The organism is Halogeometricum pallidum JCM 14848 (assembly GCF_000337095.1).
Lineage (GTDB): Archaea > Halobacteriota > Halobacteria > Halobacteriales > Haloferacaceae > Halogeometricum > Halogeometricum pallidum.
This window is the reverse complement of sequence record NZ_AOIV01000006.1, coordinates 1-57,139: the sequence shown is the minus strand read 5'-3', so window position 1 is coordinate 57,139 and position 57,139 is coordinate 1. Positions and strand designations below refer to the sequence as shown.

The following is a 57,139-nucleotide window of genomic DNA, read 5'->3' as shown; positions in this document are numbered from 1 at the left end:
GGAGCCACGCGTGGACGCTGGCGAGGACGAACCAGAGTCCGGCCTGACCCGCGACGGTTATCGTTCGGAACGCGGTCGCGAGTTCGACCGGAATCGGACCGGAGGCTGCGTTCGCCGGACCGAACGCGGCGACGAGCGGAACGAGCGCGAACGCGGCGAGTGCGCCGATGAACGCGGTGGGCCTGCCGGAGGACGTTCGGAGCCGGGTGTAGGCGTAGCCGGACAGCCCGCACCCGAGTCCGCCGACGAGCATCATCGCCAGATACCAGGTGAGTCGAACGTCGGTGGCAAGCGCCTGCTCGACGCCCGGCGGCTGCGGTGGAAACAGCAGCCACGGGGCGCCCGAGACGGTGATGAACCCGGCGGCCGCGAGGACGTAGCTTTTCGTCCCGGCCGCGCCCGGAATCATCGGTTCGAGGAAGTAGAAGGCGGCCCCGAGGGCGACCCCACCGAAGAGGATTCCCAAGAGGACGCCGCCCGCGACACTGACCGTCGCGGTGACAGTCTCGGAGACGACGGGTCCTGCGCCGTGACCGTGTTCGAACGTCTCGGCGTACCTGATAAGGGGGGTGGCGACCAGCGCGACGAACGCCCCGAACGCGATACCGGCGACGACGCCGGCTTTCAGACCGCGGGCGACGTAGTCAGCGAGCATCGAGGTCAGTGACAGGTGACGCCGGCCGCGTGGCGGAAGTTGTGCATCGAATCGTGCACCATCGGTTCCTGAAGGAACAGCAGTGCGAACCCGAGTGCGGCCACCAGCGCGAGTCCGGCAGCCACCTGCGTCGCCGAGAGTTCCATTCGAGCCTGTTCGATCCGACCGTGAACGCTGTTGTTGGAGATCGCCATTCTAAACTACACTTGCATAAAATCAGATTGGTTTGTAAATCTACCGGAGTAACGAAACCTAACTTTCACGATCGGTGCCGACGGCCGACTCGATACGCTCGGCGGACAGCGCGGAGAGCGGGACGCGTTGGCCGTTCGTCTCCTCGGTGATGACTCCCGTCAGCCCGGTCCTATCGTCGTCACCCGCGTCGACGACGACCACGTGAGCGCCGTGGCCGGTCAGCCGTCTCGCCGCCTCGCGAGTCTCGCGCACCGGACTCCCGTCGGCGACGTTCGTCCGCCCGTCGGTGACGAGGACGACGACGGACGCGGCCGGGTCGGCCCGGTCGAGGACGTCGCACGCGGTTCGAAGTCCAGCGGGCAACGGCGTCCGGTCGCCGGTCGGAAGCTCCTTGAGGTGACGAGCGGCGAGGGTGACGCTGTTCGTCGGCGGGAGCAACACGTCGGCTTCCTCGCCGGCGAACGTCACGAACGCCACCTCGTCTCGCTTTTCGTACGCGTCTTTCAGCAGTTCGAGCACGGTGCCCTTCGCCGTCCGCATCGCGGGCAGCATCGACGCGCTCGCGTCCACGACGAACAGGACCAGCGAGGAGGCGTCACCCTGCCGGACCGACTGACGCAGGTCGCGGGACTCGACGGACGAACCTCCGCGGGAGCGCGCCGCTCGCACCGACGCGGCGGCGTCGATGCGCGCGGACGACCCGGCGCGTCGACTCCGGACGCGGGCGCCCCGATTGTCCACGAGCGGCTGCGTCCGCGTTCTGGACCCTCCGCCGGCACTCCCGTCGTCGGCGGCGTCCGGTGCAGCTATCTCCGGAGCACGCCCCGCGCCGACGGCAGCGCTGGACCGTCCCGGGATAGCCGGCGTCGCCTCCGACTCCTCGTCCGTTCTCTCCGATTCCCGTTCGTCTTCGGTCACCTGCGCTTCGGTTCCATCGTCACGTCCGGGTTCTCCTCGCGGCGACGGGGTCGGCCGGGTACCGGACTCGTCGCTCCCGCTGTCACTATCGTCTTCCTCCCCGGTCGATGGGTCGGACCCTGCACCCTCGCCCTCGTCGCCGGAGTCGGTCGGTCCCTCGGGAGGACCGCGCTCAGCCTCGGGTTCGTCGTCGGGTCGTTCCGTCTCGTCCGCGTTCTCGCCGTCACCCTGCTCGCCGTCGAAGTGGTCGTCGATGAGTTCGTCGGGGTCGGGAGCGTCCTCGAAGGGTTGCGACCGAAGCCGGTGTGGAAGGGCGAGTTCCGCCGCCCGTCGGACGTCCGGTTCGACGACCTTGGTCCGCCCGTCGAGGGCGGCGAACGTCATGGCGGTTCGCGCCGTCGCGATGTCGCCCCTGTGGCCCTCGGCACCGGAGTCACGGCAGAGTTCCGCGATATCCCGGGCGAACGCCGTCGACAGCTCCACGTCGGCGAGCAGCTCTCGGGCCGCTCTCAGTTGATTTCGGTACTCGTCGGTCCCCGTCCGCTCGGCCTCCGAGGTTTCGGGCGCGTCGCCCGCTCTCCGTCCGACCGCCTGGTCGATGATGCTGACCCGCCGGTCGATGTCCTCGCAGGCCGTGACCGTCGCTTGGAGCGCGAACCGGTCGCGTAGCTGCGGTCGCAAGTCGCCCTCCTCGGGATTCATCGTTCCGACGAGCGTGAAATCCGCCGGGTGAGAAACGCTCACGCCGTCCCGTTCGACCCGGTTGACGCCGCTCGCCGCCGCGTCGAGGAGCACGTCGACGAGGTGGTCGTCGAGGAGGTTCACCTCGTCGACGTAGAGGAATCCGCGGTTGGCCCGCGCGAGCAGTCCGGGGTCGAACTCGTAGTCGCCGGCCAGCGCGTCCGCCACCGAGAGCGTCCCGACGACCCGTTCGCGCGTCGCCCCCAGCGGGAGCGTCACTAACGGGACCGGTCGTTCGGTCGTCGGCGGGTCCGTCCGTTCCCGGCAGTCGGCACACTGGCGTTCGGGTTCGTTCGGCGGGCATCCGTAGGGACAGTCCTCGACGACGTCCCGGTTCGGAAGCAGGTCCGTCAGCGCTCGAACCGCCGTGGATTTCGCCGTTCCCTTCTCTCCTTGTATCAGGAGCCCGTCTAAGTCGTCGTTCGCCGCGACAGTTAGTAAAGCGCGCTTGAGTTCGGTCTGACCGACAATTTCGGCGAACGAGGGTCCTTCGCCCCGAGCTGCCGAAGATTTATTGTTCTCCCCTAAATCAATCATACTTGTATTAGAGCAATGGAGGTTTAACAACGTTATGCCAACAATCGGCCTTTACACCGCGACCGAAAACGAGTTGGGAGCCGTCCAGCAGGCCGCGGCACAGACAGACGTGGAACTGGTCGTCCGTTCCGAGAGCGACTTCGAGGACCGGAGCGACGTCGACGCGTTCCTCGACGAAATCGAAGACGCGACGGCGGCGGTCTTCTGGCTCCACGGCGCGGAGGAGAGTATGCCGGGGTACGACCACGCCGTCGGCCGTCTCGAAGACGCCGGCGTTCCGCTCGTCGTCAAGTCGACCGGCGACGCCTACGCGCTCGAGGACACGTCCGTATCTCCGACGGACCGAGACCGAGTGTACGAGTACTTGAAGCGGGGCGGCACCACCAACGTCGCGAACTGTGTTCGCTTCCTCGCCGACGAGTACGGGAGCGGCGACTACGAGTACGACGACCCCGTCACGCTCCCGACGGAAGGGGTCTACCACCCTGACCACCCGGGGACGTCGTACGAGGAACTTCTCGCCACGCTCGACCCCGATACGCCGACGGTCGCAGTCTGGTTCTACGAGTCCCACTGGACGCACGGGAACACGCGCTACGTCGACGCACAGGTGCGCGCCATCGAGGCGCAGGGTGCGGACGCGCTCCCGATATTCTGCAACCCGGCGACGGACACCGACGAGCAGTGGGACGCGGAACGGGTGACCGACGAGTGGCTCCTCCGCGACGGCGAACCGCTCGTCGACGCTGTCCTCTCGTCGTTCATGTTCTCGCTGTCGATGGACGAGCGCGGGCGGGCGGCGGACGACGAGGAGTCCGGCGCCGAGGACGTCTTCCTCGACCGACTCGGCGTCCCCGTCGTCCAGACGGTGACGACCATGCGTTCTCGCTCCCGCTACGAGAAGAGCGACACCGGCGTCATGGGGTTCGAGTTAGCGCTCTCCGTCGCGCTCCCCGAGTTCGACGGCAACGTCATCACCCACCCGATCAGCGGCAAGGAACGAACGGCCGACGAGGCCGACATCGGGAGCGCGCCCAAACAGCACTTCCCGATCGAGGACCGGGTCGACCACGCCGCCCGACTCGCGGTGAACTGGGCGGAACTCCGGCACACGCCCAACGAGGAGAAGCGCATCGCGGTCGTGTTGCACAACTACCCGCCGAGCGACGACGGTATCGGCACCGCGTTCGGCCTCGACAGTCCCGAGAGCACGGTCAACCTCCTCGAGGAACTCGCGTCCCGGAACTACGACCTCGGCGGGAGACGGCCGGAGAGCGGCCAGGCCCTCGTCGAACGGCTGACCGCACAGCTAACGCTCGAGGACCGCTGGGTCGCTCCGGATGACGTCCGAGACCTGAGCGTCGATGTCGTGTCCACCGAGCAGTATCGCGAGTGGTTCGCGGCCGCGGACGAACGCTTCCAGTCGAACGTCGTCGAGGAGTGGGGCGAGGTGCCCGACCGGCCGTTCGCCGTTCCCGGCGTCGAGTTCGGAAACGTCCTCGTCACCGTCCAGCCGCCGCGCGGGTTCGGCATGGACCCCTCGAAGGTCTACCACGACTCCGACCTCCAACCGCCGCACGATTACGTGGCGTTCTACGGCTGGCTCCGAAACGCGTACGACGCCGACGCGGTCGTCCACCTCGGCACGCACGGGAGCCTGGAGTGGCTTCCGGGCAAGACGGTCGGCTTGAACGGGGAAAGCGCCCCGGACCAGCTCCTCGACGACCTGCCGAACGTCTACCCCTACATCATCAACAACCCGGGAGAGGGAACCCAAGCGAAGCGGCGGTCGTACGCGGCCGTCGTCGACTACCTGACGCCAGTGATGCGCAACGCCGGCACGTACGACGAACTGGCCGAACTCGAGGAACTCGCCGACCAGTACCGCGAGGCCGGGATGGAAGACGCCCGCACCGACGACGGTGAACACCTCGAGCGACTCCTCCGGGAGACGATCGACGAACTCGACCTCGCGGTCGAACTCGGCGTCGCCGGAGAAATCGACGACCGCGTCGAGGTTCGCGGTCCCGAAGAAGTCGGGACCACTCTCGCGGAGGGGACGGTCGAAGGAGACGGCGAGGCGCGAAGCGCTTCGGACCGGGCGAGCGGTGAGCAAAGCGACCCGCGGGCGGCGGTGGACGTCGACGAACTCGTCGAACGGGTCCACGCGTACCTCACCGACGTGAAGACGACGCAGATACGGATGGGGCTCCACACGATGAGCGAACCCCCCGAGGCGGACCGTCTCGTCGAATACCTCGTCGCGCTCACCCGACTGGAGAACCCGGGCGGACCGAGCCTCCGCGAGAGCGTGGCCGGCGTGCTCGGCGTCGACTATCAGCGGATGCTCGACGAACCGGGCGCGTACGACGACGAACTGGGCATGACGTTGTCGGAGGCGGCGGACGAGGTGTACGAAACGAGCCTGTCGCTCGTGGAGACGCTGGCCGCTCACGACTTCGACGTGCCGGCCTCGGAGGTAGAGGCCGGAACCGAGGACGAACTCAACATGAACCTCCTCGTCGTCGATGTCGACCCCCTCAGGGACGCGCGGGCGAAGTCGGGGGCGCACGACGACCTCCGCGAGGCGCTCTCGTTCATCTGCGAGGAAGCGGCGCCGCGAGTGCGAGGCGCCGAGGACGAAGTCCCGAGGACGGCGGATGCGCTGGCCGGCGAGTACGTCCCGCCCGGTGGCAGCGGTGCCCCGACGCGAGGTGGGGTCGACCTGTTGCCGACGGCGCGGAACTTCTACACGCTCGATCCGCGGAAGGTGCCGGCGAAGAGCGCGTGGCGGGTCGGCCGCGCGGTGGCGGACGGTATCGCTGAACGCCACTGCGAGGAGAGTGCGGCGCACAGCGCCGTAGAACAGTCGAGCGGTGAGCAGGGCGAACCGCGAGACGAGGGGGCCTACCCCGAAGAGGTCGGCGTCGTCGTGTGGGGGACGCCGACCGTTCGAACGCGCGGTGAGACCATCGCACAGGTTCTCGCGCTGATGGGCGTCGAACCCGTCTGGACCGACGCCGGGCGCATCGACGACGTCGAGCCCATTCCGCTGGACGAACTGGACCGTCCCCGAATCGACGTCACCGCCCGCGTCTCGGGACTGTTCCGCGACGCCTTCCCGCAGACCGCGGGCGTGATTCACGACGCCGTCGACGCCGTCGTCGACCTCGACGAGCCCCACGAGATGAACTACGTGAAGAAACACGTCGAGGAGGAGACCAGACGACTCGACGAGGACGGCGTCGACAAACCGGAGAAAGCCGCAAAACGGCGCGTGTTCACGACGCGCCCCGGCGGGTACGGCGCGGGAACCAACAAGGCCGTCGACGAGGGCAACTGGGACGACCGCTCGGACCTCGCTGACGTGTACGTCCAGTGGGGCGGGTACGCGCTCGGAAAACGGGGTCGCGTCTCGGAGGCGCACGATGCCTTCGAGCGCCGACTCGGGAGCGTCGACGCGACGGTCAAGATAGAGGACACCGCCGAACAGGACGAGTTCGACAGCTCCGATTGGTACGCCTTCCACGGTGGATTCATCACCGCCGTCTCGGAAATCGCGGGCGAGGAGCCGGCTTCCTACGTCGGCGACTCCAGCGACCCCGACAACGTATCGGTCTACACGAACGAGGAGAAGGTCCGGAAGGCGATGCGCGCTCGCGTGCTCAACCCCGAGTGGCTCGACAGCATGGAGGACCACGAGTACAAGGGTGCCGGAGACCTGTCGACGACGGTCGACGTGGTCCTCGGCTGGGACGCCACCACGGACGTCGTGAGCGACACGCTCTGGGGCGACGTGGCGGAGAAGTACGCTTTCGACGAGGCGCGTCAGGAGTGGATGCGCGACGTGAACCCGTGGGCGCTAGAGAGCATCACCGACACGCTCCTCGAGGCGGTCGACCGCGGACTGTGGGACGCCGACGACGAGACGGTCGACCGACTCCGCGACGTCAACCTCCGGGTCGACGGCGATATCGAGGCGCGCAGCGGAAACGCCGAGGTAACGGGGGTGGCGAGCGATGACGACTGACGACCGACGAACCGACGGCGGCGCCGAAGCGTCCGGTGAGGAGTTCGAGGAGTACGCCGACCTGGGCGCGACCACGGAGAACGCGATGGAAATCGCCGAGACGAGCATGGACCGCGTCCGCGGACTCGTCCCGGACGAGACGTTGGCCGACCGCATCCGGCAGAAGAGCGTCCACGCGACGGGCGACCCCGAATTCCAGCACCTCGTCCGATTCACCGGTGAGACAGCGGACGAACCGGTTGTCGCCGGCGCGCGGGCGGTTCTCGAGGAGCGTCCCATCGTCACCGACATCACCATGGTCAAAGCGGGTATCACCGGACGCGGCCACGACTGCCGCGTGGAGAAGGCCATCGGAAACGGCGGGGAACTCGCGAGACGGACGGGCATGACGCGAACGGCCGCGTCCGTTCTCAATCTCGACCGGCGGGGGGTCTACGACGACGCCATCGCCGCCGTCGGAAATGCGCCGACGGCGGCACTCGCTCTGGCGGACTGCATCGAAGACGGGACGCGCCCCGCCGTCGTCGTCGCCACCCCAGTCGGGTTCGTCAAAGCGGCGGAGAGTCGGAGGCGTCTCAGAGCGGTCGCAGAGAGGCACGGCGTCCCTGCGATAACGAACGTCGGCCGCCGCGGCGGAAGCGGGTTGGCGGCCGGACTGACGAACGAACTCGTCCACGTGGCGAGCGACGTTCGAGACGGAGAGGTCGACCTTCCGTGAGCGACACGTCCGACTCGGAGACCCGTCCCGACCCGGCGGTACTCGCGGCGTCGGCGTCCGAGTCCCTCTCCGCGGAGAATCCGGTACACGCGGTCGGTATCGGTCCGGGGAACTTGGAGTATCTCACCCCTCGCGGTGAGCGCGCTATTCGCGACGCCGAGGTCGTGGTCGGGTTCGAGACGGTCGTCGAGTTCGTCCGCGAACGGACGGACGCCGACCTGCTCACCTGCGGTTACCGCGACGAGGCTGAGACGCTCGCGGCGTTCGCCGACCGCGTCTCGGGCGGTGAGTCCGGAACGGCCGTGCTGATGGGCGACCCGAACCACTCGGGGTACCAGTTCCTCGGAAAGGTTCAGGCCGCAGTCGACTCGCCCGTCCGGATCGTTCCGGGGATATCGTCCCTTCAGGTCGCCGCGAGTCGGGCGCGAACGCCGATGGAGGAATCGACGTTCGTGACCCTGCACAAGAGCGGAGCCATCGCGTCGGACCTCCGGCGACTCCGCGAGGACGTCGGCGACCGGCACCTCCTCGTACTTCCGCGCCCCTACGACTGGATGCCCGAGGACGTCGCCGCCGACTTACTCGACGCGGGCGCGTCACCATCGCTGGAGGCGCTGGTACTCGAACGATTGACGCACGCGAACGAAGCGGTGACCGAGACGACGCTGGAAGGACTCTCGGCGATGGCGGCAGAGTCAGCGGAGGACGCGTCACCGTTCTCCGACCTCTCGGTTCTCGCGGTTCGGTCCAGATAGCCCCTCCCTCTCCGGTTCTCTCGTCCGGCGCGCTCCTGCGCTCATCGCCTGACTACGACTGTCTCCGGCTAGGGCCGAATCCGTCTCACGCGGCGAACGTCGTCGAGTCACCAAAACATATTTCAGAATCCATCTCGACCGATTATGCAACCCAACTTGGGATAGATAAAGTTCATTTGTTCAATGGCCCCATGACAACCGAATCACTACTGCTCATCGGCCGCGATACGAGGAACGCACGCGAAGTCCTGGAGGTGCACGCCGAGCGACTCCGACGGCGTAGCGTCGTCGACACGGTCGCAGTGGCGACGTACGAGAGCGAACCGATCCGCGAACTCCGAGCGCAGTTCGAGCGAATAGCCGCCGACGCGGTGTACGCGGTGCCGATGTGTACCGCACACACTCACGAGACGATACGCGACATCCCGGCGGCGCTCTCGTACGTCGCAGGGGACGTTCGGTACTGTGAACCGCTCGGACAGAGTCCCGCGGTCACCGAGGCAATCGAGGAGCGGGGAGCGGCGCTCGCTCGGCCGTCCGACGACGTGTCTCTCATCCTCGTCGGATTCGGGAGCAGTTCGAAGCCCTATCACCGACAGACCGTCGACTACCACGCGGCCCGACTCCGCGAGCAGTCGGAGTACGGCGAGGTTCTCACGTGCTATCTCCTCCAGAATCCCACGGTCGAATGTGTCCGGTACAACACCACGAAGACGCGGTCGGTCGCGGTCCCGGTCTTTCTCGCACGGAGCGAAGCGACGGAGCGCAGGATTCCCGACGAACTCGAACTCGCACGCGGCGGTATCGAGTACGCAGACCCCTACGGAGCGCACGGACGCATCACGGATGCCGTTCACGCCGAGGTCGAAAAACAGCGCGCTCTCGCGCGCAACGACGCCTCCCCGACGGCCTCCTTCGAGGGACGACTGACCGAGACGCACCGCCCGGTAGCGACCGACGGCGAAGGTGGTCAGCGATGAGGGATTGGGCGATGAGATTCGTTCCGGTCGGTGGAGACAGCCGGACGCCCCGCCCGGTCGAATCCGCCTCGGACGCGTTCGAGGAGGCCCGGCGACTGGGCCGGTCACTGACCGACGACGGACTCATGTCGAAGAAAACCGATGTTGTCCCATGAAGGGCTTCGTCATCGGCGGGACGCACTCGGGAGTCGGAAAAACCGTCGCAACTCTCGCTATCGTTCGTGCTCTCGGCGAGGCGGGGTATACGGTACAACCCGCTAAGGCCGGCCCCGACTTCATCGACCCCAGTCACCACGAACGGGTGGCCGGCCGACCGTCGCGGACGCTCGACCTGTGGCTCCAAGGCACGGACGGACTCCGGCGGAACTACCACCGGGGCGACGGCGACGTCTGCGTCGTGGAGGGGGTGATGGGGCTGTACGACGGTGACGGCTCCAGCACCGCCATGGTCGCCGAGGCGCTCGACCTCCCGGTCGTCTTGGTCGTCGATGCGAAAGCCGGTATGGAGAGCGTCGCCGCGACTGCGCTCGGCTTCCAGCGCTACGCGGCACACGCGGACCGGGACGTCGACGTCGCGGGAATCGTCGCACAGCGCGCCCACGGCGGACGCCACGAAGCGGGTATTCGCGATGCGCTCCCGGACGACATCGCGTATCTGGGTCGGATTCCGCCGCGAGATGGACTCGAAATCCCCGACCGACATCTCGGACTGCAGATGGGCGACGAATCTCCGCTCGACCCGGACGCGCTCGACGCCGTCGCCGAACACGTGCGAATCGACCGACTCGTCGACCTCGCTCGGGTCCCGCCGCGACCGACGCCGGCGACGGACCCCCCGCGAACCGACAAGCGGGTCGCCGTCGCCAGAGACGAGGCGTTCCGGTTCTGCTACCCGGCCACCATCGAACGGCTTCGCGAACGGGCCGACGTGGTCACCTTCGCGCCGACCGCGGGCGACGAACTCCCGGCGTGCGACGGCGTCTACTTGCCGGGCGGGTACCCGGAGCTTCACGCTGACTCGCTGGCGGAGAGCCCGGCGATACGACGGCTCGGTGCCGCGGCGGCGGACGGACTCCCCGTCCTCGGCGAGTGCGGCGGGCTGATGGCACTCGCCGAAACCCTGACCACCGCCGACGGCGAGACTCACCGGATGGCCGAAGTTCTGCCCGCGGACGTGCGGATGCACGACCGCTATCAGGCACTGGACCACGTCGAACTCAGCGCCCGCTCGAACGCCCTCACCGCGAGCGCCGGAGCGAGCCTTCGGGGTCACGAGTTTCACTATTCCAGTGCGGACGCGGCGTCGGACGCGCGGTTCGCGTTCGACGTCGAACGCGGCGACGGTATCGACGAGAACCGGGACGGACTGTACGAACACGAGACGCTGGGAACGTACTGTCACGTCCATCCCGCGAGTGGGGCCTTCGACGCGTTCGTCGATTCATTGTAATCGACGCGGCGGGCGAGTTCGCTCTCGCGGTCGGCGAGGTACGGTTCGACGGCTTCGGTCGGACCGAGGGGTTCTGGTGGCAGAGCTCACGGTGGCTAAATCCCGTAAGCGGTCGATGCCGATTCGTGGCGTGACGAATCGCCAGAGGACGGCGGGATGACTGTAATCGGTATCGTCTCGAGCCGCACCGAATTCCCGTCGAGTCCGCTGATTCTGTTCCGAAGAAGTGCAGAACGAATCAGCGACAGCCTCGGGATTCGAGTCGTGAAACGAACCGGATTCCGCACGGCCGGTCGTCCGCCGGTCGGCCGCGGCGACCACACCTTTGAGAAGCGGCGAACAAATGGTGGCACGATGTGGCTCGGCCGACTCGCTCGCCGACGGCAGGTGAACGCCGCCATCGGGTGGACCGGCGGCCGTCGGTCGGGGTCAGGTGGTCGGAGTGCGTTTGAACGGTCGAGGCCGGTCTCCGGGCCGATCGAATCGTGCTGAAAAAAGCCGCAGTTCGACGGATGACGCGTCCGTGACTCGACGGCGAGTCGAAGAGGGCCGCGCCCGCCGCCGAACCGGCGGGCGCGCCGTCGTCTCCGGGGCTCTCGGTCGAACTCAGTCGACCGGGCTTACTCGAGGTCGAAGCGGTCGTGGGTCATGATCTTGTGCCACGCCTCCGCGAAGTCGTCCACGAGCTTCTCCTCGCCGTCGTCGTTTCCGTACACCTGTGCGACGGTTCTGAGACGAGCGTTCGACCCGAAGACGAGGTCGAAGCGGGTCGCCTCCCACTCGACTTCGCCCGTGTCGCGGTCGCGCAGTTCGAACGCGTACTCGTCGTCCGAGACGGGGTCCCACTCGTAGTTCATGTCGAGCAGGTTCGCGAAGAAGTCGTTGGTCAGCGTCCCCGGTCGGTCGGTGAGGACGCCGCGGTCGGACCCGTCGTAGTTCGCGCCCAGCGCCCGCATTCCGCCGACGAGCACCGTCATCTCGGGAACCGTCATGTTCAGGAGATCCGCCTTATCGACGAGCAGTTCCTCGGCTCGTTCGTCGGCCTCGTCCGAGCGGTAGTTGCGGAAGCCGTCCGCTGTCGGTTCGAGTACCTCGAACGACTCGACGTCGGTCTGCTCCTGCGAGGCGTCCGTCCGCCCCGGCTCGAAGGGGATGTCCACGTCGTGTCCGGCGTCCGCCGCCGCCTGTTCGACGGCCGCGTTGCCGCCCAGCACGATGAGGTCGGCGAGCGACACCTGCGTCCCGTCGGACCGCGAGTCGTTGAACTCCGTGCGAATCTCTTCGAGGGTGTCCAGTACGCTCGTCAGCTCCTCGGGGTTGTTGACCTCCCAGTCGCGCTGCGGTCGGAGGCGGATTCGCGCCCCGTTCGCGCCGCCGCGCTTGTCGCTGTCGCGGTACGTCGACGCGGACGCCCACGCGGTTCGGACGAGTTGCGAGACGGTCAGGTCCGAGTCGAGAATCTCCGCTTTGAGTTCGTCGACTTCCTCGTCTCCGATGAGGTCGTAGTCGGCGTCGGGGATGGGGTCCTGCCACAGCATCTCTTCGTCGGGCACCTCGGGACCGACGAGTCGGGTCGGCGGGCCCATGTCGCGGTGGATCAGCTTGTACCACGCCTTCGCGAACGCCTGCTGGAACTTCCGGGGGTCCTCTTGGAAGCTCTCGAGGACCTCGCGGTAGTCCTCGTCGTGCTTCAGCGCGATGTCGGTTGTCAGCATCATGGGGTCGACCTTCTTCGACTCGTCGTGGGCGTCCGGCACGCTTTCTTTGAGTTCGTCGTCGACCGGCCGCCACTGCCACGCGCCGCCGGGGCCCTTGTGCGACTCCCACTCGTGGTCGAGTAGGTTGCTGATGTAGCCCATGTCCCACTGGGTCGGCGCGCTGTTCCACGGACCCTCGATACCGCCGGTGATGGTGTCCTGTCCGCGGCCGGACCCGAAGTCGCTGGACCAGCCGAGACCCTGCTCCTCCATGGGGGCCGCTTCGGGTTCGGGGCCGAGATACTCGGGGTCGTCGGCGCCGTGGACCTTTCCGAACGTGTGGCCGCCGGCGATGAGCGCGACCGTCTCCTCGTCGTTCATCGCCATCTGGCTGAACGTCTGGCGGATGTTGTGCGCCGACCCTTCGAGGTCCGGTTCGCCGTGCGGACCCTCCGGGTTCACGTAGATGAGCCCCATGACCGAGTTACCGAAGGGGTTCTCGAGGTCGCCCTCCTCATCGAAGCGCTCGGGAGAGGTCACCTCCATCTCGTCTTCGGGACCCCAATTGACGGACTCGTCGGGCATGTAGGCGTCCTCGCGCCCGCCTCCGAAGCCGTACGTCTCGAACCCCATCGACTCGAGAGCGACGTTCCCGGTTAGGACGATCAGGTCGGCCCACGAGAGGCTATCGCCGTACTTCTTCTTGACCGGCCAGAGCAGGCGTCGGGCCTTGTCGAGGTTCGCGTTGTCGGGCCAACTGTTGAGGGGCGCGAAACGCTGACCGGCGCGGTTCGCACCGCCGCGGCCGTCGGCGACGCGGTACGTGCCGGCGCTGTGCCAGGCCATCCGGATCATCAGCGGTCCGTAGTGGCCGTAGTCGGCGGGCCACCAGTCCTGCGACGTCGTCAGTATCTCCTCGATGTCCGCCTTCACCTCGTCGAGGTCGAGTTTCTCGAACTCCTCGGCGTAGTCGAAGTCCTCGTCCATCGGATTCCCCGGGTCGGCGTTGTCGTCGAGGATGTCCAAGTTCAACTGTTCGGGCCACCAGTCACGGTTGGATTTCGGCATTGCGACACAGTTGGCTCTTTCGCGTGTTAAGATTGTCTAATTCGGAATTGAAGTTACAGTTTGGGAATGAAGTCTCTGCTCCACGCAAAGGTATTATCGCGTTCGGGAATTCCGTCGGTAATACGTCGGGCGTCGCGGCTGGACTCGGAGGGCCTCCTCGGCGCGACTTGCGGCCCGCTTCGGAAGTATCTACCTATAACTATCATTTTGGACTCGGCGGACGATTTTTCTCGAACCGACGCGGGAAGGAGCGGTCGCTCGCGGGCGGGCACGGGGCTTAACTCCGAACGAGCCCTATCGGAGTCGTGTTCGGGGATTCGATTCGGACGGCCGCGCTGGGTCTGGGCGTCGTCGGACTGGCGGTCGGCGGTGCGCTCGGACTAGCTCGCCGCAGGGCCCGCGGCGTCCCGCTCTCTCCGCTCCACGGCGACGGGTACGTCGGTCCGACGTGGCCGGAGCGCACCGGCCTCCGCGGCGACCGAGTGTCGGGGGAGATGGATTCGCTCGCCGACTACGCCCGTCCCGGGTTCGACCCCGACGCCGTTCACCCCGACGTCCGCGCGCTCTACGAGCGGACCGCCTCGTTCGAGATGACCGTCGCCGCGGAGTGGCACCGACCGTACGCGCTCGGCGCGCGCCTGGCGAGTCGATGGACGAGTCGGGTCGAACAGCTCAACCTCCCCGGCCCCGGCGGCGACGCGAAGCGCGTCTCCAGCGAACTGTTCGCGCTGGCGGAGCCGGCGGCCTCGGCCGACCCGCGGGACGACCCCCGACTGTGGGTTCGAACCGACGACGACACGGGCGAGGCGGTGTTCGTCGCCGTCTACGCGAGCTACGTCGACGGCGGCGAGCGGTTCGTCGACATCGCGGTCCCGCTCCCCGGCGCGAACCTCTCGACCGTCCTCCGGATGGGACACGACGGGGCGGGGGTCGCGCTCACGACCGACTGCCCGGACGGCGGACTGTACCTGCACACCGGCGCGGGCGCCTTCCGCCTCCCGGCCGCCCAGCGGTTCCGCGTCTCGCCGGCGGGGGACCCCGACGCGCCGTTCTCCGACGACTTCGGGAACGACGCGGACGTGCTGGCCGAACAGCGCATCTCGCTGTTCGGACTGCCGCTTGTGACGGTTCGGTACGCCGCCGCGCGGACGTCCCAAGAGTGACAGCAGGATACGAACGCAGACAGGCGGTCGACTCCGCCGCCCGAGCGGCCTTAAACACGCCCGACGTACCGGACGCCATGGCTTCGAGACGGGTCCCGGACGACGGACGAATCACCGAACCGGGCGAGTACGTGCTGACGGGTGACAGGGGCATTCGCGGCGCCTCCCCCCCATCGGACGCGATGATTCGAATCGTATCTGACGGCGTCACGCTCGACGGTCGCGGGCACGCCGTCGTCGGCAACGGCATCTCGGACACGACGGCGATAGCGGCGGACGGCGAGTCGGTGCTCTCCGACGTCGTCGTCGAGAACGTCGCCGTCGAGGCGTGGGAGGTCGGTCTCTCCCTCCAGAGCGTCGACCGTGCGACGATTCGCGGCGTCGAGGCGACGGGGAACAGTTACGGACTCCTCCTCGAAGGAGTCGCGGCGCCGCGCCTCACGAACTGCGCGATTCGGGAGAACCTCGTCGGCGTGTCCGTCGACGCGGCGTCGCCGCCCGCGTCGGCGTTCGACCCCCGGCGCGACAACGACGTCTCGAACAACCGGCTCGCGGACGTCCACCGCGAGGACGACTGCTGATCAGCGGCACGCGAACTCCTTCACGCCCGCCGCCCACTCCGGCCACTCGGCTCGCTCTTCGAGGCCGTCAACGGAGGGGTCGCCGGACATCGCCTTGATGGCGCGGGCGTCCTCAAGGCTCCAGACGGCGCCGTCCTCGTGGAACAGGCCGTTCAGGACGCCGTTCCCGCGCATCGGCGGGAGGTAGGCTGGTTTCACCATCAGCGACCAGAAGAAGTTCCCGAACCCCGAGTCGTGAATCGCCGGCGCGAGCGAGGCGTAGTTCGGATAGGTGTGGTCGTCGTTCGGGGGACAGGGGCCGAAAGGCGGCGACCGGACGCGCTGCCACTCGGTCAACCACGTCGGCCCGTCGAACTCGTCGGCGAGGACGCGCATCCGGTCGAGGAAGCGCCGGTAGCGCTCCTCGGAGCGGGGGAAGTTGTAGTGAAACTGGAGCGCGTCGACGCCCCAGTCGAGGTACGTCGCGTTGTTCACCATGCTCGTCGATCCGACGGTGAGCGGGACGGAACCGCGGTTGCGAGCGAGCGTCTCGAACATCGACCGCGCGAACGACTTCGACCGCGAGTGCCAGTGCGGTTCGTTCATCGCCTCGACGGCGAGCAGTCGGTCGTCGTCACCGTACCGGCCGGCGAACCACTCGACGAACCGCTCGGCCTCGCCCCAGCGCGACCGGTCGGCGAGGAGGGCGTTCCCCGGCGACCGGACGCCGACGCCCGTGAACGGGTTGTCGTTGGTGAGGTTCTCGTCGGTCGGCCAGACGCCGTTCCCCTCGAAGAGGCTGAACAGCACCGAGATGCCCCGTTCGGCGGCCGCGCGGAGGAAGTGGTCGATCCGGCGTTCGTGCGCCTTCGGCTCCCGCTTCCAGAACTCGTAGCTCGTCCACGTCCGGACGGCGTTGAGGTTCACCCGGCGTGCGTAGCCGAGGTCGCGTTCGATCACCGCCTCGTCGTAGTCCGCCCACATCTGATAGAAGGTGAGCGCGCGGGCGGGCAGGTACATCGCCCCGCGGACGTCGATGGAATCCCTTCCGCCCGACGCGCCGCCCTCGCAGTCGGACGCACCCGGTTCGTGCGGTTCGGGGGCCGTCCCGCAGATGTACTCGGGGCAGCCGGCGATTCGCTCGCCCGCCGCCCGCCCGCTGACCGACGCGAGACCGGTCGCCGCCGCCGAGAGTCTGAGGAACTCCCGTCGACGGTGCTCTGAGTCCATGGCAGATAGTACCGAGAACCCCTCAATAAGCGTCGGGGCCGTCGCCGCGACTACTCGGAGCGAGTGGTCCGCGTCCGAGCCGCTTCCGTCTCGACCTCCTGTACGGACTCTCCGGCGCGGTTCACGACGTAGACGCCCGCGAGGAGGAGCGCTCCGCCGACGAGCGTCTCGCCGCCGACGCGTTCGCCGAGGATGGCGGCCCCCAACAGGACGCCGACGACGGGTTGGGCGAAGAAGAACACGGCGACCGAACTCGCGTCGGCGTACTCCATCCCCTTGTACCAGCAGTACCACGCCGCCGCCGTGCTCAGCACCCCGAGGTAGAGGACCGCCCCGACGAGCGTCGGGGTCACGGTGACCGCGGCGAACGCGCCCGGGTCGAGATACCACTCGACCGGCACCAGCGCGCCGAACAGGGGAACCGACAGGAGCGTCGCGTACGTCACCGTCTCCAGCGCGGAGTAGCGCCTGATGAGGGGTTTTCCGAACGCGGAGAAGCCGGCGAAGGAGAACGCCGAGAACAGCAGCAGTCCGACGCCGGCGAGTCCGCCGCCGGTGACGGTGGTCGGGTCGTACCGGCCGACCAGGACGACGAGCGTACCGATCAGGGCGAGCGCGGTCCCGAGCAGCTTCCGCCGCGAGAGACGCTCGTCGAGAGCGGTCACGCCCAACGCGATCATGAACACGGGCGTCAACACCGTCAGCAGCGCCCCCTGACTCGCGTTCGTCAGGTCCGTCCCGACGAACTGGGTCGTCAGCGCCGCGGTGAGCCACAGCGCCAGTCCGGCGAGCCGTCGCCAGTCCCGGCGGGAGAACGACCGGTCCGGGGTGGTGACGCTCACGACCGCATAGAGCGTCCCGGCGCCGAGCGCAACGCGCAGGAAGACGAGCGTGAGCGGCGGAATCTCCCGAAACCCCCACTTGCTTACCACGTACATTCCGCCCCACAGGGCCGCCGCGAGGAGGGGGGCGGCCGCCAGCAGTCGATCCCGATCGGCGTCCATCGACCGGACGTGCGCGGGCCGGAACCGTCAGTGGCGTGGTTCGTATCGAGACCGCCGCGCATCTTCGCGGGCGAGCGGCACTACGCGGTCGTCGCCGCGGTTCCTGTCGTCATCCTCGTTACCTCTACCGGGGCCGAGGGGAGTGAGAACCGCCGCGCCTCGGCGCCGGCGACGGGTTCGTCCATCGTCCGTCGCGGTCCGGTGCCCGTCGGTCCGGTCGCCGGGTGCGATGAGAACGTCGGACCCGAGCGGGTAAGACGCTCGACGCCGAAGCGCCGAACGACGTGATACTGGTAGTGGACAACGCGGTCGAGGGCGGGCACATGGCCGGTGAAGTCGCCCGACTGCTTCCGGACGCGGACGTGGAAATGCACGACTACCCGAACGGAGCGTCCGACCCGTCGCTCGACGGCGTGGACGGCGTCGTCCTCGGCGGGAGCGGGTGCGGCGTCTACGACGAACCCGACCAGCCTTGGATCGGCCGACAGAAGCGGTTCGTCGGGACGGTCCTCGACGAGGGCGTCCCGCTTCTCGGTATCTGCTTCGGGCACCAACTCGTGAACGCGGCCCTCGGGGGGACCGTCGTCGACGGCGGGGAGTCGAGAAATCACCTCGTGGAGGCGTCGCTCGCGGACGTTCCCCTGTTCGAGGGAGTCGAACCCGTGGTTCCCGTCCTCCACTCGGACGTCGTGACCGAACCCGGCGAGGGGATGGACGTCGTCGGCACGACCGACTACAACGACTACTTCGCCACGCGGCACCGCGAGCGTCCGGTCTGGACGGTTCAGTATCACCCCGAGTTCACGCCCGCCATCCGGCCCGAGTACGACGCCGTCTGGGAGGAGAGCGAACGCTCCTTAGAGGAGTCGACGGCGACGCGGACGCTGGCAAACTTCTCTCGGTTCTGCCGACACGAAAGCGGCGAGTGAGGCGCGGGTCACCACCGCCCGGTTACGCCGGTGTCACGTGGTGGACTCGGCGTTCGCGGAGATATATATCCGAGACCGACGAACTTCCGACCGAGACCCGCGAATGACACGAACACCCCTCGTTCCCGACGCCGCGCGAATCGGCCGAACCGCCCTGACCGTGGCCGACCTGGAAGCGACGGCGGCGTTCTACCGCGACGTCGTCGGCCTCTCCGTGTTGGCGGAGACGGAGACGACGGCGACCCTCGGCGTCGACGGGACGGCGCTGCTCGTCCTGCGACGGGACGACGACGCCCCGCCCCGGACCGACGACCGCGCGGGACTGTTCCACAACGCGTTCAGAGTCCCCTCTCGGGCCGCGTTGGGCGCCACCCTCGAACGAATCCGCGACCGGTCGGAGCTGAGCGGAGCCTCCGACCACTACGTGAGCGAGGCGCTCTACCTCGCCGACCCGGAGGGCAACGGCGTCGAGGTGTACGCGGACAGGCCGCGGGCGGAGTGGCCGCGCACCGAGGACGGAAAGATAGGAATCGGAACGGTGTCGCTGGACCTCGACGACCTCGTCTCGGCGTCGGACGGCGCCGCGGCCGCCCCGCCCGGAACGACCGTCGGACACGTCCATCTAGAGGCGACGTCGCTATCGGCGTCGCGGGCGTTCTACGCGGACACGCTCGGTCTACAGGTGCAGACGGAGTCGCCCTCGGCGCTGTTCCTCGCGGCGGGCGACTACCACCATCACCTCGGCGTGAACGTCTGGAACGGGCGGTCGCGGCCAGCGGACGGACGCGGAGTGGCGTGGTTCGAGTTCCTCGTCCCCGACGAAGCGACGCTGACGACGGTTCGTCGGGGTCTCGCGGCGGCGGACGCCTCGGTCACGGAGCGCGAAGCGGGGTTCGAGGTCGAAGATCCGAGCGGAATCGCCGTCCGGTTCCGCGCCGAGTAGGGCGGCCGTCCCGGACGCCCACCTGCGCCCCTGAACGCCTCGATTCGGCGACCGAGCGTCGGCCCGAGAAGCGGTCGGACGACCCGGCCGGCTCAGAGCACGCGGAACACGCGGACCGTGTCGCGCTTGCCCGGTTCCGCGAGGAGTTGGGCGAGGCCGAGGTCGGAGAACACCCGCTTCCAGTTGCGGTGAAACAGCGGGAACTCGTCGTTGACGTAGCTCACTTCGGCCCCGTCTCGGCCGCGCTGCGGGCTATTGCCCTCGTTCTCGGCCGTTATCAGGAGGTCGGAGGTGACGCGTATCAGCTCCTCGAACACCCACGTCTCCTCGGGGTGGACGTGTTGGAGCGTCTCGACGGAGTACACCACGTCGAAGGCGTCGTCGTCGAACTCGGCGACTACGTCCTCTATGGCGCCGACGCGGAACGTTCCGGTCTCGGCGAGGTCGGGGAAGTACTCGGCCATCACGTCCAAGGCGTCGCCGTTGATGTCGACGCCGGTGAGGTTCTCGTACCCCCGGTCGAGCAGGTGCGCGAGGTGGCGGCCGGAGCTACAGCCGACCTCCAGTATCGCGGCGTCCTCGTCCACGTAGTGCTCGAAGACGGCGGCGAGCGTCTCGCTCACCTCGTTCGGCCCGATGTCGGCGTAGTAGGCCGGCGAGAAATCCCCGGAGCGCTCGGCCCAGCCGCGGCGGTTGTCGTCCGGTTGCACGGACGGTGGGACGGCGTCGAGGAGTAAAGCCTCCCCGGAATCCACCGGTCGGGAGCAGTCGAACGCGGCGCCGAGCGAACGCGGTCGAAACCATCGACTCGGTCGGTGTGGGTCTCGAAGGTGGAGCTATGCTCCTGGAAATCGAAGCGGTCGTACGAGATGACACGCCGTCGGCACAGCCGGGTCGCACCGACGCACCACGAACTCGTCGCGGTCACCGAGAAACTCGAAGTCGCCCGGAAGGGGCGGCACGTGCTCGAACGCCGTCGGGACGGACTCGTCTTCCTCCTCTTAGACGTGCTCGAACGCTACCGGACGCTCCGCACGCGACTGGACGAGGAGTTCGACGAGGCGGCCGGCCTGCACACCCGCGGCGCGGAACGCGAGGGGGAGATAGCCCTCAGAGAACTCGCGGAGGCGCGGGCGACGCACCCCGAACTGCTCCTCGTGGAGACGAAACTGTCCGGACTCGTCGTGCCCCTGTTCCTGAGCACCCACATCACGACGCGGATCGAAGACCGGGGCTACGGCATCATCGGGACAAGTTCGCTGGACGACGAGATAGCCGGCGCGTACGAGAGCGTCCTCGAAACCGCGGTCAAACTCGCGGAGACGACGGACGTCGCCCGTCGACTCGCCGCGGAGACATACCGTCTCCGCGTGCGCGTGAACTACCTCTCCCACCGGCTGATTCCGGACTTCGAAGCGGACGAGCGGTACATCGAGCGGTCGTTGGCTCAGCGGGAACAGGAGGAGCGGTACCGGCAGTTTCGGGTGAAGCGCCGACGGGAGGAACACCGAGCGTCGCGACGTCGACGCGAAGCGGGAGACGGACGCGACGAAACCGGGGAGGAGTGAGCCGATGTTTCACCGCCGATTCGGCCGGGTTATCCGGAGCGCGAAGAGGGCGTCACGAAGGTGCTGCTGAAGCCGTAACGGGGCGCGAGCGGGTCGGTCCGGACAGGGTCAGCGTCGTCCGCTACTCCGGGCGCTCCGCTTCCGGACCGGGTTTCCACGTGTTGCCTTCGAGCGTGACGAGGTCGTAGCGTTTGAGCACCTGCAGCAGGTCGACGACGGCTTCCGCGTCGTAGTCGACGGTCATCTCCTCGGGCAGTTTGTCGGCGATGGCCGACCGCGTCCCCTCCTCCATCCGGTCGAGCGTGTCCAGAAGGATGTCCACGTCCTCCAGCAGGGGCTCGAGGCCGGGCCGACCCTCCTCTTCGGCGTGGAGCTTCGACAGTACCTCGTCGTACGACCCCGTAATCTCCATCGTCACCGCGACGTCGTCGGAATCTGAATCCATGCTACCGATATATGCGGGCAAAACACCATAAGCGTTCCCAACTGTCGGAGATGCGGAGCGGTTTCTCCCGATCCGCGTCCAAGCCGACGCCGGCGAGGTCGGTGTCGGGAGCAATCGACCGCCTGTAGCGGCCCCAATCGATCGATACCGCGTCTCGGCGGGGAGACGCGTCCGATCGCGGTCAGTGCGGCGTCCCCGTCCGGTCGGAGACGACGCGCCACTCGGCGGGGTCGACCTCGTGTCCCGTCACCGAGGAGTGCTCGGGGTAGGCGGTGGTGACGACGTACTCCGAGCGGTCGAGCAGGTACTCCGTCAGGCGGCCGAGGTTGTCGTCGGCGATGCCGCCCAGTCGGTCGAGCGTCACGACGGGGACGCGTTCGTCCACGTCGTAGGCCCGGTGACCGGCCACTGCCACCGCGACGCCGAGCAGTTCCACCTCGCCCTCGCTCAGCGCCGAGGTCGGCACCCCCCGGCCGTCGCGGGCGACCACGAGGTCGAAGTCGCTCGTGAGGCGCGCCGCCTCGAACACGGCGCGCCGGACCTCGTTGCCCTCGTCGAGGGAGGCGAACCCGTGGTAAGAGACTCCTCTAGGGAACCCGTGTCCATCTCCGACAACCGCTTAGCCGTTGTCGGCCGTCGAGGGGCGTGACACTCGACGGCAGCCGAGACAACCCCTAAGCGATTGTCGAAAAGTCAGATTTTGCTCACGATAGTCGTCGAAGAAGAAGGCGTGAGAGAAGGGGCCGCGAGTAGGGGCGAGGCTTCGCGTCGTCCGGCCCTACGCGCTTCCGACGGACGGCGCACCCGTGGCGTCGCCGGCGCGCAGTCTCGGGTTCGGCGTCTCGGTGCCGTTCTCCGTTCCGTTCGTGGCGTTTTCGAGCAGATCGGTGTCGCTGCCCGTCTCGGTGGTAGCGTTGCCGATCAGGTTCGTATCGTTGCCCGACGCTGCCCCGTCCTTGGCGTCCGCCACCGCCGATGCGGTGGCGTTTCCGCCGTTTCGCTGCTCCCGCACCCACGTCCGATACTCCTCGTTGGAGACGACGACCACGTCGCCGCCCATCCGGGCGTGGCCGGAGCCGCAGAACTCCGCGCAGTAGAACGGGTAGACGCCCTCCTCGGTCGCTTTCGTCCGGATAGTGGCGTACGTGCCGGGCATGGCGTCCTGTTTCAGCCCGAGTTTCGGCGAGTAAAAGGAGTGTATCACGTCCTTGGAACTGACGTGGAGGTAGACGTCCCGCCCCTTCGGGATGACCAACTTCTTCTTCGTCGTCACGTTCTCCTGGTCCATGTACCGGAACTCCCAGCCCCACTGGTAGGCGAGCACCTCGATTTCGACGGCGTTCGGGTCGTCGGGTTGGACCGCGCCTTGGAGGTAGTGGTTCGTTCCGCCCCCCTGAGGGCTGTTGTCGGCGGCGACGACGGGGGAGATGTAGGGGTTCGCCAGCACCACCATCGAGGCGATGCCGACGAACGCGAGGATGATGGCGGTGACGACGGTCCAGGTGATTTCGAGTCGGCGGTTCTCCTCGGTCGGCGCCGGGTCGTCGTTGTTCCGGTACCGGTAGATAGTGTAGAAGATGATGAACTCGACAGACATCATCAACGGCAACGCGACGTACAGCAGTTTTCGGTTGAGGTTGTTGATGAGCGCTTTGTTGACGGACTGGGCCGCCACGGGCGTCGTCGCGAGGGCGAGAAAGGCAACGACGAGGGCGAGAAATCCGCCGAGACGCGCGGGCGTCCGATCCATTGCGTACGTCTCGGAGCGATGCGAACTAAACTCTGATGGGTCACCCGACGCGATGCCCGACTGTCCGGTTCGAAGACGCGTTCGAGCGATCCGGAGATTGAATCTTTCGGCCAGGCGGGGAATAGATTTAATCGATGGAAGTCCTTTCCCGAAGACGAGATGAACTACGCAGTCGAACCGTTCTCTCTTCGGAGTTCTCCATGAGCGTCGTCCCGTACGCGTTCGTGGCGTGTCTCGTCGTCGGGGTGGTCCTCCGCGCGCGGTACGGGTCGTTCCGGAATCTCTCGCGGACCATCCTCGCGGACGGCGGACACGTCCGGGGCGACGAGACGGAGGAACGCGAGAAGAAGGCGAACCTCCTCCGGTGGGTGACGACGGTCGACCACAAGGACATCGGCCTCCTCTATCTCGTCTTCGGGACCGTAGCGGCCCTGTGGGGCGGCGTCGACTCGATGATGATTCGGACCGAACTGCTGACGCCCGCCGTCGACGTGTGGTCCGAGGAGACGTACAACGCGCTGTTCACGACCCACGGGCTGACGATGCTTTTCTTCTTCGTCACGCCGGTGTTCTTCGGGATGGCGAACTACTTCCTTCCGTTGCTGATCGGCGCCGACGATTTGGCGTTCCCGCGCATCAACGCCATCGCCTTCTGGCTCCTGCCGCCGTCGCTGCTCCTCGTCCGCGGCGGTCTCATCACCGAGGTCATCGCGCGGGTTCTCGGGCTCGGACTGCCGCGCTCGATGCTGGAAATCCTGTACACGCTGGCCCCGCCGGCGACGGGGTGGACGCTGTACACCCCGTTGTCGACGCAGTTGGCCAACCCGCAGATAGACTTCATGTTACTCGGGTTGCACCTGAGCGGGCTATCGACGATGATGGGGGCGATAAACTTCATCGTCACCATCTTCATGAAGCGCGGACCGGACGTCGATATCGGCGATTTCGACATCTTCACGTGGTCGATGCTGACGACGAGCGGCATCATCCTCTTCGCGTTCCCCCTGCTGGGGAGCGCCATCCTGATGCTGCTGCTCGACCGCAACTTCGGCACCTCCTTCTACGCCGTCGAAGCCGGCGGGTCGATACTGTATCAGAACCTGTTTTGGTTCTTCGGCCACCCGGAGGTGTACATCATCTTCCTGCCCGCGACGGGGCTGATGAGCACCATCCTCCCGAAGTTCTCGGGACGGAAGCTGTTCGGGTTCAAGTTCGTCGTCTACTCGACGCTCGCAATCGGCGTGATGTCGTTCGGCGTCTGGGCCCACCACATGTTCACGACGGGGATGGACCCGCGACTCCTCACCTCCTTTATGATCGTCTCCATCGCCATCGCCGTTCCGAGCGCCATCAAGGTGTTCAACTGGATGACGACGATGTGGAAGGGCGACATCAGGCTCACCGCGCCGATGCTGTTCTCCGCCGGCGGCCTCGGTCTGTTCGTCATCGGAGGGATCACGGGCGTCTTCCTCGCGTCCATCCCCATCGACGTGATGTATCAGGACACCTACTACGTCGTCGGACACTTCCACATGATCCTGATGGCGATCATCCCGTTTCAGATGTTCGCCGCCTCCTACTACTGGTTCCCCATCATCACCGAACGGATGTACAACCAACGTCTGGCGCGCCTGCAGGCGGTGCTCACCTCCGTCGGCGTGTTCGTCACGTTCATGGCGTTCCTGATAATGGGCGCTCTCGGGATGCCGCGGCGGTTCGCCTCCTACCCGCCGAAGTTCCAGTTGTTCCACGACGTCGCCTCCGTGGGCGCGTTCGTCATCGGCTTCAGCGTCCTGCTGTGGCTGTACAACATGTTGCACTCGCTGTGGTTCGGCGACCTCGTCCGCGACGCCGACGTGTGGGACCTGAAGAAGACCCAGCAGTTCACCCGCGAGTGGCAGGCGTTCGAGGCGCGACTCGCCGAGAAGTACGGCGTCACCAGCACCTCGCCCGAGGAGACGCGGGCCGCCGCGGAGAGCCAGATGGTCGGCGACCAGAAGGACGAACCCGACACGGGCAGTCCGAAGGCGTTCGAGGACCTCTCCGGCATCGGCAACGACGTGGTCGTCGGCGCCGTCGCCGGCTTCGTCGGCATGATGCTCATGTCGGCCGTCCTCTACGTCGGCTCCCTCCTGGGCGTGTTCGACCTGGTGTCGTTCGCCGAACTCGCCGAACTCGTCGGGGTGGAGGGCAGTCCGCTCGTCGGCTACCTCATCTTCCTCGGCGGCGGGATGACCACGTGGGCGCTTCTGTTCGTCACCTTCGCGGACTTCCTGCCGGGGGAACCCCTCCTCAGGACGGGCCTCGTGTTCGCCGTGGTGATGCTCCCGGGGTTCTTCGTGGCGTTCTACAGCGGCCAGTCCGGGTGGGAACTCGTCGGCTACATCCTGGTGGCGTTCGTCGCCCACCTCGCCTACGGGGCGGGATTGGCGACCACGTTCAAGATGCTGAGCGGCCGTCTGAAAACGTCGCTCGTCCACGTCTCGGAATGACGGTGACATCTCACGCCGCGGCGGGGGCGAGCGCCCGGACGCGGCGACTGACACGCACGCGCGGGGGTGACGCGCGGTGAACTGGAGCGACGCCGCGGCGTACGCCCTGCCGTTCCTCGGCGCCCTGGTGTTCTGCGCGAGCATCGGCGGCGCCGTCTACGGCGGCTACGCCGCCGTACAGGACGACCTCGGCCTCTGCGGCGTCCCCGCCATCGCGGTGACGCCGCCCGAGGACATCGACCACAACGCGCCGGAGGGGACGGTCGACCCCTCGTGGACGCAACTCGACTACGAGGAACTGAACGAGGCCGAGAAGGAGGCGTTCGAGGAAGCCGTCGGGTCGGTGAGCGGGACCGGCGACGTCCACGGCGAACTCGAACACGAGGCGGCGTTCAGCGGCGGCGCTCTCGTCGCGTACGAGGGCGAGGAGTACTACGTGGCCATCGAGACGATGGACGAGTGCGCCTCGGCGGCGCCGTGGGTCCTCCCGGCCGGCGTCCTCGGCGTCCTCGTGGGCCTCGGTCTGTTCTACTCGCCGCGACTCGCCCGGATGCTGGCCCATCGGTCCGACCGCTGAGCGGTCGGGGTCGAAACCGAGCCGCGGCGTCGCCCGGTATCCGTCGCTCGTCACCCGAGCGCCGGGACGACCGGAAGCAGGAGCGCACCGCCCCCGTCCAACTGGTCGATGGGGGGGATGAAGCCGAAGAACGACGCGAGGAGCAGGGCGCCGAGGAACGCCGCGAACAACACCGTCAGCGCGAGGAGCCAGTCGTACAGTCCCTGCGTCGTCGTCAACTTGGGGAGCGTCGCCATGGGAGAAGGAGGGGCGGAATCGAGGGTAAATCTACTGGCGTCCGGCCCGTGCCGAACGTTGGACGCCCTCTCAGGCGCCGAACGTCGCGCCGAAGTACAGCGACACGATGATGACGAGCCAGATGGCGTCGACGAAGTGCCAGTACATCGAGACGGTCCTGACGGCGGTGTCGCGGCCGGCGCTGAACTGCCCCATCAGCCCCCGTACGAGCAGGATTCCCATGAGTATCGTCCCCGTGACGACGTGGAGACCGTGCAGCCCCGTCAGCCCGAAAAACGCGGGACCGAACAGCCCCGTGGAGATGGTGAACCCCTCCTTGACGATCATCTCGTGGTACTCGTACACCTGCCCGCCGACGAACGCCAACCCGAGTGCCAGCGTCACCCCGAGCCACACCAAGAACCGCTTGCGGTCGCCGCCGGAGAGTTTCTTGTGCGCGTACTCGAACGTGAAGCTCGAACCGACGAGGAGGACGGTGTTTATCGCCAACACCGGCGTGAGCAGATGCGGAAGCTCCTCGGGGGGCCACGCGCCGATGCGGAGGAAGTAGTAGTACGTGAACCCGGCGGCGAACGTCGCGATGTCCGTCAGCACGAACAGCAACATGCCGAGTCGGTGGACGCCGGAGTCGAGGATGCTCTCGTCTTTGTCCCAGTAGGGTTCGACGAACGCCTGATAGAGCCAACCGAACATGCCGACGAGAAGAAGGAACGCTCCGCCGCCGAAGAACAGCGGTCCGAGGAACTTCGGAACGAGCGAGTAGTCCGTCCACCCGATGATGAACAGGCCCGCGCCGAGATAGAGATTCGCCGCGCCGACGGCGGCGATGAACGGCCACCACGACGACTCGTCGAGTCCGCGGGGGACGTCCCACCCCGCCGGCGGGCCGAGTCCGCCCTCCTCGTCCTCAGAATCGGTTGCCGTACCCATACGTTCAGCCTGGGGAGGGACCGTAAAATAGCCGGCGGGCGATTCAGACGCGGCGGGCGGACGGGGGCGTTCCGTCGGAGACGGCGGCGACGGCCCCGTTCGCGTTCGGACGCGCGGCCGCCGAACCTTTACTCCTCGCCGCCGCAGTTGGCACCGACATGGCACACATCGCCATCACCGGTGCCGCCGGCAACGTCGGGAGCACCGCCGTCGAGGCGTTCGACCACGAGACGCACAAGGTCACGCCGATAACGCACACGGAGACGGAGGGGATGGAGAGCGTCGTCGCGGACGTTTCCGACCGCGAGGAGTTCGTCGAGAAACTGCCCGAGGACGCCGACGTCCTCGTCCACCTCGCGGCGAACCCCTCGCCGTACGCCGAGTGGGACGAGTTGAAGGACGTCAACGTCGAGGGTGCCTACAACGCCTACTACGCGGCCGACGAGAACGACGTGGGTCGGGTGGTGTACGCCTCCTCGAACCACGCGACGAACGGACACATCGTGGCCGACCCGGACGAACCCGAGACGATGCGCGCGGGCACCGACGTCATCGACCCCGACGACGAGACGGCGCCGGACTCCTTCTACGGCGTCACGAAGGTGGCCGGCGAGGCGATGGGGAACTACTTCGCCCACCGGGAGGGCGTCGAGGCGGTGAACCTCCGAATCGGCTGGTTGCTCGCCGAGGAGGACCTGAAATCGGAGGTGACCGACCCCGTCTCCGAAGAATACGCCGAGGAGGCCGCCCGGTTCGCCCGCGCGATGTGGCTGAGTCCGCGCGACTGCAAGGACGCCGTGCGGGCGGCGAGTCTCGCGGACCTGCCCGAGGAGGAGAACTCGGTCACGGTCAACGCCATCTCCGCGAACGACGAGCGCTGTCTGTCGCTGACGCACGGTCTCCGGACCATCGGCTACCGGCCGCGGGACAACGCCGCCGAGGTCATCGAGTCGAACTGACTCCGACGACCCCTCACCCCTCGAAGGAGTGCGAACCGAACGGCTGTATCTCGCGGTCCAGACGCGCCTCCGCGAGGTAGAGCGCAGCGTTCACCAGGCCGATGTGGCTGAACGCCTGCGGGAAGTTTCCGAGTAACCGTCCCGTCTCGGCGTCTATCTCCTCGGAGAGCAGTCCCAACGGCTCCGCGTAGTCGAGTACGCTCTCGAATATCGCCTCGGCCTCGTCGACGCGGCCGGTGACCGCGAGGGCGTCGACGAGCCAGAACGAACAGAGCACGAACGCTCCTTCCTCTCCCGGAAGGGGGTCGGCGCCCCCCTTGTAGCGAAAGACGAGTCCCTCCTCGGTCGCCAGTTTCTCGCGTATCGCGTCGACCGTCGAGCGGACCCGTTCGTCGTCCGGGGGGAGAAAGCCCGTCAGCGGGATGAGCAGTCCGGTTGCGTCCAGCGTGTCGTCGTCGTAACATTGGGTGAACGCCCCGAGTTCCTCGCTGTATCCCCGGTCGAGGACCGTCTCGTGAATCTCGTCGCGGACCGCCGACCAGCGCTCCTCCGCGGCGGCGTAGTCGAGTTCCTCGGCCATCTGTATCGCTCGGTCGAGACCGACCCAGCACATCACCTTCGAGTAGACGAACTGGTGCTCGTCGCCGCGGACCTCCCAGATGCCCGACCCGGGTTCGTCCCATACCTCGCAGATGTGGTCGGCGATGTCGTGGACCGCCCGCCAGTCGTCCTCGCCTATCTCGCGGCCGGCCCAGAGCAGTTGGTAGATGGCGAGTATCAACTCGCCGTACACGTCGAGTTGGCGCTGGTCGGCCGCGTCGTTGCCCGCGCGGACGGGCGCGGAGTCGAGATAACCCGAGAGGTGCGACAGTTCTGTCTCCGTCAGGTCCTCCCCGCGGTCCATCGAGTACAGCGGCTTGATATCGTCGGGGTGGAACTCCTTCGAGAGGTCGAGAAAGCGGTCGAGGTACGCCGACGCCTCCTCGTAGTGACCGAGATGCGTCAGCGCGCGGACGGTGAACGCGCCGTCGCGTATCCACGAGTAGCGGTAGTCCCAGTTGCGCACGCCGCCGACGTCCTCCGGGAGCGACGTGGTCGGCGCGGCGCAGATACCGCTCGTGTCCCGCCGCATCAGCAGTTTCAGGACGAGGCCGGACCGGACCGCCAGGTCGTGCGTCCGGCCTTCGAGGAGGCAGTTCTCCGTCCCGTCGGCGTCGTCGCCGCAGGGGTGCGCCCACTCGCGCCAGTAGTCGACGGTGTCCGAGAGCAGGCCGTCGCAGGTGCCGCCCGCCAGCGGTTCGTGGCTCCCGTACTGGGCGACGAACCAGTGGGACTCGTTCGCGGAGAGCGGGTACGTCGCCGCCGCCCGGTCGTCGCCGTCCCCGGCGTCCTCGACGGCGAGGTCCACCGGCGACGATAGGAACAGCGACTCCTCGCCGGCCTCGGCGACGACGCCCCCGCTGGTCGACTCGACGCGCGTGTCGGCGCGGGCGTAGTCGAACCGCGGTTCGAACTCGACGTGCACGTCGACGCTGCCCTCGGTGCACGTCACCTTCCGGTAGACGGCGTCGGCGGGGTGGTCCTCGGCGTAGGGTTCCCCCGACGCGAGCATGAAGTCGGTGAGGGTCAGTTCGCCGCCGGCGGTGGTGAACGTCGTCTGGAGCACGTTCGTCCGGTCGAGGTATCGCTGTCGGGACTCGTACTCCTGGGCGGGTGCGACCGAGAACGTCCCGCCTCGCTCGCCGTCGAAGAGGGCGGCGAAGACGCTCGGCGAGTCGAGGTACGGGAAGCAGCACCAATCGATGGCGCCCTGGTCGCTCACGAGTGCACACGTCTCTAAGTTACCGACGATACCGTAGTCGGAAATCGGCGTGAACTCCTTCATGGCTGCCTGGTGAGACCCCCACGGCGGCCGACGTTCCCGGCCGTACCGTCGGTTCGGCCTCAGATTCGGCGACGGGCGGATTAAACGCGTCGGCCATCACGATTTTGGTCGTCGCGGGCGCCCTTCGACACGTATTGCGGACGGGGGAGACGTCGCGAACGATTCCCTCGCCTCGTGTTCGCGGTGAATCACGGAGACGCGCGTGCGGCGCCGCCGCACGCGCGGACGGCGATGCACGACTACAAGGAGACATATATGTCAGAGCAAGAACTCACGCTCGGTATCGTCGGATTGGGTAAGATCGGCGGCAACCTCGCGCGGCAGGCCGTCGAGAAAGATATCCGCGTCGTCGGCCTCGACGCCGAGGACAGACCCGAACTGGAGGAGGCGGGCATCGAAGTACACGACGCCGGTGAGTACGAGACGCTGGCCGAGGAACTCGACCCGCCGCGCGTCGTCTACATGTCGCTGCCCGCGGGCGAACTGATAGACGACCAACTCGACGAACTCGTCGGCGAACTCGACGAGGGCGACGTCGTGATGGACGGCGGCAACTCCTTCTGGCGCGACTCCATCCGCCGCGAGGAGCGCTGCTGGGACGAGGGCGTCTACTTCCTCGACACCGGCACCAGCGGCGGGCCGCCGCGCGCGAAGGACGGCGCCTGCTTCATGGTCGGCGGCAAGGAGGAGGGCTTCGAGATAGCCGAACCCTACCTCGACACCCTCTCCGTGGAGGACGGCCTCATCCACGTCGGCGAACCGGGCAGCGGCCACTTCGTCAAACTCGTCCACAACGGCATCGAGTTCGGGATGCTGCAGTCCATCGCCGAGGGCGTCGAACTCCTGAAGGCCGGGCAGTTCGACCTGGACGGCGAGATGGGCGACCTGTTCGAGACGTGGAACAACGGCGCGGTCATCGAGAGTTGGCTGGTCGAGTTGATGTCGAAGGGGCTGAAGAACGAAGACCAGTTCTCCGACGCCCCCGAGAACTTCGAGGACGTGCCGAACTTCGTCGAGGACACCGGCGAGGTGAACTGGCTGGTGCAGGAGGCGTTCAAGGGCGAGACGCCGGTGCCCGTCATCACCCAGTCGGTCATCGAACTGTTCAAATCGCGCGGAAACCAGAAGCACGCCCCCCGCGCCGTCGCCCTGATGCGTCACGGTTTCGGCCTCCACCCCTTCGGCGAACAAGAGGGCATCATGGACGAACGCATCACCGGCCGCGTCGACAACGACGCGCGCAGCGACATTCGACAGGAGGAGGGCGACGAGGACACCCTGCGGCCCGAGAAGCGCGAGTCGTACGACGGCGACCCCGACAGCTAGGAGGAGACACCAATGGCAAAACAGTTCGTCTACGACGAGAACGGCAGCGAGATCAGCGTGTGGGCCGAGTCGACCGACGAGGTGGTCGAGGAGGCTCGCAGCGAACTCGACGAGGAGGGAATCGAACTCGGCGAGGAGGAGATACGCGAGCGAATCCGCGTCATCCCCTCGCCGACGCGAATCAAGAGCAGTCCCGAAGACGTGCTGATGGACAAGCGCCGCCGCGGCGGCATCGAGGCGGCCGAAGTCGTCGAGTCCGGGATGGACATCGGCCTCGGCACCGGTAGTACGACGGCGTGGGCCATCGCCGCCATCGGGTGGAAACTCGAATCGGGCGAACTCGAGGACGTGCGCGGCGTCGCCACCTCCCTCCAGAGCCACGACTTGGCCCGCGAACTCGGAATTCCCCTGACCGACGTCGACGAGTTCGAGTCGCTGGACGTGGCCATCGACGGCGCCGACCAGTGGGACCCCGAGAACCCCCACGTCGTGAAGGGCGGCGGCGCCTCCCACGCCCGCGAGAAACTCATCGACGAGATGGCCGACCGCCTCGTCATCGCCACCGACGACGAGAAGCAGTCGACGCCGCTGTCGCACCCCGTTCCCCTCTCGGTGCTGCCCGAGTCGCGCAACGTGGCGCAGTCGTGGGTGAAAGAGCAGGGCGGCGACCCGCAACTCCGCTACGCCGAGAAGAAGGACGGACCGCTGTTCACGGCGAACGGCAACCTCATCGTCGACTGCGATTTCGGCGAGATAGACGACATCGAGGGGCGCGCGACCGAACTCGCGCGCATTCCGGGCGCTCAGGAGCACGGCCTGTTCGTCGACGTGGTCGACGACGTGATATACGGCACCGACGACGACGTGGAACACGTCGAGTTCTGAGCGGAGCGAAACGGAGAAAAAGGAAGAGAGGGACGCGAGCGGAACCGAATCGCCTCGCGCGACGCTGTTTTTACTGACCGTCCGCGTCGTCCCGTTCCTCGCCGGCCTCCTCGGCGGCGGCGAACACGTCCGCCATCCACGCGTTGAGGTCCTCCTCGTGGACGTTCTCGCGGAGTGCCGACATCCGCTCGCGGCGCTCTTCTGCGTCCATCGTCATCGCCTCCTCGATGGTCCGGGCGAACCCTTCGGTGTCGTGCGGGTTGACGACGAGGGAGTGCTCGCCGAGTTGCTCGTAGGCGCCCGTCTGGTCCGAGAGGATGAGGACGCCGTCGTCGTCCACCTGCGAGGCGACGTACTCCTTGGCGACGAGGTTCATCCCGTCGCGCAGGGCGCTGACGAGCATCACGTCGCTGTAGCGGTACAGCGCGTTGAGTTCGTCGCTCTCCAACCAGTCGTCGATGTAGATGACGGGCGTCCACTCGTCGGTGCCGAAGCGCTCGTTGATGCGCTCGACTGCCTCCCGGACGTTCGTCTGGAGGTTCTGGTACTCGGGGATGAGCGACCGCGACTCGTCGGCCTTCTGCACGTACGTGAGTTCGCCCTGTCGCTCCGGACGGCCCTTCCAGAACTGTTCGAGCGCCTTCAGTCGCTCGACGATGCCCTTCGTGTAGTCGAGGCGGTCGACGCCGAGGGCGACTTTCGAGTCCTCGGGGATGCCGCGGTCCTGTTTGAACGCCCGCCAGGACTCCTCGTCGGCCGAGGAGGCCGACTCCGCGATGCCGTCGGCGTCGACGCCGAGGGGGAACGCCTGAACGTAGGTCGTGTGGCCCTCGTACTGGACGCGGTTGTCGTCGTAGTCGACGAACGCGTCCTCGAACGCCTGGTCGACGCAGTCGAGGAAGTTCTGACAGTAGCGCTCGACGTGGAAGCCGAGGACGTCGTTGGCCAGCAGGCCGTCCAGCAGGTCCTCGGCCTGCGGGCAGGCGCGGAACGTGTCCCATCCGGGCCACGTGATGTGCCAGAAGTGGGTCAGGAGGGCGTCGGGGGCGTCCTCGCGGACCATCCGGGGCGCCAGCGCGAAGTGGTAGTCCTGGAACCAGACCACCGAGTCCTCGCCGATGGCGTCGACGACGGCGTCGGCGAAGCGGCCGTTCACCTGCTGGTAGCGCCGCCAGTGGCGGTTGGCGTACTCCGTCTTCCAGATGCCGCCGTGGCTCAGCGGCCACAGCACGCGGTTGCTGTAGCCGTAGTAGTACGCCTCCACCTCGTCGTCGGAGAGCCAGATGCGCTTGAGGTCGTAGGCTTCCTCCTCCGGCGGCATCCGGACGACGTCGTCCTCGCCGGTCACCTCTCGGTCGGCCTCGCCGTCGCCCCACGCGATCCAGGTGCCGTGAACGCGTTGCATCACGGGGTCGAGGCCGGCGGTGAGGCCGCCCGCGGGTTCGTCGACGACGACGTTGCCGTCCTCGTCGTACTCGTGGGAGTAGGGCTGGCGGTTCGAGACCACGATGAGGTCGCCGGGAACCGAGGGCGTCTCGTCGCGGTCGTCGGTCCGTTCGTCCGCCGACTCGTCGTCGCCTATCATCGGGGAATCACCCCGTGCGTATCGTATCGTTGAATCATACAGTCGTCACCGTGTTCGTCAGCGTGCCGACGTTCTCGATGGTTATCTCGACGCGGTCGTCCTCCCGGAGAGTGAACTCCGAGGGCGGGACGATGGAGGTGCCGGTCAGGAGCACCGAGAGTTCGGGCGTCTCGTCGTGGCGGTTGCGGTAGGAGACGAGTTCCTCGCAGGTGCGCGCCATCAGCGAAGTGTCCGTCTCGCCCTCGAACTCCGTCTCGCCGTCACGTTCGATGGTCATCGACATCTCCAGGTCGTGCGGGTCCTCGACCGTCTCCGGCGAGACGACGCAGGGGCCGACGGCGCAGCACCGCTCGAACACCTTCGCCTGCGGGAGATACAGCGGGTTCTGGCCTTCGAGGTCCCGACTACTCACGTCGTTGCCGACGGTGTAGCCGACGATGTCGCCCTCGTAGAGGACGATTCCGAGTTCGGGTTCGGGGACGTCCCACTCGGAGTCCTCGCGGACGCCGATTCGGTCGTCGGGGCCGACGGTTCGGGAGGGCGTCGCCTTGAAGAACAGTTCGGGCCGGTCGTTCTCGAACACCTGTTGGTACATCTCCGGGCGGCCGCTCTCGTCCTCGCGGGCGTCGCCGCTGGCCTCGTAGGTGACGCCGGCGGCCCACACCTCGTCGGGAACGACCGGACGGACCGTCCCCGACTCGACCTCGTCTTCGCCGACGACGGGCGCGTCGTCGAGGAGGGCCTCGGCCACGTCGTCGACGCCGCGGTTCGTCGTCGAGGCGACCATCGCGAGGTCGCGGAACGACGAGAGGGCCGGGCGCGCCGACGAGAGATCGTAGGCTGTCCGGCCGTCGCGGGCGACGAGACGCGGGTCGCCGGAACCGATCCGAACGCGGAAGTATCGCATCGACTCTCGGTATGCGACGACGCCACTAATTTCTCGTGGCTGTCGGGGTGTAATTTCGCCGCCGCGGCGCCGCGGCCGTAAGAGGCGTAAGTCGAGGGTTCGAACGTCGGGGTGATGACAGAGACGTATCAGAACTACATCGACGGGGAGTGGCGAGACTCAGAGACCGGCGAGACGTTCGACGTGAAGAACCCGGCCGACACCTCGGAGGTCGTCGGGTCGTTCCAGCGGTCCAGCGAAGCCGACACGAACGGCGCCATCGACGCCGCCGCGTCCGCCGAGGACGAGTGGGCCGACACGCCCGCCGCGACGCGGGGAGAGTTCCTCCGCGAGACGGCCAAACGGATGGACGACCGCGAGGAGGAACTCACCGAGACGCTCGTCCGCGAGGAGGGGAAACTCCGCGGCGAGGCCAACGGCGAGGTCAACCGCGCGATAGACATCTTCTACTACTACGCCGAACGTGCCCTCGACTACGCCGGCGAGCGAAAGAAGGGAGCGGCGGACCAGAATCTGTACTACGTGCGCGAACCGATGGGCGTCGCCGGCCTCATCGTCCCGTGGAACTACCCCATCGCCATCCCCTGCTGGAAGATGGCCCCCGCGCTGGCGACCGGTAACACGCTCGTCATCAAGCCCTCGAAGGAGGCGCCGAACGTCCTCCGCAAGGTGTTCGAGTGCATGGACGAGGCCGCCGAGGAGGTTGGCGTCCCCGACGGCGTCATCAACTTCGTCACCGGCGGCGGCGAGGACGTCGGGCAGGCCATCCTGAACCACGAGGAGGTCGACACCGTCTCGTTCACCGGTAGCCGACAGGTCGGCGAGATGATCTACGAGCAGGCGACGGACGACCACAAGCGCGTCCAGACCGAACTCGGCAGCAAGAACCCCACCGTCGTCTCCGCGAGCGCGGACGTACAGGAGGCCGCCGAAACCGTCGCCGCAGGCGCGTTCGGCGTCACCGGGCAGGCCTGCACCGCGACGGAACGGGCAATCGTCCACGACTCCCAGTACGAGGAGTTCGTCGAGGCCCTCGTCGAGGAGGCCGAGAGCGTCCAACCCGGCTTCGGCCTCGACGACGACTCGACGATGGGCCCGCACGTCAGCGAGAGCGAACTGGAGAGCACGCTGGAGTACGTCGAGAAGGGCAAAGAGGAGGGCGCGACGCTCGAATACGGCGGCGAACGCCTCGAAGGCGACGAGTACGACGACGGCTACTTCGTCCAGCCGACCATCTTCACCGACGTCGACAACGACATGGGGATAATGCAGGAGGAGGTGTTCGGCCCGTTCGTCGGCGTCACCACCTACAGCGACTTCGATGAAGCCGTCGAACTCGCCAACGACGTGGAGTTCGGCCTCTCGGCCGGCATCGTCACCGACGACCACACGGAGGCCAACCGCTTCGTCGACGAGGTCGACTTCGGCGTCGTCAAGGTGAACGAGGCGACCACCGGCCTCGAACTGCACGTCCCGTTCGGCGGGATGAACGCCTCCTCCTCGGAGACCTACCGCGAACAGGGCGAGGAGGGGATGGACTTCTTCACCATCATCAAGACCGTCTACGACGACTACTGAGCGCGCCGAACCCGCCGCAGTCTCTTGCGATTCTCTTCTCTTCCCCGCGCGACCGAGAGTGGATACGCGACGACCGACCGAGAAACCGACGCGGGCGGGACTGAAAGGGGCCGCGCTGTCGGTCAGCCCCGCCGACGCAAGCACGTGAGCGAAGCGAACGCGCGCAGCGAGGCGCGGCAGCCGACAGCGCGGGGGCTTTCGAGGTAGTGTCAGCGTCCGTCCCACCTCCTTTCGCGGAAAAAGCGCCGTCCGTAACTCTTCAAAACCGCTCAGATAGCCGTCCAGCCGCCGTCGACGTACACCAAGTCGCCCGTGATGTAGGAGGCGTCCTCGCTGGCGAGAAACAGCGTCGCGCCCGCGCAGTCCTCGGGGTAGCCGGCGCGTTGCAGCGGGATGGGCTTGATGAACTCCCCCTCCTCGTCGCCCGCGGCGTCCTGCGCCTGCTGGCTCCAGCCCTCGGTGAACTCGGTGGCTATCTGCCCCGGCGCGATGGCGTTGACGCGGATGCCGTAATCGGAGAGCTCCAGCGCCGTCCCGCGCGTTATCATCTTTATCGCCCCCTTCGTCGCGTCGTACTGCACCTGGTCGTACTGGGCGACTTCCGAACTGATGGAGGCCGTGTTGACGATACAACCCGGGTCGTCGCGGTCTATCATGTCCTTCGCGGCGGCCTGCGTGCCGAAGTAGTAGCCGCGGACGTTCGTGTCCTGCAGTTTGTCGAAGTCCTCCTGGTCGACTTCGAGGAACGGTTCGCTGTGCTGGCGGGCGGCGTTGTTCACCATCACGTCGACGCCGCCGTACTCGCGGGCCGCCTCGACGACCGATTCGAGTTGGTCGGGGTCCGAAACGTCCGTCTCGGCGTACTCGGCGGTGCCGCCCGACTCCTCGATTTTCTCGTGGGTCGGCGTATCCTCGTCCTCCTCTTTCGGGTCCTCTTGGATGTCGGCGTTGATGACCGTCGCCCCCGCCTCGCCGAACCGGAGCGCGATGGCCCGACCGATGCCGGCGGAGGCGCCGGTGACGATGACCGTCTCGTCGCTAAAGTCGAAACTAGCGCTTCCCATGCTCTCGTGTGCGCTCGTCGACGTGTTAAGTCTACCCGCCGAGCGTCAGATGGCGTTGGAGTACGCCCGGTGCCGAACACGAGCGAACGGCTCTGTTGAAAACCTCGGTCGCTGATAGTTCGTCGAGACTCTGCTGAATAGAGGGTGCGAACCGGTCACTCGAACTTCCTGGTCACGATGCTACGTGCAGAGCGTCTACGTGTCAATTTTACTATTACTTTCACTAATCCGATAGGCTACCCTACGTGGGTGGGTCGGCGTCGTTACCGAACCCATTTCCATACGTCCTGATGACCTCGGTAATCGTGACTTCGTATGCGTCGTACCACTCCGTCCACCGGTTCTTCGCCCGTTTGTGGTCGGCATCGGCTCCGAACGACTTGAGCGCATCCAGCGACTCCCAATAGTACACGACCAACGCTTCTTCACTCTCTGCTGCTTGCCACGTCCGCTTTCCCAGATACCCCTCTGTCTCTTCGGCCGCCATCTGAATCGCGTCATTCAACTCGCGAAACTCCGCGTCGTACTCCCCCGGCGCAAGACGAAACGTAACGAGGTACATTATGCCCGTTTCACTCCCACGAGCGGAGATAGGTGTTCTCGTCTGTGGATGTATGCACTTGCCGAAATCCCTCCTCGGACCGGACAACGCCGGTTTCGTCCTTGGCCACTCCGCCTCGAAGCCCACGTCTATTCTACCCAGTGATGAACACAAGCAACGGACACCTGTTCCGGAAGTATCTCTCTCACGCGCGTCCGATGGTGATACCGATGACACGACACGATAACAAACCCAACGAGTACCGATTCGCAACACGTGCTGTAGGTGCAGCCGACACCGCGACCAACTCCCACAGGACGAAAACGAACGACGTTGTCCCGCCTCTCCACCTTTCAACTACCTTCGAATGGCAGGACGGAGTGAACGGCAACGAACACGACTACTCCCGCGAAAGCAACCCGACGCGGGCCGCACTCGAACACCAGTTAGCCCGTGTCGAAGGTGGCGACCACGCGCTCGCGTTCGCCTCCGGGATGGCTGCTATCTCGACTACCATTCTCTCGCTTGTCCCACCGAGCGGTCACGTCGTCTCCTCCGACTCCATCTACAGTGGAACGGAAAAACTACTCACGGAACTCGCCGCTGGCCACTTCGAGTGTGATGTTGACTTCGTGGACGCCCGCGAACCCGAAAATGTCGCCGCCGCCGTCGATGAGGACACCGACTTGGTCTGGGCGGAGACGCCAACGAATCCCCTTATGCGGCTCTGTGATATCGGAGCTATTGCTGCCGTCACCGACGAGTACGGTATCCCATTCGGCGTAGACAGCACATTCGCCAGTCCCTACTTCCAAGCCCCACTCGAACTGGGCGCTGACATCGTCGTTCACAGCACGACCAAGTACATCAACGGGCACTCCGACTCGACCGGTGGGGCCGTCATCACTGACGATGACGGAGTTTTCGACCGGTTAGCGTTCTCTCAGCGGGTTGGCCTCGGGAACATGCTATCGCCGTTCGACTGTTATCTGGTCGGTCGAGGGCTGAAGACCCTGCCGGCGCGAATGGAACACCACGAGGCAAACGCGAGAGCGGTCGCAGAGTTCCTCGAAGAGCACGATAGGGTAGCGCGGGTGTACTATCCGGGACTGAAGAGCTACCCGCAGCATGAGCTCGCCAGTGAGCAGATGTCGGGGTACAGCGGGATGCTATCCTTCGAGTTCGACGGTTCACCGGTTGAACTGGAGGCGTTTATCGAAGGACTCGAGGTGTTTACACCGGGAGCAAGTCTCGGTGGAACCGAGAGTCTCATCGAGGTGCCGTCGTTGATGATTCCCGACGAGATTGGCCACGGAGAGGAAACGGCGGAGATCCCCGAGACGCTCGTTCGCGTGTCAGTCGGCCTTGAAGACCCCGACGACCTGTGCGAAGACTTTCGGACGGCACTACCGTAGAGAGTTCCTCCGTTCTCAAAGCCGGAGAGGGTTGATTCGATGATTGAGACGCAAGGCGCTACTCAGCAGTTAGTTCAGCGTAGGTGAGGTGGAATAAACGAATCCTCCGTGCTGAATACAGCCTCTCTATTCAGCACACGGCCCGTATCGAATCCTGCGGGTTTCAACAGAGCCGAACGAACCGAAACTGACGACGAAAACTCGAAAGCCCGCGTCGGTTCGACTCCCGCGACTCGCCGCGCTACTCCCCCTCTCGGATGTCCTTCGGCCGAATCACGCCGGGTTCGCCCACTTCGATGCGGTCGCCGACTCGAATCACCTCCAGCGTGCGCGGGTACTCGTAGGAGGCGAGGTGCTCGTGCAGCGACTTCGGGTCGTGGCCGACGCCGCGCCAGAGGTCCCAGTGCGTCGGGAGGAGTCTATCGAGTTCGAGTCGGTTCGCCGCCTCGGCCATCTGCTCGCCGTCGTTGTACCAGTCGGTCGGATAGGTCTCCGCGGGGTCGTCCTCGGTGTGGTGGATGTTGCCGACGGTACCGTAGGCGAACACGCCGGCGTCGATGTCGAACTCCTCGGCGACGTCTTCGAAGACGTCCGCCGGGCGGGAGTCGCCGGCCGCGAAGAACGTCTCGTCGCCCGACTCGACGACCATCGTCACCGGTTCCTCCGCGTCGGGGTCGTTCGCCTCTCGAACATGAACGTCGATGTCGCCGAACGTCAGGTCGTCGCCCGGTTCGACGGTGTTTCGCTTCTCGTCCGGAACGCGCAGGTCGCCCTCGTAGGCCGGGTTCTCGTAGGACGCTTCGGGCGCGTAGACGTCCGCGTCGAGGTTCTCCACGAGGGGAGCGTACGACGGGGGATGCATGTGGTCGATGTGCTCGTGGGTGACGAGGACGGCGTCGCACATCTCGGCCGCCTCGGGGTCCACCGGCACCGGTACCATCCGAATCGTCCGCGGCGGCGACCCGTCGCCGAAGTACGGGTCGAGGTAGAGCGTCGTCTCCCGCGTTCGAAAGACGAAGCCGTTGCCGCCGAGGTACCACGCCGACAGGCCGTCGGGGTCGACCGCCTCTATCTCGTCGTTCACGAACCAATCGCCCCACATCGAGTGCACCATACGCGGTCGTTCGTGACGATTCCGGAAAAAAGAACTCGCCGAACGGGAGCGGAGACGGAGAGTTACAGTCCCGTGTACGTCCGGCCGCCGTTGGCGTTCGCCTCGATGTAGTCCCAGTCGTACTCGACGCCGAGGCCCGGGCCCTCCGGAACGCCGACGGTTCCCTCCTCGTCGATGGAGTCGAGTTCGTCCTCGTAGTCGCCGCCGTAGATGGGCGCACCGGTGTTTCCGCAGTCGGGGTGGACCAGAGCCATCTCGTAGTAGTTCGCGTTGCGCATCGCGGCGATGCAGTGACGCTGGGCGGGGCCGGGCGAGTGAATCTCCACGTCGAGGCCGTGCCCCTCCGCGATGTGCGCTATCTTCATCGCGCCGGTGATGCCCGCGTCGTACTCGGGGTCCGCGCGGACGAAGTCCGTGGCGTCGTTGTCGATGAAGTCCGTGTGCGCCTCGATGCCGCGGATGTGTTCGGTCTGGAGCAGGGGCGTCTGAATCGTCTCGCGGAGTTTCCGGTGGGCGTGCTGGGAGACGCCGCCGTCGCGGTAGGGGTCCTCGTACCAGTAGAACCCCTGCTCGTCGCAGGCGCGGCCGACGCGGACGGCGTCGGCGAACGTCTCGTACTCGCAGGCGGGGTCTATCATCAGGTCCATCTCGTCGCCGACGCGTTCGCCGACGGCCCGTACCGTCTCCTCCTCGCGCCGGATGTCCCGCCGGTCGTCGCTGCCGCCCCAGCCGTGTATCTTGAACCCCTCGTAACCCATCTCTCGACACTCCTCGGCGAAGTCGGCGTACGCCTCCGGGGAGTCGAGGCCGCCGTTGTCGTCGGCGTGGTACGTCGAGGCGTAGGTGGGCAGGCGCGTCCGGTAGGTGCCGAGCAGTTCGTGGATGGGGGCGTCGTAGTACTTCCCCGCGAGGTCCCAGAGGGCGATGTCGAGGGGTCCGATGCCCATGCGGTCGTACTTCCGCAGGGCGCGTTTCATCTCGCTCCAGTGGCGTTCGCGGCTGAGGGCGTTCTCGCCGACGAGGTGGTCGGCCACCTCGTGCACCTGCGCGAACGCGGGGGAGTTGCCGCCGACGAACTCGCCGGTGACGCCCTCGTCGGTGAGAATCTTCATGGCGAACAGCCGTCGTTCGGTCGTCGCCCCCGGTTCGTACGCGAGGTTGTACCCCTCGTCCGTCCCCACGTCCTCCAGCGGATAGCTGAACTCCGTCGTCTCGATTCGCGTTATCTCCGGTGCCATGCGTCGGTGTTCAGCGTTGTCCGTGAAAATACGGACGGCCGGCGGCGCTCGGCGCCGCGGGATGGCGGTCGCAGAGCGAACCGCCGTGCGAACCCCCGCCATCGCCCTTAAGGCCGTGACGCGGGAAATGTCGGCCGAACGAACCATGACACGAGTCGTTGTGCTCGGGTCAGGGTACGCCGGGAGTGCAGCGATTCGGAGCCTCCAAGAGGAACTGGACGAGGAGGCCGACCTCGTCTGGGTGTCGGAGAACCCGTACCACCTCGTGCTCCACGAAGTCCACCGCTGCGTCCGGAAACCCTCGGTCCGAAACCACGTGACCGTGCCCGTCGAAGAGATAGCCGACGAGGACACGGAGTTCGTACAGGGGCGCGTCGTCGACGTCGACGTCGGCGACCGAACGGTCGAACTCGAGGACGAGACCACCCTCGACTACGACTACTGCGTCGTCTGTCTGGGGAGTCAGACCGCCTTCTACGGTATCGACGGCCTCGAAGAACACGCGTTGACGCTCAAGAGCCTCGGCGACGCCCTGAGCATCCACGAGCGGATAAAACAGGCCGCCGTCGACGCCGACCGGACCGACCCGGCGAAAGTCGTCGTCGGCGGCGGCGGTCTGACGGGCATCCAGACGGCCGGCGAGGTGGCCGCGCTCCGCGATTGGACCGACTCGCACATCGACGTGCACCTCGTCGAGCGAAGCGGCGAGATATTCCCCGGCCACGACCACGAGTTCCAAGGCGCCATCCAGAACAAACTCGAACGCCACGACGTCGAGGTGGACACCGGGAAGGCGATGACCTCGGTGGGCGAGGACGCAATCGAGTTCGACGACGGCGACTCGATGGAGTACGAGGTTCTCGTGTGGGCTGGCGGCGTCACCGGGCAGGACTCCATGTCGAACGTCGACGTCGACAAGGACCACAACCGCGCGTACGCCGACTCGACGTTCAAGACGAGCGACGACCGGGTGTTCGCCATCGGCGACGCCGCCCTCGTGAATCAGGACGTCGAGGGCGGCCCGCACACCGAACACGACCTGTGGGAGCAGGTGGTCCACCCCGACGCCGACGCGTCGCCGCCGCCGACGGCGGAGGCGGCCATGGAGGAGGGGAAACACCTCGGCCAGAACGTCGCCCGGACCATCGACGGCCGCGAACTCGTCCACTGGTCCTACATCAACAAGGGAACGCTCGTCTCCGTCGCCGACGATGCCGTCGCGCACGGCGTCGTCGGGTCGCCGGTGAACACGTTCAGCGGACGCCCCGCCGAGGTACTCAAGAAGTTCATCTCCGCCCGGTGGCTGGCGAAGGTCGGCGGCGTACGGCGCGCCGTCGACGCCTGGGACGACATGTAGCGCGGAAGCGTCCCGGCGTCGACGCCAAAATCGACATCGGTACCGGCGCTCCCGTCCGCCGGCCGAAAGGAACGTGGTCGGGGCGGTCGATTGACCCGCCGGACTCATGGACGGACTTCATCCCCCGAGTGACAAAGACGCGCTGCTCAGTTCGCCCCGAGAGGACGGCGGCTACGTGTTGACGACGGTGAATCAGTACCCTTCGAGCGCCGTCGGCGAGGACTGGCGCGGCGCGCTCATCGAGGAAACGTCCGCGTTCCGCGCCGACGTCGAGCAGTTCGGCGACTTCCACACGCTCCTGTGGGACGCCGACAGGGAGCAGACGCTCGACGTGCGCGAGGACGCCGCCGACAGCGACGTGTCCTACGAGTCGCCGCGCGTCCCCGAGGCGCACGTGGACAACGAGTTCGCGTTCGAGGATGGAGCGGAAGCGTCGCTCTCGCAGGACGTCCTCGTCTCGCTCGACCGGCCCGCGCTCCTCGTCCGAAACCGCGTCTCCTTCGAGGAGGGGGGCGAGCGGACGATATTCTCCGTGCTGAACTCCTCCATCCAGTCCGGGGGCGAGGAGTCGGCGGACGACGAGACGGCGAACGCGATGTACGAGCGGTCGCTGACGAGTCTCAAGTGCGCACAGGACCCCAGCGGCGGTACCATCGCCGGCGCGTTCGAACCCGACGACCAGGGGTATCGCTTCGTCTGGCCGCGCGACCAGGTGTTCATCGTCGCGGCGATGCTCGCCGGCGACGCCGTCGAGGAGGCGCGGCGGGCGCTCTCGTGGCTCGACGGCAAGCAGATAACCGACGACGTCGTCGACGACAGGGACATCTCCCGCGAGGGGACGTGGTGGCAGAACTACCGCTCGGACGGCGACCCGAACTGGACCGCCCTCCAACTCGACCAAGTCGGAGGACCGATCTACGCCCACTGGTTGCTCTGGAAGGAGACCGACGAGGACGAGGACGCTCTCGAAGAACACTACGGGATGAGCGAGTCGGCCGCCGAGTTCCTCCTCGGCTACGACAACGGCGACGGCTTCCCCGGGAAGTCCCAGGACCCCTGGGAGGAGGTGTGGGGGCACTCGACGGAGGGGAGCGCCGCGTCCATCGCCGGCCTGCGTGCGATGGCGGAGATGGCCGAGGCGCGCGGCGACGATGGGTTCGCCGACGACTGCCGCGAGACGGCGGCGACGTGGGCCGAGCGCTTCAACGACTACTGCTTCCGCGAGGACGCCTACCTCGGCGACCACTACGTCACCGCCGACAGCCCCGAAGGCGACGACAGCGTGGCGCCGGACGAGCGACCGGACGCGGCGGCGTTCATGGCGACGTGGCCGTGGAACGTCGTCGACGCCGACAGCGACGAGATGCGCTCGACAGTCGAACTGGCGACGGACCCGGCGTGGTGCGCCGACGACGCCGCCTGCGTCGGCCGCTACCCCGAGGACGACTTCACCCCGTCGGGGAGCGTCGAAGACGGCGGGTGGCCCATCTGCGAGGCGTTCGCGGACGCGGTCCGGTGGCTCGACGGCGACGGAGACGCCCTCCGCAAGTACGTCTTCGAGGACGCGCCGACGTGGACGTCCGCGACGGGTCTCCTGCCCGAACAGATCCGCGGCGACGGCTCCGTGCGCTGGAACTGTAACCTCCAGTGGAGTCAAGCGATGTACGTTCTGCTCGCGGAGAGCCACGCGCGGGGAGAACCGTTCGGAATGGCGCCCGGCGCGGACGCGGCGTGAGCGCGACGGCAGCACGCACCTGGCAGCCGCTTAGCGATTGTCATCGTTGTATTACGCTGAGGGTCGACGCCGTCGTCGCGGGCCGTCTGTGCGATGTCAGAGCGCATCTACCGAGGATATTACGGTCTGATGGTCTGCGGGCGGCAGCCGAGTCGGTGCGCGCCGACCGCAGAACCTTCCTACCGGGGCCGCCGATAGGGTCACTATGCCGAACTCCCGCTCTCGGGACCGACGACGCGGGTGGACGACGCTCGGACTCGGTCTCTCCGTCGCGTTCGCCGTCGCCGCGTTCGCGTACTTCGCGCTGGCGGGGACGCCCCTCCGGGGCGCCGTCCTCGCCGTCCTCGTCCTCGCGGCCGGCGTCTGGGAGTACCGACGGAAGATACGCGACACCGTCGTCGCGGAGTCCTACGAGGCGGAGGCCGACGAGCAACGACAGCGACGCGAACGGCGGCGGTAGCGTCGGGCGGGCGAGTCGGACTCCCGATGCCGCGTCCTCGGAAGGGTCCTCCGCCTCCGGGAGTTTCATGCTACGCGGTTCGGTATCTGCTCGCATGCACGGGAGAGGAGGCCGCGTCACCGCGGCGAGAACCGCATGAAAGTCGGAACCGCAGAGTCGGAACCCGGAGAAATCGCGACGGGCTACCTGCCCGTCGCCGAGTTGCCGACGGGCGGGACCGAACGGCTCCCCGTCGTCGTCGTCGAGGGGGAGAAACCGGGACCGACCGCGTGGGCGACCGGCGCGATTCACGGCGACGAACCGACGGGGACGGCCGCGATACACGAGTTTCTGGACCGCGTCCGCGACGAACCGCTCCGCGGAACCCTCGTCTGCGTCCCCGTCACGAACCCCGCGGGCGTCCGGACGAACAGTCGGACCTCCTACTACCACGACGACGACCCGAACCGCCTGTTCGGCCGCGAGGACGAGGGCGGCGAGACCCCCCCGCGCGTCCAGCAGGTCATCTGCGAACGACTGTACGAGGAGATTCGGAGCGACGCCGACGCCGTCGTCTCGCTCCACACCTCGTGGGTCGCCACGCACCCCTACACCATCCGACCGCGCGTGGGGTACGGCGCGCACCGCGAGGAGGCGGCGGCGGCGTCGCTCCGCGACCGGGTGGTCGAACTCGCCGACGCGTTCGGCCTCCCCGTCGTCAACCAGTTCGGCCGCGCGGAGGCCGAGCGACGGTCGCTGGCGCACACGCTCACCGGCGCGGCCGTCGAGGACGGCATCCCCGCGTTCACGCCGGAACTCGGCGGGCGCTTCGTCGTCGAACGGGACGCCCGCGAGGCCGCGGTCGCCGGACTGTACGGCGTCTGCTCGGCGCTCGGGATGGTCGACGAAGCCCCGGACGTTCCGTCTCCGGGGTTCGAGTTGCCCGCCGAGGGCGACCTGAAACGGCTCGTCCACCCCTACGCGGACGCCGCCGGTATCGTTCGCTACCGCGTTCGGGAGGGCGAGTGGGTCGACTCGGGGGACGTGGTCGCGGACGTCCTCACGCCGCACGGGGAGACGAAATCGAGCGTGGTCACCGAGCGCTCGGGGTACGTCCTCAGCCTGCACGAGGGCGCCGCGGTCTACGAGAACGACCCGCTTCTCGACTTAGCGGTGTCCGACGGCGAACCCCTGCTGTACGAACGGTCCGGGTGACGGGCGGCGGTAGTCCGGCGGAACGTTCACCCTCGCCGAAACTCGCCTCTCGGGGATTCATGTGGAGTGATTTCCTATCACGTACCGATGACGGACGAGCGCGAGGACGCGTTGGAAGCGATGGACTGGTTGTTGGCCCGCTTCGAGGACGACGAAGCGGTGGCGTATGCCGAAGTCGGCGGCGTGTACAAGGAGAAGACCGACGCGGTGGTGACCCACGAAGGCCCGCGGGAGCGCGTCTCGTTCGCCGAGAGCGGGGTGTGGCTCCGCACGTTCGCCGACGGCGCGGCCGACTACCGCTACACGACCAGCCTCGACGAGGGGAGTCTGGAGGACGAAGCCGAACGCGCGGTCCGGGGCGGAGAGATGCTCGCCCAGCGCGACCCGGCGAGCTTCGACGCGCACACCACCCACCGGGCGGTACACGGCGGGTGGGCGAACGAACCCGTCGACGCCGTCAGCGTCGACGAGAAGGTCGCCGCCGTCGAGGACGGCCTCGCGGCGACCGAGGACCTGGACCTCCGGCGAATCTGGGTCAACTACGCCGACACGCACCTCGAGGAGACGGTGGGCAACACCACCGGAAGCACGGTTCGGACGACGCTCGACCGCGCGCGGGTGACGTGCAGCCTCCAACTCGAAGACGGACCGAAGGTGCGCCGCCACGCCGGGTCGACCGAGGGCGCGGCGTTCCTCGACGACCTCTCAGAAGTCTTCGAGTCGGCGGCCGCCGACGCGCGAGCGCTCTCGAACGCGGCCGTCGCCGGCGCGCCGACCGGCGAGACGACCGTCGCCCTGAGTTCGCGGGCCGCCGGCCAACTGTTCCACTTCGTCTCTCACTACCTCGAGGCCGACACCGGCTACATGGGGATGAGCCCCTACGCCGTCGGCGACCGAATCGCCCCCGAGGGATTGGATATCGAGGACGGGGTCCGCGCCGGGTCGTGGGCCGCGCGCGCCTACGACGCCGAGGTCCGACCGACCACGCCGACGCGGGTGGTCTCCGACGGTGAGGTGGAGCGACTCCTCCACAACACCGCGAGCGCCGCCGAGGAGGAGACGTACCCGGCCGGAAACGCCGTCCCCAGCCTCGGTCACGGACAGCCCCCGCGAATCCACGCGCGGCACCTCGACGTGGCCCCCGGCGACGCCGACGAGAGAACGCTCCGCGCGGAGGCCGACGTCTACGTCGAACGGTTCGGGGAGCCGTGGTTCCGCGACGAGTTCGAACGGGTCCAGCGCTCGGGCGTCTTCCCGGCGAGCGTGCTGTACGCGAAGGACATCGACCGCAAGACGGAGGAGCGTCCCGACTGCGGGTCGGCCGAGTTCCCCGTCGCGGAGGGCTACCGCCTCGAAGACGGCGACCGGGCCGGCCGCGTCGACGGCGTCGCCCTGGAGTACGAACCCGCCGTGCTCCGCACCCTCTCCGCGTTCGGCACCGCCCGAGAGACGACGACGGGCGTCTGCGAGAAGCACAAATCGCACCTCCCGTTCGCGGTGACCGCGCCGGGCGTCCGCCTGCGAGCGACGTTGAAAGAGCAGCGATAGCGGTCGGCGGCGGCGCGACTCGCTCGTCTCGGTGGGTTCGTGACGCATCGGGCGTTCAGCAGGGCGCCCGTTAGTCTCAACGGAGTCTCGGACCCGCGAGTTCATTCTCGTCCCGAGCGTACTAGCTCCGTTATGCAGTCGTCCGCGGACGCTCGGGTCGTCGTCCTCACCGGCGCGAACGAGGGAATCGGGTACCACATGCTCGCCGCTCTCCTCGGGAACGGCTATCGCGTCGCCGGACTCGACGTCAACGGGGACGCTATCGAGTCGCTTCGGGAGGCGTATCCGGCGAGCGTGCGGTACTACGAGTGCGACGTGACGGTCGACGCGGACGTCGAGGCGGCAATCGAAGGGATTCTCGACGAGTGGAGACGAATCGATATCCTGGTCAACAACGCCGCGATACTGGCGTTCGGATTCTTCGAAGACCAGTCTCTCGCGGACGCGAGACGTGCGTTCGAGGTCAACTACTTCGGGTACGTCCGGACGATACGGGCGGTGTTACCCCACATGAGAGCGCGAAACGAGGGAATCATCCACAACGTGAGTTCCGGCGTCGGGCGGGTCGGTAGTCCGGGCCTCTCCGGGTACGCGTCGACGAAGGGGGCCGTCGAATCGCTCACTCGCTCGCTCCGACTCGAACTGCGGGACGAGAACGTGGCGTGTACGATACTGCACCCCCGACTGGCGAGCACTCGGTCGGCGACGGCGCTGGGCTATCCGGAGTCGCAGATGAGCGACCCCGCGTACGTGGGACGTAAACTGGCCGGAGAGATAGAATCGACTCGCCCCGTCATCTACACCGACTGGGTCACGAGAATCGGATTGGCGCTCGCACAGCGGTTTCCGTCCGTCGTCGAGAGAGGGGCCGAGCGATTCCTCGCCGAACGCGAGGCGTCCGCGAGAGCCGAGAACTGACGGTTCGTCCGCCCCGGAACCGACGCTCGCTCTCCGTATCGGCGACTCGGTTCGCGCCGGCCGGGTCAGTCGTCCGCCGGGGCCGACGCGTCGTCGCCGGAGTCGGTCGCCGCGGCGTCCCCGTCGCGCATCGACGCCAACTCAGCGTAGGGGTCGTACCCCTCGGCGCTCTCGTAGAGGTGGCAGGCGATGTCCTGGTCGACGCCGGCGTCCGTCTTCTGCTCTAGCGGCGGGACCACCTGGTCGCAGACGTCGCCGATGTAGTCCGGACACCGCGATTTAAACCGACAGCCGCTCGGAATCTCGACCACGTCGCCGACCTCCCCCCGCAGTTCGACGCGTTCGCGGCCCACGTCCGGGTCGGGAACGGGCACGGCGTTGATGAGCGCCTGCGTGTAGGGATGCTGGGGGTTCTCGATTATCTGGTCGGTCGGTCCCTTCTCGACTATCTTCCCCATGTACATGATGGCGAGGCGGTCGCACATGTGTCGAAGAAGCGAGAGGTCGTGGCTGATGTAGACGACCGACAGGCCGAACTCGTCGGTCATGCGGTCGAGCAGCGACAGCACGCCCGCCCGGAGGCTCACGTCGAGCATCGAGACGGGTTCGTCGGCGACGATGAAGTCCGGGTCGAGGACGAGGGCGCGCGCGATGGCGACCCGCTGACGCTGCCCGCCGGAGAGTTCGTGCGGGTACTGGTCGAAGTACTGCTCGGCCGGGAGGAGTTCGGCGAACTCCAGGGCCCGCTGGACCCGCGCCGTCTCGTTGCGGATGTCGTGGATGCGGAGCGGTTCGGCGACGGTGTCGTACACCGTCATCCGCGGGTTGAGGCTCTCGAAGGGGTCCTGGAATATCATCTGGGCGTTCTGCCGGAACTCCGCGATTTCGGCGTCGTTGGCCTCCGAGAGCTTCTTGTCGTTGTAGACGATGTCGCCGGCGGTCGGGTCGTGCAGTTTCACGAGCGACATGCCCGTGGTCGTCTTCCCGCACCCGGACTCGCCCGCCAGTCCGAGCGTCTCCCCCTTCCGGAGTTCGAAGGAGACGCCGTCGACGGCGTGGACGTAGTCGGGGCCGTCGCCGGAGACCGACTGCATCAGACTCGCGATCCAGCCCTGATTCACCTTGAAGTGCTTCTTCAGGTTCTCGACCTCGAGGAGTACCTCGTTTGCCATCTCAGTCACCCCCGACGTTGCCGGTCTCGGCCTTGCGGGCCGCGGCGGTCTGACTCCACGTCTCCGGGTTGTCGGCGTACGGCCGCAGTTCGGTGTCGATGTCCTCGGCGTAGTGACAGTACGACCGGAGACCGTTCATCTGGTGAGCCTCGGGTTCCTCCTCGCGGCACCGGTCGGTCGCCATCGGACACCGCTCGGCGAACCGACAGCCCGTGGGCGGGTCGACGAGTTCGGGCGGGTAGCCCGCGATGGAGAGGAGGTCCTGCGTGGGTTTGCGGATGTTCGGGAACGCGCGCTTCAGTCCGATGGTGTAGGGGTGGTAGGGTTGGCCGAATATCTCCTCGACCGGCCCCTCCTCGGCCACCTTGCCGGCGTACATCACGAGGACGCGGTCGCACGTCTCGGCGACGACGCTCACGTCGTGGGTGATGACCAGCATCGAGGAGTTGACCTCGTCCTGGATCTTCCCCATGCGCTTGAGAATCTGGTCCTGCATGATGACGTCCAGCGCCGTCGTCGGTTCGTCCGCGAGGATGAGCGACGGTTCCAGCGCCAACGCCATCGCGATCATCGCGCGCTGACGCATCCCGCCGGAGAACTGGTGGGGGTAGTCGTCGGCGCGGTCGGGGTCCAACCCGACGAGTTCGAACATCTCGGTGACGATTTCGGTGGACTCGGTCCGGCCGGTTCCGGGCCGGTGCGTCTCTATCGCCTCGACGATCTGTTCGCGGATGGTGTAGACGGGGTCCAGCGAGTTCATCGCCGACTGGGCGACCATGGATATCTCCTCCCACTTGAGACGGCGCCGCTGGGCGCCGGTCATGTCCGTGAGGTCGTCTCCCTTGAACCGAATCTCGCCGCCGTTGACGTAGCCGGCGTCGGGGAGGATGCCGATGATGGACTTCGCCAGCGTCGTCTTTCCGCACCCGGACTCGCCGACGATGCCGAGGTTCTCCCCCTCTTCGAGTTCGAAGGAGACGCCGTCGACGGCTTGGGCGGGCCCGTCTTCCGTTTCGTAGTAGACTTCGAGGTCTTCGACTTCGAGCAGACTCATTGTAACTTGGGGTTCGTAATTTCTTCGTAGCCGCGGCCGATGAGGAAGCCGCTGATGACCAGCAGGCCGATGCAGATGCCCGGCGGGACGAACCACCACCACGCCCCGAATTGGAGCGCGGAGTACGCCCGCGAGGCCTGCAGCATCGTGCCCCACGAGACGGTGTTCGGGTCGCCGAGACCGATGAACGAGACGCCCGCCTCCGCGAGGATGGCCCACGCGATGCCGAACGACCCGTACAGGAACGTCATCGGGAGGACGTTCGGCGCGAGGTGGCGGCTGATGATGTGCCAGTCGCTCGCGCCGGCCACCTCCGCGGCCTTCACGAACGGTCGCTCGCGGAGCGACAGCGCCTGCGAGCGGATGACGCGGGCGGTCGAGCGCCACTGCAGGATGATGAGCGCGAGGATGATGTTCCACAGGTTCGGCCCCAGAACCGCCACGAGGACGATGACCGTCGGGAGCAACGGCATCCCGTACAGGAAGTCCACGACGCGCATCAGCGCGTCGTCCACCTTCCCGCCGTAGTAGCCGGCGACGAGGCCGACGAGCGTCCCGATGCCGGCGGTGAACACCGCCGCGATGAGTCCGACCATCAGCGCCGCGCGCGTCCCGTAGACGAGTTGGCTGAAGATGTCGAATCCCTCAGCCGTCGTCCCGAGGAGGTAGCCGTTGTCCGCGCCGAGGAGGGACGGATCCGCCCACTTCTCGATGAGTATCCCGGCGTCGCCCTGGTACTGTCGCTGGAGCGGCGGGTACGGGGCGATGAGCGGGGCGAAGATGGCGATAAGCACGAACGCGGCCACGACGAACAGCGAAAGCTTGACCGAGAGTTCGTCCGTCAGCATCTTCCACTGTTCTATCAGCGTCTCCTTCCAGAGACGGGCCGTTCGCTGCCATTTGTCTACCTGCTCGTTGGTCGAACCGTCGTCGAGGTCGGTGAATATCGACCGACCGCTTTGTTCTTCTTGTGCCATCGTTCTAATCGTACGTGACCCGGGGGTCGAGGTAGCCGTACGCCAGGTCGGCGACGAAGTTCAGGATGATGATGGTCGCGGCGAGGACGATGAACGTCCCCTGCGCGACGGGGAAGTCCCGCCGGAGGACCGCCCGAACCATCTCCCGACCGATACCGGGCCACGCGAACACCGTCTCGATGAGGACGCTCCCGCCGACGGCGTAGCCGAGGGCGATGGCCGCCGCCGTGACGACCGGGAGCATCGCGTTCCGCGCGGCGTGTTTGAACATGATCGTCCGCTCTTTCAGCCCCTTCGCGCGGCAGACGTCGATGAAGTCCTCGGAGAGCACTTCGAGCATGCTGGAGCGCATGATGAGCAGCGGATAGCCCATGAAGTAGAACCCGAGCACCAAAGCCGGGGCGAGCAGGTGTTGCAGGAAGTCGACCGAGAACACCATCTCCCAGAATCCGGCGTTCTGCGTCCCGAGGCTGGTCATGCCGCTCATCGGGATGACGCCCAGTTCCGCGCCGAATATCCACAGCACGATGAGGCCGACGTAGAACGTCGGAACGCTCCGGGCGGTCAGCGCGGTGATGACGGTGCTCCGCTCGAAACGCGACCCGCGGTACCACCCCGAGAGCACGCCCAGCGTGATGCCGATGGTGTACGCGGCGATGAACGCCGTCAGCATGAGCACCAGCGTGTTCGGCAGGTAGGTGGCGATGACCTGCGTGACCGGTTGGTTCGAGTGGAACGACTGCCCGAAGTCCAGCACGACCAAGTTCTGGAGGAACTTGATGTACTGGACGTACAGCGGTTCGTTGAGCCCGTAGCTCTCGATGATCTGTCGTCGCGCCTCCTGTGTCATCTGCGAGGAGACGACGTAGGAAGTGGGGTCCCCGGGCATGAGTCGGAAGAGGCCGAACAGCACCGTTCCGACGGCCCAGAGCGTCACGACGAGTTGGAGCGTGCGCCTGACAACAAAGCTCGCTTTTCCCATGATTATGTGTTGGTATTGTACCGTTGGTTACGTGAAATTCCGCGTCGGGACCGGTTCTCCGACGCTCGAGTCGGGTGGTTAGTTGCCGCTCGGTGCCTGGAGCATGTCGTTGTCGTCCCACGTGTAGCCGGCCTCTTTGAGGCGGCTCCGCGCGGCTTCCGGACTCTCCTTGTAGTTGGTCACGTCGTCGGTGTGGAGCGGACCGAACGCCGAGGAGACGATGTTGGAGCCGGGTTCCGGGAAGCCGAACAGAATCTGGTCGACGATGGGCGTCCGCGGAATCGTCTCGACGAGCGCCTTCCGCATTTGCTTGTCGTCGAGGCCCTTCTGTCGCTCGTTGGGCGTGAACATCCAGAACGTGGGAGCGGTCTGGAACTTCGTGCCGATGTTCTCGTTGCTCTGGTTCTGGTCCAGACTGCGGTCGATTCGACCGAACGGCTCGTAGTTCAGGTCGCCGTTGATGAGGTTCTCCCACACCGTCGACGCCTCGGGGATGATGCGCCAGAAGCGCTTCTCGAAGCTGACGGGCGCGAAGTGCTCGTCGAACTTCGTCATGCCGAACTCGCTGCCCTGCTCCCAGTAGTCGAACATCATGGGACCGCTGCCGACGGGTTCTTGGATGTTCGCCTGCGCCGGGTTGCTCCGTCCCTCCCACTTGTGCTTCGGGATGACGGGGATGAGATTCGCCACCGAGAGGTTGAACGGCCCGAGCGGCTGGGACATGTTGATGCGGACCGTCTGCTCGTCGACGACCTCGGCGCTCTCGAGATACTGCGCCTGCGTGGAGTACAGCGGCACCTCGTTCTCGGTGATGTAGTTGTACGTGAACGCCACGTCCTCGGCGGTGAGGTCCTCGCCGTCGTGCCAGGAGTGGTCCGTGCGGATGGTGTACTCCATCGTCGTCTCGTCGACGCGGTTCCAGTCCGTCGCGAGGCTGACCTCCGGATCCGGCTCCGCGTTGTTGTTGAGTTGGACCAGGAAGTCGTACAGCATGTTGAACTGGTAAACGTGCTTGGACTCGTCGTTGTGGCCCAGCACGTTCATCGTCGACAGCGTCTCGGGCCAGTATCCCTTCAGCTCCGTGTTGTCGCCGACCATCTCCAGGTTGATCATCGTCCAGTAGGAGTTGAACCCGTTGGCGAGGTCAGCCTGCCAGTTGGTCACCTGGTTGCTGTTGTAGATGGCGGCCTGCGGCATCTGCGTGATGGGCATCGTCGGCACGTCGTCCATCAGCGTCTTCTGTATCTCGTGGGCCTGATTGATTCGCGTGTCCGGGTTCGGTTCGGCCAGGTAGTTACCCATCAGTTTGTCGAGGTCCTCGTTCGTGTACCCCGAGTAGTTCCCCTGTCCCGGGTCGGTGTTGTTGGAGTTGAACAGGTTGTTCAGCTCCGTCACCGGTTCGGAGACGAAGAACGTGTGCCACGTCGCGAAGCTGTAGTTGTACTCCTGGGAGACCCGACTGAACAGGGTACCCCACTCCAGCACGTCCACCTCCATGTCGAGTCCCAGGTCGCCGAACTGACTCGCGATGAGGTTAATGGCGTCGTGCCTCGGTGGGTTGTAGCTCTGCGAGTTGTTGACGTACGTGTACGTCGGCAGACTCGCGCCGGACCCACTCGACTCGGATTCGGTTTCGGACCCTTCCGTCCCGCTCCCGCCACCGCCGGACTCGCCGTCGCCCTCGCTCGTCCCGCCGCCGGTCTGATCCGAACAGCCAGCAAGCGCCGTCATGCCCGCTAGTCCGCCGGCCGTCGCCGCTTTGAGAAAGCTGCGTCGCCTCACCCGTTCGTTATCTTCAGCCATGTCATTGACTATCAACAATGCCGGTATAAAGTTCTTTCCAACAGCGGTTGAATATGTCGGTACGGTGCAGCGTTTTTCGACAAAATCGCACTCAAATGCACATTTTTGCTTGGCGTCAGGGAAATTATTCCGACGAGTAGTGACAAGACCGGTAACTGTATCGGAAGATTATTGAAAACAGATATCGCACCCCAGATGATGACACGGTTACCGGACGCAGTCGTGGGCGACGCCTATCGAAGTACTCTCGGTTGGGACCTCATCGCCGACCTCGAAGACCTGAACGACCGGATGCCCGGACACGAGGGCGAGCGAATCGGGGCCGACCTCGTGGCCGAGGCGTTCGAGGACGCCGGCCTCGACGACGCGACGTTCGACGAGTTCCCGATTCCCACGTGGCGGCGCGGCGAGGCCGGTCTCACCGTCGCCCACGGCGACCGAGAGACGACGTTCGCGCGGTCGCACGAACTGGTAGAGTTGCCGGGGACGCCGTCGGGCGAGGTGACGGGCGAACTCGTCGACCTCGGGTACGGCCTCCCGGAGGACTTCGAGGACGTCGACCTCACCGGCGACATCGCCATGGCGTCGAGTCTCACGCCCGACGACTACGGCCGGTGGGTCCACCGCTCGGAGAAGTACCGCTACGCCGCCGAGTCGGGCGCCGCCGGGTTCGTCTTCTACAACCACATCGAGGGGTCGCTCCCGCCGACGGGGAGCATCGGGGACCTGAACGACGCCGGACCGATTCCCGCCGTCGGCCTGAGCAAGGAGGCCGGGGCGCGACTCCAGCGCTACTGCGCCGACGGCACCGTCGAAGCGGACTTGTCCGTCGACTGCGAGACGGGCCGAGGCACCTCCCGCAACATCGAGGCGACGGTCGGCCCCGACACCGACGAGGCGGTGCTTTTCACCGCCCACGTCGACGGCCACGACGTGGGGACCGCCGCGAACGACAACGGGTTCGGCACCGCCATGGTCGTCGAAGTCGGGAAGATACTCGCGCGGGTCGCCGACGAGTTGGAGACGAAGGTTCGACTCGTCGTCTTCGGCGCCGAGGAGACCGGCCTGTACGGATCCTACTACTGGAGTCACACCCACGACCTCGAAGACGTGAAGTGCATCGTCAACGTCGACGGCGCGGGCTACTCGCGGCAGTTGGAGATTCACGACCACGGCTTCGAGCAGATGTCCGAGGCGTTCGACGCCGTCAGCGACGAGTACGAGATTCCCATCCGAACCGAATCGCAACTCCGACCCCACAGCGACCACTGGCCGTTCGTCCAACGCGGCGTCGCCGGGGCGCAGGGCCGTTCCACCTCGGGCGGGAGCGACCGCGGGTGGGGACACACTCACGCCGACACGATGGACAAACTCGACGTGCGCGACCTGCGCGACATGTCTATCCTCTGCGCCGCGGGGGTCGCGCGACTCGCGCGTGAGGATGTGACCGTCGACCACGTCGACGACGCGGAGATCAGGCAGGCCTGCCTCGACGACGACTTCGACGTGGGGATGAAAGCGACCGGGACGTGGCCGTGGGGCGCCGAGAAGGACTGGCCCTGGGCGGACGAACTGTAGGGTCCTCCGGTCGATTCCGCATCCGTCGGGACGACGGGACTATAGCCCTCCCCCGCGAACGGCCACGCAGTGGATTCTAACGACGTTCATCGACGGTGGACGGGACGTTCCGGTGCGTACTCGCCGGAGTACTACGCCTACTACGGACCCAACGAGACGAGCGAGATGCTCGCCGACGCTATCGACCGATTCGCCGGGTCCGACCCCTCGATTCTGGAGCTCGGCTGCAGTTCCGGCCGACACCTCGCGCACCTGTTCGAGGAGGGGTACGAGGACGTCTCGGGCGTCGAGA

General features: G+C 66.7%; 48 protein-coding genes and 2 pseudogenes (1 of these 50 cut by a window edge). 26 read left to right on the top strand and 24 right to left on the bottom strand.

Going from position 1 to position 57,139, the window contains the following annotated elements; genetic code table 11:
* The 3 genes in view from C474_RS03055 to C474_RS03045 are tightly spaced (at most 58 nt apart) and all read right to left on the bottom strand, a layout consistent with a single transcriptional unit that may run on beyond the window.
* Positions 1–655, bottom strand: partial view of a CbtA family protein gene (locus C474_RS03055; RefSeq protein WP_008383847.1) — the 5' portion only. Its footprint begins 89 nt before the window's first position; the window shows 655 of its 744 coding nt (coding positions 1–655); it begins with the start codon at positions 653–655; its stop codon lies off the left edge, out of view.
* Between the two features lie 5 nt (positions 656–660).
* On the bottom strand, positions 661–849 hold the full coding sequence (locus tag C474_RS03050) for a CbtB domain-containing protein (protein ID WP_049916672.1): 189 nt from the start codon (positions 847–849) through the stop codon (positions 661–663).
* A 58-nt stretch (positions 850–907) separates the two neighbouring features.
* On the bottom strand, positions 908–3,046 hold the full coding sequence (locus C474_RS03045; protein ID WP_008383837.1) for an ATP-binding protein: 2,139 nt from the start codon (positions 3,044–3,046) through the stop codon (positions 908–910).
* Between the two features lie 34 nt (positions 3,047–3,080).
* On the opposite strand from C474_RS03045, the gene C474_RS03040 reads away from it, so the two are divergent.
* The 5 genes from C474_RS03040 to C474_RS03020 all read left to right on the top strand — a co-directional run bounded on the left by C474_RS03040 (position 3,081) and on the right by C474_RS03020 (position 10,979).
* Positions 3,081–7,076 (top strand): cobaltochelatase subunit CobN, encoded by a 3,996-nt coding sequence (locus C474_RS03040; RefSeq protein ID WP_008383835.1) that lies wholly within the window; start codon positions 3,081–3,083, stop codon positions 7,074–7,076.
* A complete protein-coding gene (locus C474_RS03035) occupies positions 7,066–7,794 on the top strand; it encodes a precorrin-8X methylmutase (protein ID WP_008383833.1) in 729 nt (242 codons plus the stop codon). Before C474_RS03040 ends, C474_RS03035 begins: the two co-directional genes overlap by 11 nt.
* Positions 7,791–8,549: a cobalt-precorrin-7 (C(5))-methyltransferase gene (locus C474_RS03030; protein ID WP_008383825.1), complete on the top strand. Its 759-nt coding sequence runs from the start codon at positions 7,791–7,793 to the stop codon at positions 8,547–8,549. The genes C474_RS03035 and C474_RS03030 overlap by 4 nt, the downstream gene beginning before the upstream one ends.
* Before the next feature lie 191 nt (positions 8,550–8,740).
* Positions 8,741–9,529 (top strand): CbiX/SirB N-terminal domain-containing protein, encoded by a 789-nt coding sequence (locus tag C474_RS03025; protein WP_049916671.1) that lies wholly within the window; start codon positions 8,741–8,743, stop codon positions 9,527–9,529.
* Between the two features lie 151 nt (positions 9,530–9,680).
* Positions 9,681–10,979 carry a cobyrinic acid a,c-diamide synthase gene (locus C474_RS03020; protein WP_008383819.1) on the top strand — a complete coding sequence of 433 codons (1,299 nt, stop codon included), beginning with the start codon at positions 9,681–9,683 and terminating at the stop codon, positions 10,977–10,979.
* A 620-nt stretch (positions 10,980–11,599) separates the two neighbouring features.
* Here C474_RS03020 and katG read toward each other — a convergent pair.
* On the bottom strand, positions 11,600–13,744 hold the full coding sequence (gene katG, locus C474_RS03015; protein ID WP_008383817.1) for a catalase/peroxidase HPI: 2,145 nt from the start codon (positions 13,742–13,744) through the stop codon (positions 11,600–11,602).
* Positions 13,745–14,049: 305 nt separating this feature from the next.
* On the opposite strand from katG, the gene C474_RS03010 reads away from it, so the two are divergent.
* Together C474_RS03010 and C474_RS03005 are read left to right on the top strand one after the other, a co-directional pair.
* Complete coding sequence (locus tag C474_RS03010) at positions 14,050–14,907, top strand: hypothetical protein (protein WP_008383815.1); 858 nt, start codon at positions 14,050–14,052, stop codon at positions 14,905–14,907.
* A gap of 77 nt (positions 14,908–14,984) precedes the next feature.
* The gene (locus tag C474_RS03005) at positions 14,985–15,488 is read left to right on the top strand and encodes a NosD domain-containing protein (RefSeq protein WP_008383813.1); all 504 of its coding nucleotides are present in this window, start codon (positions 14,985–14,987) and stop codon (positions 15,486–15,488) included.
* Here C474_RS03005 and C474_RS03000 read toward each other — a convergent pair whose 3' ends face one another.
* Together C474_RS03000 and C474_RS02995 are read right to left on the bottom strand one after the other, a co-directional pair.
* Positions 15,489–16,697 (bottom strand): glycoside hydrolase 5 family protein, encoded by a 1,209-nt coding sequence (locus C474_RS03000; protein WP_008383808.1) that lies wholly within the window; start codon positions 16,695–16,697, stop codon positions 15,489–15,491.
* 50 nt (positions 16,698–16,747) lie between these two features.
* Positions 16,748–17,701 (bottom strand): DMT family transporter, encoded by a 954-nt coding sequence (locus tag C474_RS02995; RefSeq protein ID WP_008383806.1) that lies wholly within the window; start codon positions 17,699–17,701, stop codon positions 16,748–16,750.
* 30 nt (positions 17,702–17,731) lie between these two features.
* Between C474_RS02995 and C474_RS02990 the strand changes: the two genes are divergently transcribed.
* The 3 genes from C474_RS02990 (at position 17,732) to C474_RS02980 (ending at position 19,573) form a co-directional block, all read left to right on the top strand.
* The gene (locus tag C474_RS02990) at positions 17,732–17,989 is read left to right on the top strand and encodes a hypothetical protein (RefSeq protein WP_008383805.1); all 258 of its coding nucleotides are present in this window, start codon (positions 17,732–17,734) and stop codon (positions 17,987–17,989) included.
* A gap of 35 nt (positions 17,990–18,024) precedes the next feature.
* The gene (locus C474_RS02985) at positions 18,025–18,630 is read left to right on the top strand and encodes a type 1 glutamine amidotransferase (RefSeq protein WP_083861941.1); all 606 of its coding nucleotides are present in this window, start codon (positions 18,025–18,027) and stop codon (positions 18,628–18,630) included.
* Between the two features lie 103 nt (positions 18,631–18,733).
* Entirely contained in the window at positions 18,734–19,573 is an 840-nt protein-coding gene (locus tag C474_RS02980) for a VOC family protein (protein WP_049916696.1), read from the top strand.
* A 92-nt stretch (positions 19,574–19,665) separates the two neighbouring features.
* Here C474_RS02980 and C474_RS02975 read toward each other — a convergent pair whose 3' ends face one another.
* A complete protein-coding gene (locus C474_RS02975) occupies positions 19,666–20,283 on the bottom strand; it encodes a class I SAM-dependent methyltransferase (RefSeq protein ID WP_049916669.1) in 618 nt (205 codons plus the stop codon).
* A gap of 159 nt (positions 20,284–20,442) precedes the next feature.
* On the opposite strand from C474_RS02975, the gene C474_RS02970 reads away from it, so the two are divergent.
* Positions 20,443–21,141: a V-type ATP synthase subunit D gene (locus C474_RS02970; protein ID WP_008383801.1), complete on the top strand. Its 699-nt coding sequence runs from the start codon at positions 20,443–20,445 to the stop codon at positions 21,139–21,141.
* A gap of 121 nt (positions 21,142–21,262) precedes the next feature.
* On the opposite strand, the gene C474_RS02965 is transcribed toward C474_RS02970, so the two are convergent.
* The 3 genes and pseudogenes from C474_RS02965 to coxB form a co-directional block, all read right to left on the bottom strand.
* Entirely contained in the window at positions 21,263–21,586 is a 324-nt protein-coding gene (locus C474_RS02965) for a hypothetical protein (protein WP_008383800.1), read from the bottom strand.
* A 181-nt stretch (positions 21,587–21,767) separates the two neighbouring features.
* Positions 21,768–22,112: pseudogene (locus tag C474_RS02960) on the bottom strand (archaea-specific SMC-related protein); the annotation flags it as partial.
* Positions 22,113–22,364: 252 nt separating this feature from the next.
* Positions 22,365–23,336: a cytochrome c oxidase subunit II gene (coxB, locus tag C474_RS02955; RefSeq protein WP_008383797.1), complete on the bottom strand. Its 972-nt coding sequence runs from the start codon at positions 23,334–23,336 to the stop codon at positions 22,365–22,367.
* Positions 23,337–23,536: 200 nt separating this feature from the next.
* Between coxB and C474_RS02950 the strand changes: the two genes are divergently transcribed.
* Positions 23,537–25,828: a DUF6789 family protein gene (locus C474_RS02950; RefSeq protein WP_008383796.1), complete on the top strand. Its 2,292-nt coding sequence runs from the start codon at positions 23,537–23,539 to the stop codon at positions 25,826–25,828.
* A 76-nt stretch (positions 25,829–25,904) separates the two neighbouring features.
* Complete coding sequence (locus tag C474_RS02945) at positions 25,905–26,405, top strand: hypothetical protein (protein ID WP_008383795.1); 501 nt, start codon at positions 25,905–25,907, stop codon at positions 26,403–26,405.
* A gap of 50 nt (positions 26,406–26,455) precedes the next feature.
* On the opposite strand, the gene C474_RS02940 is transcribed toward C474_RS02945, so the two are convergent.
* Together C474_RS02940 and C474_RS02935 are read right to left on the bottom strand one after the other, a co-directional pair.
* A complete protein-coding gene (locus tag C474_RS02940) occupies positions 26,456–26,641 on the bottom strand; it encodes a hypothetical protein (protein ID WP_008383794.1) in 186 nt (61 codons plus the stop codon).
* Between the two features lie 70 nt (positions 26,642–26,711).
* Complete coding sequence (locus C474_RS02935) at positions 26,712–27,572, bottom strand: cytochrome c oxidase subunit 3 (protein WP_008383793.1); 861 nt, start codon at positions 27,570–27,572, stop codon at positions 26,712–26,714.
* Between the two features lie 158 nt (positions 27,573–27,730).
* Between C474_RS02935 and C474_RS02930 the strand changes: the two genes are divergently transcribed.
* Positions 27,731–28,531, top strand: a complete 801-nt coding sequence (locus C474_RS02930) for an NAD-dependent epimerase/dehydratase family protein (protein WP_008383792.1) — start codon at positions 27,731–27,733, stop codon at positions 28,529–28,531.
* 13 nt (positions 28,532–28,544) lie between these two features.
* Here the strand turns inward: C474_RS02930 and C474_RS02925 are convergent, their stop codons facing one another.
* Entirely contained in the window at positions 28,545–30,416 is a 1,872-nt protein-coding gene (locus tag C474_RS02925; protein WP_008383791.1) for a glycoside hydrolase family 15 protein, read from the bottom strand.
* A gap of 255 nt (positions 30,417–30,671) precedes the next feature.
* On the opposite strand from C474_RS02925, the gene C474_RS02920 reads away from it, so the two are divergent.
* Together C474_RS02920 and rpiA are read left to right on the top strand one after the other, a co-directional pair.
* Positions 30,672–31,742 (top strand): NADP-dependent phosphogluconate dehydrogenase, encoded by a 1,071-nt coding sequence (locus C474_RS02920; RefSeq protein ID WP_049916695.1) that lies wholly within the window; start codon positions 30,672–30,674, stop codon positions 31,740–31,742.
* A 12-nt stretch (positions 31,743–31,754) separates the two neighbouring features.
* On the top strand, positions 31,755–32,627 hold the full coding sequence (gene rpiA / locus C474_RS02915; protein WP_008383789.1) for a ribose 5-phosphate isomerase A: 873 nt from the start codon (positions 31,755–31,757) through the stop codon (positions 32,625–32,627).
* Positions 32,628–32,697: 70 nt separating this feature from the next.
* Here the strand turns inward: rpiA and C474_RS02910 are convergent, their stop codons facing one another.
* Together C474_RS02910 and C474_RS02905 are read right to left on the bottom strand one after the other, a co-directional pair.
* Positions 32,698–34,212, bottom strand: coding sequence for an alpha,alpha-trehalose-phosphate synthase (UDP-forming) (locus C474_RS02910; RefSeq protein ID WP_008383788.1), 1,515 nt, complete (start codon positions 34,210–34,212; stop codon positions 32,698–32,700).
* Positions 34,213–34,246: 34 nt separating this feature from the next.
* On the bottom strand, positions 34,247–35,119 hold the full coding sequence (locus C474_RS02905) for a fumarylacetoacetate hydrolase family protein (protein ID WP_008383787.1): 873 nt from the start codon (positions 35,117–35,119) through the stop codon (positions 34,247–34,249).
* A 114-nt stretch (positions 35,120–35,233) separates the two neighbouring features.
* Here C474_RS02905 and xacF point away from each other — a divergent pair, with 114 nt between their 5' ends.
* A complete protein-coding gene (gene xacF, locus C474_RS02900) occupies positions 35,234–36,697 on the top strand; it encodes a 2,5-dioxovalerate dehydrogenase (protein ID WP_008383786.1) in 1,464 nt (487 codons plus the stop codon).
* Positions 36,698–36,966: 269 nt separating this feature from the next.
* Here the strand turns inward: xacF and C474_RS02895 are convergent, their stop codons facing one another.
* Together C474_RS02895 and C474_RS02890 are read right to left on the bottom strand one after the other, a co-directional pair.
* Complete coding sequence (locus C474_RS02895) at positions 36,967–37,761, bottom strand: SDR family NAD(P)-dependent oxidoreductase (RefSeq protein ID WP_008383784.1); 795 nt, start codon at positions 37,759–37,761, stop codon at positions 36,967–36,969.
* A gap of 241 nt (positions 37,762–38,002) precedes the next feature.
* A complete protein-coding gene (locus tag C474_RS02890) occupies positions 38,003–38,323 on the bottom strand; it encodes an antibiotic biosynthesis monooxygenase family protein (RefSeq protein WP_008383781.1) in 321 nt (106 codons plus the stop codon).
* Positions 38,324–38,532: 209 nt separating this feature from the next.
* Here C474_RS02890 and C474_RS02885 point away from each other — a divergent pair, with 209 nt between their 5' ends.
* Complete coding sequence (locus C474_RS02885; protein ID WP_049916694.1) at positions 38,533–39,717, top strand: trans-sulfuration enzyme family protein; 1,185 nt, start codon at positions 38,533–38,535, stop codon at positions 39,715–39,717.
* Positions 39,718–39,958: 241 nt separating this feature from the next.
* Here the strand turns inward: C474_RS02885 and C474_RS02880 are convergent, their stop codons facing one another.
* Together C474_RS02880 and C474_RS02875 are read right to left on the bottom strand one after the other, a co-directional pair.
* Positions 39,959–40,831, bottom strand: a complete 873-nt coding sequence (locus tag C474_RS02880; protein WP_008383778.1) for an MBL fold metallo-hydrolase — start codon at positions 40,829–40,831, stop codon at positions 39,959–39,961.
* Positions 40,832–40,893: 62 nt separating this feature from the next.
* Positions 40,894–42,069: an enolase C-terminal domain-like protein gene (locus C474_RS02875; RefSeq protein WP_008383776.1), complete on the bottom strand. Its 1,176-nt coding sequence runs from the start codon at positions 42,067–42,069 to the stop codon at positions 40,894–40,896.
* Positions 42,070–42,214: 145 nt separating this feature from the next.
* Here C474_RS02875 and C474_RS02870 point away from each other — a divergent pair, with 145 nt between their 5' ends.
* The 6 genes from C474_RS02870 to C474_RS02845 all read left to right on the top strand — a co-directional run bounded on the left by C474_RS02870 (position 42,215) and on the right by C474_RS02845 (position 49,281).
* The gene (locus tag C474_RS02870; RefSeq protein WP_049916693.1) at positions 42,215–43,426 is read left to right on the top strand and encodes an NAD(P)/FAD-dependent oxidoreductase; all 1,212 of its coding nucleotides are present in this window, start codon (positions 42,215–42,217) and stop codon (positions 43,424–43,426) included.
* 106 nt (positions 43,427–43,532) lie between these two features.
* A complete protein-coding gene (locus C474_RS02865) occupies positions 43,533–45,161 on the top strand; it encodes a glycoside hydrolase family 15 protein (RefSeq protein ID WP_008383762.1) in 1,629 nt (542 codons plus the stop codon).
* Between the two features lie 205 nt (positions 45,162–45,366).
* The gene (locus C474_RS02860) at positions 45,367–45,621 is read left to right on the top strand and encodes a hypothetical protein (RefSeq protein WP_008383760.1); all 255 of its coding nucleotides are present in this window, start codon (positions 45,367–45,369) and stop codon (positions 45,619–45,621) included.
* Between the two features lie 135 nt (positions 45,622–45,756).
* Positions 45,757–46,815 (top strand): succinylglutamate desuccinylase/aspartoacylase family protein, encoded by a 1,059-nt coding sequence (locus tag C474_RS02855; protein WP_008383759.1) that lies wholly within the window; start codon positions 45,757–45,759, stop codon positions 46,813–46,815.
* A gap of 87 nt (positions 46,816–46,902) precedes the next feature.
* On the top strand, positions 46,903–48,363 hold the full coding sequence (locus tag C474_RS02850) for a metallopeptidase TldD-related protein (protein ID WP_008383757.1): 1,461 nt from the start codon (positions 46,903–46,905) through the stop codon (positions 48,361–48,363).
* Positions 48,364–48,495: 132 nt separating this feature from the next.
* The gene (locus C474_RS02845; RefSeq protein ID WP_008383755.1) at positions 48,496–49,281 is read left to right on the top strand and encodes an SDR family NAD(P)-dependent oxidoreductase; all 786 of its coding nucleotides are present in this window, start codon (positions 48,496–48,498) and stop codon (positions 49,279–49,281) included.
* Positions 49,282–49,346: 65 nt separating this feature from the next.
* On the opposite strand, the gene C474_RS02840 is transcribed toward C474_RS02845, so the two are convergent.
* The 5 genes from C474_RS02840 to C474_RS02820 all read right to left on the bottom strand — a co-directional run bounded on the left by C474_RS02840 (position 49,347) and on the right by C474_RS02820 (position 55,269).
* Complete coding sequence (locus tag C474_RS02840; RefSeq protein ID WP_008383753.1) at positions 49,347–50,453, bottom strand: ABC transporter ATP-binding protein; 1,107 nt, start codon at positions 50,451–50,453, stop codon at positions 49,347–49,349.
* Between the two features lies 1 nt (position 50,454).
* Positions 50,455–51,507: an ABC transporter ATP-binding protein gene (locus C474_RS02835; RefSeq protein WP_008383751.1), complete on the bottom strand. Its 1,053-nt coding sequence runs from the start codon at positions 51,505–51,507 to the stop codon at positions 50,455–50,457.
* Positions 51,504–52,484, bottom strand: a complete 981-nt coding sequence (locus C474_RS02830; RefSeq protein WP_008383749.1) for an ABC transporter permease — start codon at positions 52,482–52,484, stop codon at positions 51,504–51,506. The genes C474_RS02835 and C474_RS02830 overlap by 4 nt, the downstream gene beginning before the upstream one ends.
* 4 nt (positions 52,485–52,488) lie before the next feature.
* Complete coding sequence (locus tag C474_RS02825; protein WP_049916668.1) at positions 52,489–53,466, bottom strand: ABC transporter permease; 978 nt, start codon at positions 53,464–53,466, stop codon at positions 52,489–52,491.
* Positions 53,467–53,544: 78 nt separating this feature from the next.
* The gene (locus C474_RS02820; RefSeq protein ID WP_152421585.1) at positions 53,545–55,269 is read right to left on the bottom strand and encodes an ABC transporter substrate-binding protein; all 1,725 of its coding nucleotides are present in this window, start codon (positions 55,267–55,269) and stop codon (positions 53,545–53,547) included.
* A gap of 198 nt (positions 55,270–55,467) precedes the next feature.
* On the opposite strand from C474_RS02820, the gene C474_RS02815 reads away from it, so the two are divergent.
* Together C474_RS02815 and C474_RS02810 are read left to right on the top strand one after the other, a co-directional pair.
* Positions 55,468–56,847, top strand: coding sequence for a M28 family peptidase (locus tag C474_RS02815; protein WP_049916691.1), 1,380 nt, complete (start codon positions 55,468–55,470; stop codon positions 56,845–56,847).
* Between the two features lie 69 nt (positions 56,848–56,916).
* Positions 56,917–57,139 (top strand): annotated as a pseudogene (locus C474_RS02810) (class I SAM-dependent methyltransferase); the annotation flags it as partial.

What these genes read in the sequence shown, in the direction of transcription:
- C474_RS03050 (WP_049916672.1), bottom strand. Translation starts at nt 849, where the DNA reads ATGGCGATCTCCAACAACAGCGTTCACGGTCGGATCGAACAGGCTCGA.
- C474_RS03045 (WP_008383837.1), bottom strand. Translation starts at nt 3,046, where the DNA reads ATGATTGATTTAGGGGAGAACAATAAATCTTCGGCAGCTCGGGGCGAA.
- C474_RS03040 (WP_008383835.1), top strand. Translation starts at nt 3,081, where the DNA reads ATGCCAACAATCGGCCTTTACACCGCGACCGAAAACGAGTTGGGAGCC.
- C474_RS03035 (WP_008383833.1), top strand. Translation starts at nt 7,066, where the DNA reads ATGACGACTGACGACCGACGAACCGACGGCGGCGCCGAAGCGTCCGGT.
- C474_RS03025 (WP_049916671.1), top strand. Translation starts at nt 8,741, where the DNA reads ATGACAACCGAATCACTACTGCTCATCGGCCGCGATACGAGGAACGCA.
- C474_RS03020 (WP_008383819.1), top strand. Translation starts at nt 9,681, where the DNA reads ATGAAGGGCTTCGTCATCGGCGGGACGCACTCGGGAGTCGGAAAAACC.
- katG (WP_008383817.1), bottom strand. Translation starts at nt 13,744, where the DNA reads ATGCCGAAATCCAACCGTGACTGGTGGCCCGAACAGTTGAACTTGGAC.
- C474_RS03005 (WP_008383813.1), top strand. Translation starts at nt 14,985, where the DNA reads ATGGCTTCGAGACGGGTCCCGGACGACGGACGAATCACCGAACCGGGC.
- C474_RS03000 (WP_008383808.1), bottom strand. Translation starts at nt 16,697, where the DNA reads ATGGACTCAGAGCACCGTCGACGGGAGTTCCTCAGACTCTCGGCGGCG.
- C474_RS02995 (WP_008383806.1), bottom strand. Translation starts at nt 17,701, where the DNA reads ATGGACGCCGATCGGGATCGACTGCTGGCGGCCGCCCCCCTCCTCGCG.
- C474_RS02985 (WP_083861941.1), top strand. Translation starts at nt 18,025, where the DNA reads ATGGCCGGTGAAGTCGCCCGACTGCTTCCGGACGCGGACGTGGAAATG.
- C474_RS02980 (WP_049916696.1), top strand. Translation starts at nt 18,734, where the DNA reads ATGACACGAACACCCCTCGTTCCCGACGCCGCGCGAATCGGCCGAACC.
- C474_RS02970 (WP_008383801.1), top strand. Translation starts at nt 20,443, where the DNA reads ATGACACGCCGTCGGCACAGCCGGGTCGCACCGACGCACCACGAACTC.
- C474_RS02965 (WP_008383800.1), bottom strand. Translation starts at nt 21,586, where the DNA reads ATGGATTCAGATTCCGACGACGTCGCGGTGACGATGGAGATTACGGGG.
- coxB (WP_008383797.1), bottom strand. Translation starts at nt 23,336, where the DNA reads ATGGATCGGACGCCCGCGCGTCTCGGCGGATTTCTCGCCCTCGTCGTT.
- C474_RS02950 (WP_008383796.1), top strand. Translation starts at nt 23,537, where the DNA reads ATGAGCGTCGTCCCGTACGCGTTCGTGGCGTGTCTCGTCGTCGGGGTG.
- C474_RS02940 (WP_008383794.1), bottom strand. Translation starts at nt 26,641, where the DNA reads ATGGCGACGCTCCCCAAGTTGACGACGACGCAGGGACTGTACGACTGG.
- C474_RS02935 (WP_008383793.1), bottom strand. Translation starts at nt 27,572, where the DNA reads ATGGGTACGGCAACCGATTCTGAGGACGAGGAGGGCGGACTCGGCCCG.
- C474_RS02930 (WP_008383792.1), top strand. Translation starts at nt 27,731, where the DNA reads ATGGCACACATCGCCATCACCGGTGCCGCCGGCAACGTCGGGAGCACC.
- C474_RS02925 (WP_008383791.1), bottom strand. Translation starts at nt 30,416, where the DNA reads ATGAAGGAGTTCACGCCGATTTCCGACTACGGTATCGTCGGTAACTTA.
- C474_RS02920 (WP_049916695.1), top strand. Translation starts at nt 30,672, where the DNA reads ATGTCAGAGCAAGAACTCACGCTCGGTATCGTCGGATTGGGTAAGATC.
- rpiA (WP_008383789.1), top strand. Translation starts at nt 31,755, where the DNA reads ATGGCAAAACAGTTCGTCTACGACGAGAACGGCAGCGAGATCAGCGTG.
- C474_RS02910 (WP_008383788.1), bottom strand. Translation starts at nt 34,212, where the DNA reads ATGATAGGCGACGACGAGTCGGCGGACGAACGGACCGACGACCGCGAC.
- C474_RS02905 (WP_008383787.1), bottom strand. Translation starts at nt 35,119, where the DNA reads ATGCGATACTTCCGCGTTCGGATCGGTTCCGGCGACCCGCGTCTCGTC.
- xacF (WP_008383786.1), top strand. Translation starts at nt 35,234, where the DNA reads ATGACAGAGACGTATCAGAACTACATCGACGGGGAGTGGCGAGACTCA.
- C474_RS02895 (WP_008383784.1), bottom strand. Translation starts at nt 37,761, where the DNA reads ATGGGAAGCGCTAGTTTCGACTTTAGCGACGAGACGGTCATCGTCACC.
- C474_RS02890 (WP_008383781.1), bottom strand. Translation starts at nt 38,323, where the DNA reads ATGTACCTCGTTACGTTTCGTCTTGCGCCGGGGGAGTACGACGCGGAG.
- C474_RS02885 (WP_049916694.1), top strand. Translation starts at nt 38,533, where the DNA reads ATGACACGACACGATAACAAACCCAACGAGTACCGATTCGCAACACGT.
- C474_RS02880 (WP_008383778.1), bottom strand. Translation starts at nt 40,831, where the DNA reads ATGGTGCACTCGATGTGGGGCGATTGGTTCGTGAACGACGAGATAGAG.
- C474_RS02875 (WP_008383776.1), bottom strand. Translation starts at nt 42,069, where the DNA reads ATGGCACCGGAGATAACGCGAATCGAGACGACGGAGTTCAGCTATCCG.
- C474_RS02870 (WP_049916693.1), top strand. Translation starts at nt 42,215, where the DNA reads ATGACACGAGTCGTTGTGCTCGGGTCAGGGTACGCCGGGAGTGCAGCG.
- C474_RS02865 (WP_008383762.1), top strand. Translation starts at nt 43,533, where the DNA reads ATGGACGGACTTCATCCCCCGAGTGACAAAGACGCGCTGCTCAGTTCG.
- C474_RS02860 (WP_008383760.1), top strand. Translation starts at nt 45,367, where the DNA reads ATGCCGAACTCCCGCTCTCGGGACCGACGACGCGGGTGGACGACGCTC.
- C474_RS02855 (WP_008383759.1), top strand. Translation starts at nt 45,757, where the DNA reads ATGAAAGTCGGAACCGCAGAGTCGGAACCCGGAGAAATCGCGACGGGC.
- C474_RS02850 (WP_008383757.1), top strand. Translation starts at nt 46,903, where the DNA reads ATGACGGACGAGCGCGAGGACGCGTTGGAAGCGATGGACTGGTTGTTG.
- C474_RS02845 (WP_008383755.1), top strand. Translation starts at nt 48,496, where the DNA reads ATGCAGTCGTCCGCGGACGCTCGGGTCGTCGTCCTCACCGGCGCGAAC.
- C474_RS02840 (WP_008383753.1), bottom strand. Translation starts at nt 50,453, where the DNA reads ATGGCAAACGAGGTACTCCTCGAGGTCGAGAACCTGAAGAAGCACTTC.
- C474_RS02835 (WP_008383751.1), bottom strand. Translation starts at nt 51,507, where the DNA reads ATGAGTCTGCTCGAAGTCGAAGACCTCGAAGTCTACTACGAAACGGAA.
- C474_RS02830 (WP_008383749.1), bottom strand. Translation starts at nt 52,484, where the DNA reads ATGGCACAAGAAGAACAAAGCGGTCGGTCGATATTCACCGACCTCGAC.
- C474_RS02825 (WP_049916668.1), bottom strand. Translation starts at nt 53,466, where the DNA reads ATGGGAAAAGCGAGCTTTGTTGTCAGGCGCACGCTCCAACTCGTCGTG.
- C474_RS02820 (WP_152421585.1), bottom strand. Translation starts at nt 55,269, where the DNA reads ATGGCTGAAGATAACGAACGGGTGAGGCGACGCAGCTTTCTCAAAGCG.
- C474_RS02815 (WP_049916691.1), top strand. Translation starts at nt 55,468, where the DNA reads ATGACACGGTTACCGGACGCAGTCGTGGGCGACGCCTATCGAAGTACT.